Raw genomic sequence first — 57,671 nt, 5'->3', positions numbered from 1 at the left:
GAAAATCCGGCAAATGCAATTGTCTGAATCACAACCGATACATTTGATCAATGGCTATGGGCCAACGGAAACCACAACGTTTGCGACAACCTATCCCATTGTGTCTCCGGTTGATGTGACTCGTTCCGTTCCTATCGGTCGCCCGATTGCGAATACCCGTATTTATATTCTCGACTCACATAACCAACCTGTACCATCCGGGGTTGCCGGTGAAATTTATATTGCCGGAGCCGGTGTTACCCGGGGTTATCTGAACCGCCCTGAACTGACCGCCGCACGTTTCCTGCCCGATCCGTTCTCCTCAGAATCCGATGCGCGCATGTACAAGACCGGCGATCTGGGTCTTTGGCTTCCTGATGGCAATATTGAATATCTTGGCCGCAATGATTTTCAGGTTAAATTGCGCGGTTTCCGCATTGAGTTGGGTGAAATTGAAGCCAAACTGATGGAGTACCACGGCGTACGAGAAGCCATTGTTCTTATCCGCGAAGACATTTCTGCTGAAAACATAGATGAAAACATAGATGAAAATATAGATAAAAATATAGATGAAAATATAGATAAAAATATAGATGAAAATATAGATAAAAATATAGATGAAAAAACGGCGGGTCAGAAACATCTGGTCGCCTATCTGCAACCTCAGGCAGGTATCACACTGGTTCCCGCTGAACTGCGGCAGTACCTTACCCGACACCTTGCCGACTATATGCTGCCCAGTGCTTTTGTCACGCTGGCGGCTTTCCCGCTCACCCCGAATGGCAAACTTGACCGTCAGGCACTTCCGGTGCCTGATTTATCGGCAGTGATTACCCGCAGCTATGAAGCGCCTGTGGGTGAGATAGAGATTGCACTGGCTCAGATTTGGCAAAAATTACTGGGGCTGGAACAAATTGGTCGCCACGATCACTTCTTTGAACTGGGTGGACATTCACTGCTTGCTGTCCAACTCGTTGCACATATACGTCAGGATCTGGCGCGGGAGTTATCGCTTCAGCAACTCTTTGATCAGCCTGTTTTGCTGGATTTAGCGAAAGTGCTCACCGGCACATCTAAAACCGATCAAACAGCAATCCCGATCACTGACCGGAGTCAGCCATTACCCTTGTCTTTCGCTCAACAACGGTTATGGTTCTTGGGGCAAATCGATCAGGCTGCCAGTCTGGCTTATCATATTCCGGCGGCGTTGCGCCTGACCGGTCAGCTTAATCATTCCGCCTTGTCCGGCGCACTTGACCACCTGGTCGCCAGACATGAAATCTTGCGTACCCGTTTTGTGCTGGTCGCGGGTCAACCTTATCAGCATATCGATCCGGCTGACACGGGTCTGGTCTTGTCTTATCAGGATTTACGTCCGCTGGCACCCGAAACGCATTCTGAACGCATTGCTGAACTTGTAGCCACTGAAACACAGACACCGTTCGACTTTGCTCAGGATCGGCTTATCCGTGGTCATTTGCTGCAACTGGCAGATGAAGAGCATGTATTGTTGCTCACCCAGCATCATATTATCTCCGATGGCTGGTCTATCGGCGTGTTGATGAATGAACTGAGCACCTTTTATCGCGCCGCTCTTGATGGCCAAGACCCCTCACTACCGCCACTGCCCATTCAATACGCTGATTATGCTGTCTGGCAACGTGAATGGCTGCAAGAAGCCACCCTCGCTGCCCAACGCGCTTTCTGGTGTCACCAGCTTGAAAATGCGCCGACTTTATTGACACTCCCGACTGACCGTCCACGCCCGACGATACAGACCTTCGTCGGAGGCAAAGTCCCTGTTTACTTTGATGCCGAGTTATTGTCATCCCTGAAACGACTGGGACAACGCCATAACACGACCTTGTTCATGACCCTGCTGGGTGCCTGGAGTATCGTCCTTGCGCGGCTCAGTGGTCAGGATGATATTGTTATCGGTACGCCAGTCGCTAACCGTCCACATCATGAACTTGAGAAGCTGATTGGTTTCTTCGTCAATACGCTGGCTTTACGTATCAGCCTGCATGATCCCGTCAGTGTAACCGACCTACTCAGCCAAATCAGGGAACGCGCGCTCGCCGCCTATGCCCATCAGGATTTGCCTTTTGAGCAGGTGGTGGAAGCTCTACAGCCAGAACGCAGCCTGAGTTACAGCCCTATCTTCCAAGTCATGCTGGCCTTAAATAACACGCCAGCCCAAACGCTCGCGCTGCCTGATATACAGTGCACATCCGTTGAACAGATGCACCCCAGCGCGCATTTTGATTTAACCTTGTCACTGACCGAAACCGAGGCCGGCTTGGTTGGAGAACTGACCTATGCCGTCGATCTGTTTGATGCCGCCACGGTTGAACGCATGGTCGGTTATTTGGCAAATGTACTGGCAGCAATGGTGGCTGACGATACGCAAATCGTGACGGCTTTGCCGATACTGCCGGCATCCGAACGACACCAACTGCTGGTAGATTTCAATGCCAATCAGGTGGATTTCCGACAAGATGGGTTAATTCACCAGCTATTTGAGGCTCAGGCGGCATATCGTCCGGATGCCATTGCCGTCGTATTTGAAAATCAAACACTCAGTTATGATGAGCTGAACTGTCGGGCCAATCGGCTGGCACATCATTTGATTGCATTGGGTGTGCGTCCTGATGATCGCGTCGCAGTATGTATCGGGCGCAGTCTGGAAATGGTGGTGGGTTTACTTGCCGTTCTCAAGGCGGGTGGGGCTTATGTGCCGCTTGATCCCGCTTATCCGGCCGAACGACTGGCCTATATGCTTAATGACGCCGTACCCGTCGCGTTACTGACCCAGACAGAGTGGCTCGACAAGCTTTCCGCTACCTTGCCGACGGTCTTACTGGATAATCACGACTCCTTCTTGGCTACACAGCCTGCTGATAACCCGGACACGCCGGCGTTAGAGCTGACTTCACACCATCTGGCCTATGTGATTTATACCTCGGGTTCCACCGGAAAACCGAAAGGTGTGATGATCGAACACCGCAATGTATTTAGCATGATCATGAATAATGGGTTTATCAATATCGGAATTGATGACTGCATTGCCCATTGTGCAAATATCTCATTTGATGCGGCTACATGGGAGATCTGGGCGGGTTTAGTGCATGGGGCACGTCTGCTCCTGATCCCCGAAAAAACCTTATTGCAACCGGAGTATTTTGCTCAACGCCTGTCAGAAGCCGGCGTCAGTGCGCTATTTCTCACCAGCGCATTGTTCAGTAAATATGCCAATCTGATCGCGCCGGCCTTGTCAGGTCTGCGCTATGTTCTTTTCGGGGGCGAACAAATAGATCCCCGCTCCGCCATTCATCTCAAAGCCGAGCATCCGCCAAAACACTTGCTGCATTTATATGGGCCAGCGGAAGCAACCACTTTCGCCACTGTCTATGAAATTCCCTTCATGGGAGATAAATCTGCGCAAGATTCTGCGCAAGATGGAGGCAGAAAAATCCCCATCGGTCACCCGATATCGAATACCCGGATCTATATTCTGGACGGAAAAAATCAGCCTGTGCCCCTCGGTGTCGCGGGTGAAATTTACGTTGCCGGTGCCGGTGTTGCCCGTGGTTACCTGAATCGTCCCAAACAGACCGCAGAACGTTTCCTTATTGATCCGTTCTCTTCAGAGCCGGATGCGCGCATGTATAAGACCGGTGACCTCGGTCGCTGGCTATCGGATGGCAATATCGAATATCTTGGCCGCAATGATTTTCAGGTCAAACTGCGGGGGTTCCGCATTGAACTGGGCGAAATTGAAACTCAGCTCAGACAATGCCACGGGGTGCGTGAAGCCGTGGTCTTGGCGCGGGAAGACCGTTCTTATGAAAACCATTCTTATGAACACAATGCCCATGATAATGGCGCGGTTCAGAAACGTCTGGTCGCTTATGTACAGCCCCGGACGGGAACTGAACTGATCCCCGCCAAACTGCGCCAGCAACTTGCTCAGCATCTCACTGAATATATGCTGCCCAGTGCCTTTATCATCCTCGATACTTTCCCGCTGACCCCGAACGGCAAACTCGATCGTCAGGCACTCCCCGCTCCCGATGAATCTGCTTTTATCATACGCCACTATGAATCGCCCATCGGTGAGGAAGAAACGGCTCTGGCCCGAATCTGGCAGGATCTGTTGGGATTAAAACAGGTCAGTCGCCACGACCATTTCTTTGAACTCGGTGGTCATTCGCTGATGATCGTCAGCCTGATCGAGGAACTCCGTAGCATCGGCTGGAAACTTGATGTTCGCAATGTGTTCGCTTCACCTGCCCTTGTCGATATGGCGCAGGTTATGCAGCGTGAAACCAACGCTTTTGTCGTGCCGCCTAACCGTATTCCTGATGGCTGTACGGCCATCACCCCCGATATGCTGCCGCTGATTTCGCTCACCCAGTCTGAGATTGATGCCATCATTGCTACCGTTTCCGGCGGGGCAGGCAATGTGCAGGATATTTATCCACTGGCACCGTTGCAGGAAGGTATCCTGTTCCATCATCTGTTACAGAAACAAGGTGATGATTATTTGTTGCAGATTTTACTCGCCTTCGATACCCGTGAGCAGTCTGATGCATTCCTGAATGCCTTGCAGCAAGTGATTGACCGTCACGATATCCTGCGCACGGCGGCCTACTGGCAAGATCTGGCACAACCCGTTCAGGTGGTTTGGCGGCAGGCATCGCTGAGGATTAATGAGTTCACTCCTGCGACAACGGACAATGTTCCCGTCCAGCCGGTTTCGGTTCAGCTACAGACACATACCGATCCGCGTCTACATCGCATCAACCTGAATCAGGCACCGCTGTTTACGGTGGATATCGCCCATGATCCGGTACAGGATGAATGGTTGTTGGCGCTGCGTTTCCATCATCTGGTCAGCGACCATATAACACTGGATCTGATTTTCGCTGAAATGGCACTTATTCTGCGAAATATTCTGCGAAAAAATGTTTTGCCGGAAAATGCGGAAATCCTGCCTGCAACGCTGCCCTATCGCAATTTTATTGCCCAGATCCTGAGTGTCCCGCCTTCAGTACATGAGGCTTACTTCCGCGAGCAACTTGCCGGTATTGACGAACCCACCGCACCGTTTGGTGTGTTTACCATACCTAAAGTTACCATACCTAAAGTTCCGCCAGAAAAAATCAAATCCAAACAAGGTGAATTACACAACTCCAGTGAATCGATAGCAAAAAATCGTATTTTGCTCACTTCCGATCTGGCTGAAAACATCCGTGTTCAGTCTCGTCGTCTGGGTGTCAGTCCCAGTGTCCTGTTCCATGTCGCTTGGGCGCAGGTGCTGGCACAAACCAGCGGACGTGACGACGTGGTATTTGGTTCAGTACTGTCAGGACGCCTGCAAGGAGGAGCGGGCGCTGATCGAATATTAGGGATGTTCATCAACACCCTGCCAGTCCGAATCTCCCTGAGCGGGCATAATGTGCGGGAGATCGTGCAGGATACCTACCGAACCCTGACCACCCTGCTGGAGCATGAACAAGCGCCGTTGGCGCTGGCACAACGGTGCAGTAACGTGGCACAACCTATGCCGCTGTTCAGTACTCTGCTGAATTATCGCCATAGCCATAACCATAACCATAACCATAACCATAACCATAACCATAACCATAACCATAACCATAACCAAAGTAGCGAGGGCAATACCGGAGAGGCGGTCAACTCCATGTGGGCCGATATGCGCCTGCTCTCCGCTGAGGAGAAAACCAATTACCCGATTACCCTGTCCGTGGATGATTTAGGGGATGGTTTCCAACTGACCGCCCTGACCATCGCTGAGATCGCACCAGAACAGATCACGACCTATCTGTCCACGGCCATTAAAGGTCTGGTCGATGCTTTAGTTCATCATCCGCAACAATTAATACTGGATGTGCCGATATTACCGGAAGCTGAGCGGCAACAACTGCTGGTGGATTTCAATGCCACTCAGGCGGATTTCCCGCAAGATGCGTTGATCCACTCACTATTTGAAGCTCAGGTTTTACAACGCCCCGACGCCACTGCCGTGATCGACGGGGGACAAACGCTGAGCTATGACGAGTTGAACCAGCGCGCCAATCGTCTGGCACATCATTTGATTGCACTGGGTGTACGACCGGATGATCGGGTTGCTATTTGTCTCGAACGCAGTCTGGAAATGGTGATTGGCTTGCTGGCTATCCTCAAGGCAGGGGGCGCTTATGTGCCGCTTGACCCCACTTATCCGGCCGAGCGATTGACCTACATGCTGGAGGATGTCGCTCCTGTGACGTTACTGACCCTGACAGAATGGGTTCACAAACTCGCCGGTGCCCTGCCGGCAACCTTACCGACAGTCTTATTGGATCATGCCCGCAACGGGCAAGGATCGTTTTTGGCTGATGAACCGAACGATAATCCAGATGTTCAGGGATTGGGGCTGACATCACGTCATCTGGCCTATGTGATTTATACCTCGGGTTCGACAGGCCAACCCAAAGGCGTGATGGTCGAGCACCGGAGTGTGCTTCGCCTGATTGTGAATAATGGTTTTGCCGATATCGGGCCGGATGACTGTATAGCCCATTGCGCCAATGTTTCATTTGATGCGGCGACCTGGGAAGTGTGGGCGGGTTTGGTGCATGGGGCGCGCATTCTGCTGATCCCGGAAAAAACCCTGCTACAGCCGGATGATTTTGGTCAATGCCTGTCAGAAGAAGGCGTCAGTGCGTTATTCCTGACGACCGCACTGTTCAATCAATATGCGAATTTGATTGCCCCCGCCTTGTCAGGTTTGCGCTATGTTCTGTTCGGGGGTGAACAGACGGATACCCGTTCAGCCATTCGCCTCAGAGCCGAACATCCCCCCAAACACTTATTGCATGTGTATGGGCCAACAGAGACAACCACTTTCGCCACAGCCTATGAAATGCCCTTAATGGGAGATGGATCTGCGCAAGGTTCTGTGCAAAATGGAGGCAGGAAAATCCCCATCGGCCATCCGATCTCGAATACCCGGATTTATATTCTGGATGGGAAAAACCAACCCGTTCCTCTCGGTGTCGCGGGTGAAATTCACATCGCCGGTGCCGGTGTTGCCCGGGGTTACCTGAATCGCCCTGAACTCACTGCTGAGCGTTTCATTATCGATCCATTCTCTTCAGAGCCGGATGCGCGCATGTATAAGACCGGTGACCTCGGTCGCTGGTTGCCGGATGGCAATATTGAATACCTCAGTCGCAACGACTTTCAGATTAAATTGCGCGGCTTCCGTATAGAGCTGGGTGAAATAGAATCCCGTCTCAGACAGTGCCACGGGGTGCGCGAAGCCGTGGTCCTGGTTCGCGAAGACGATGCAGATCAGAAACGTCTGGTGGCCTATCTGCGACCACAGGCGGGAATTAAACTGATTCCGGCTGAACTGCGTCAGCAACTCACCCAACATCTTGCTGACTACATGCTGCCCGGTGCCTTTGTGATATTGGCGACTTTCCCGCTGACGCCGAATGGCAAAATTGACCGCAAGGCATTGCCGGCCCCTGATTTATCGGCGATGGTATCCCGTGATTATGAAGCCCCTGTGGGTGAAACAGAAATCGCACTGGCTCAGATTTGGCAAGATTTGCTGGGTCTGGCGCGCGTCGGTCGCCACGATCACTTCTTTGAGCTGGGCGGTCATTCGCTGCTTGCCGTCCAGCTTGCTGCGCGTGTACGTCAGATATTGGCCCGGGAGTTACCGTTACAACAACTCTTTGACCAACCTCTTCTGGCTGATCTGGCCCAGGTGCTTACGGAGGCTCCGGCAACCACTCAGGCAACAATCCCTGTGGCTGACCGCAATCAACCACTCCCCTTGTCTTTTGCCCAGCAACGGTTGTGGTTCTTGGGTCAACTCGATCCGGCGGCCAGCCTTGCCTATCACATTCCGGTAGCCTTGCGCCTTAGTGGTCAGCTCAACCGCCATGCTTTATCCAGCGCACTCGACCACTTGGTCGCCCGACAGGAAATTCTGCGTACCCGCTTTGTGCTGGTCGCGGGCCAACCTTGCCAGCATATTGATCCTGCCGACATTGGTTTTGCCCTCTCTTATCAGGATCTACGCCTGTTATCACCGGAAGAGCATAATCAACGCATTGCAGAAATTACGGCGCTCGAAGCGCAGACTGCGTTTGATTTTACCCAAGGCACCCTAATCCGTGGTCACTTGTTGCAACTGGCGGATGAAGAACATGTATTCCTGTTCACCCAGCACCATATTATTTCTGATGGCTGGTCTATCGGTGTCCTGATACATGACCTGAGTGAACTCTACCGCGCGGCTCTCAACGGACAAGCGGCGCATTTACCGCCATTGCCCATTCAATATGCCGACTATGCTGTCTGGCAACGTGACGGGCTGCAAGAAACGGCCCTCACCGCACAACGTGATTTCTGGTGTTCTCAGCTTAAAGATGCGCCGGCCTTACTGACACTCCCGACCGATCGCCCACGCCCGGCGGTGCAGACCTATGTCGGCAGTCGCATACCTGTTCACTTTGATGCTGACCTGCTGGCTTCACTTAAAAGTCTTGGGCAGCGCCATAGCACCACCTTGTTTATGACGGTGCTGAGCGCATGGGGTATCGTCCTTGCCCGTCTCAGTGGTCAGGACGATATTGTTATCGGCACCCCTGTCGCTAACCGTCCGCATCATGAACTGGAGGGGATGATCGGTTTCTTCGTCAATACACTGGCTTTGCGCATCAAGTGCCATGATGGTCTCAGTGTGGCGGATCTGCTGGCACAGGTTAAGGAACTGGCATTTGCTGTCTATGCCCATCAGGACTTGCCTTTTGAACAGGTGGTGGAAGCACTCCAGCCCGGACGCAGCCTGAGCTACAGCCCGATTTTCCAAGTCATGCTGTCCTTAAACAACACACCGGTTCAAACATTGGCACTGCCCGATCTACAGCTCATGCCGATTGAACAGGAACATCATAGTGCTCATTTTGATTTAACCCTGTCATTAACCGAAACCGACGATGGTCTGGTCGGCGAATTGGCCTATGCCATTGATTTGTTCGACTCAGCAACCGTTGAGCGCATGATCGGTTATCTGACTCATGTGCTGACAGCAATAACGGCGGATGAAACGCAAATGATTGCCGCGCTGCCAATGCTGCCGGAATCGGAACGTCAACAATTGTTGGCGGGATCCCATGCCATCCGGACGGATTTCTCACAAGACATGCTGATCCACCAGCAGTTTGAAGCTCAGGCGGCACAGCATCCTGAGGCGACCGCCATTGTATTTGAGGGGCAATCACTCAGCTACGGGGAGCTGAACCGCTGCGCTAATCGGCTGGCCCATCATTTGATTGCGCAGGGTGTGCGTCCTGACGATCGGGTGGCTATCTGTGTCGAACGCAGTCTGGAAATGGTTGTCGGCTTGCTGGCTATCCTCAAAACAGGGGGGGCCTATGTGCCGCTTGATCCGGCCTATCCAACCGAACGGTTGGCGTATATGCTCGAAGACGCGACACCCGTGGTCATACTTACCCAAGCCGCGTTAGTGGACAAGCTCGGCAGTACCTTGCCTGTGGTCATGCTTGATCACGTACTCGACAGCCAGACACCACTTTTGGCAACGCAGTCAAGTGACAATCCAGATGCTCAGGCATTGGGACTGACATCACGCCATCTGGCCTATGTCATTTACACGTCGGGATCGACCGGCAAGCCGAAAGGAGTCATGGTTGAACATGCCAATCTCACTCGCCTGTTAGCCGCAACTCAAGCATATTTCCAATTTGATAATAACGATGTCTGGACACTGTTCCACTCCTTTGCGTTCGATTTCTCAGTATGGGAATTGTGGGGAGCCCTGGCTTACGGTGGCCGGCTTGTCGTGATCCCGGCAGACTGTGCCCGCTCGCCGCAGATGTTCTATTCGTTGCTGTGCCATGAACAGGTCACGATACTGAATCAAACCCCCAGCGCTTTCCGGCAATTGATTGCAGCTCAGGATGCGACCTCACATTCTCTGCGCTGCATCATTTTTGGCGGGGAGGCATTGGAATTACATACCCTTGCTCCGTGGGTTGCCCGCAATCCGACCCAGCAGACCCGTCTGGTGAATATGTATGGCATCACTGAAATTACTGTCCATGCGACTTACCGTGAGCTGACGGAATCCGATATCTACTCAGGACGCGGCAGTTTAATAGGTCAGCCGCTCCCCGATCTGCGGATCTATATTCTCGACACCCACGGTCAACCGGTTCCGCTCGGTGTGGCAGGTGAAATCTATATCGTCGGTGCCGGCGTAGCCCGTGGTTATCTGAACCGCCCTGAACTTACGACAGAACGCTTCCTTGTCGATCCCTTCTTCCCGGATTCAGATGCCCGCATGTATAAAACCGGTGATTTGGGGCGCTGGCTTGCCGATGGCAACATCGAATATCTCGGACGCAATGATTTTCAGGTCAAGTTGCGCGGTTTCCGGATTGAATTGGGCGAAATTGAGGCAAGGCTTGAGCAGTGCCACGGTGTGCGTGAAGCGGTGGTGCTGGCCCGCGAGGATATTTCCGGTGAGCCTATTTCCGATAAATCTATTTCCGGTAAGCCTATTTCCGGTAAAAATGTCGTGGGGCAAAAACGTCTGGTCGCTTATCTGCTGCCTCAGGCGGGTGTTGAACTCATTCCTGCCGAACTGCGCCAGCAGCTTACCCCGCATCTTGCAGAATATATGCTGCCCAGTGCTTTTGTCACATTGGAATCCTTCCCGCTGACCCCGAATGGCAAACTTGACCGTCAGGCACTTCCTGCACCTGATTCGTCCGCTGTTGTGGTACGTCATTACGAATCTCCGGTTGGTGAGATGGAAACTGCCCTCGCCCAGATTTGGCAAAATCTTCTGGGACTGGAGCAAGTCAGCCGTCACGATCATTTCTTTGAGCTGGGCGGACATTCGCTGATGATTGTCAGTCTGATCGAAGCTCTGCGCAATCTGGGTTGGCAGCTCGACGTCCGCAGTGTGTTCGTCACCCCTGTCCTCGTTGATATGGCTCAGACTATCCAGCGTAATGCCGGCACTTTTGTCGCACCGCCTAATCTGATCCCGGATGGCTGTACTGCCATCACACCCGATATGCTGTCTTTGGTGTCCCTGTCCCAAACTGAGATTGATGCCATTGTCGCAACCGTTCCCGGAGGTGCCGCCAATGTGCGGGATATCTACCCGCTGGCACCGTTGCAGGAAGGTATCCTGTTCCATCACTTATTACAGACACAAGGTGATAATTACCTGCTGCAAAGCCTGCTCGCTTTCGATACCCGTGAGCGTCTCGATATTTTCCTGACTACCCTGCAAAAAGTCATTGACCGTCATGATATTTTACGCACGTCGGCCTACTGGCAGGAACTGGCACAACCGGTTCAGGTGGTCTGGCGTCAGGCTGCCATGATTGTCAATGTTTTCCAGCCAGTGACAACCGACGATATCACGACCGGCGATATTGTTACTCAACTCAAGGCACATACCGACCCACGCCGGCATCGTATCGATCTGGATCGCGCGCCGCTGTTTATCGCGGATATCGCCCATGATCCGGCACAAAATGAGTGGTTGCTGGCTCTGCGCTTCCACCATCTGGTCAGTGACCATATGACACTGGAACTGATTTTCGCCGAAATGAGGCTGATATTGCAGGGAAAATCGCAGGAAAATGCGGTGGCATTACCTGCCTCCCTGCCTTATCGCAATTTCGTCGCCCAAACCCTAAACATGCCGATTGCTGAGCACGAGGCTTATTTCCGCGCCCGACTTGCTACCGTTGACGAGCCAACCGCGCCGTTTGGTGTGCTCAAGATACAAACTGACGGTGAACAAGTTAATGAAGCCCGCCTGCCCATTGCATCGGATCTGGCAGAAGCCATCCGCGTTCAGGCTCGTCGTCTGGGTGTCAGCCCCAGTGTCCTGTTCCATGTGGCCTGGGCGCAGGTACTGGCACAAACCTGCGGCCGTGATGATGTGGTCTTCGGCTCGGTACTCTCGGGACGGCTTCAGGGAGGTGCCGGTGCTGAACGGGTTCTGGGCATGTTTATCAATTCCCTGCCAATGCGGGTTTCTCTGGCTAAACGCACGGTTAAGGATGTGGTGCAAGACACCTATCATAATTTGATGACGTTGCTGGAGCACGAACAGGTGCCATTGGTACTGGCACAACGTTGCAGTGGCATGGAACAGTCCGTTCCGCTGTTCAGTACTTTGCTGAATTACCGCCACAGTCAATCTGATGAATCCGGGGTCGCTGACACAGTTTGGACAGGGATGCGCGTTCTGGCAGCAGAGGAACGAACCAATTATCCGATCACCCTGTCAGTGGATGATTTGGGCACCCGTTTCCGGCTGACTGCCCAGACGGTTGCGGGTATTGACCCTGACCGCGTCATCCACTATCTGGCTACCGCCATTAGCAGTTTAATTGATGCGCTGATTCATGAGCCACAACGATTGATTCGGGATATCTCCATTCTGCCAGCCCCGGAGCGACAACAATTACTGGTGGATTTCAATGCGACTCAGGCCGATTTCCCGCAAAACGGACTCATCCACCCGCAGTTCGAAGCGCAGGCGGCGCACCATCCCGATAGCACCGCCATTGTATTTGAGGAGCAAACCCTCAGCTATGGCGAGCTGAACCGCCGTGCTAACCAACTGGCTCACCATCTGATTTCATTGGGTGTACAGCCGGATGATCGGGTGGCAATCTGTATCGAACGCAGTCCGGGTCTGATTGTCGGCCTGCTTGCTATTCTCAAAGCCGGCGGCGCTTACGTACCACTCGATCCGACTTATCCAACCGAACGGCTGGCTTATATGCTTGAGGATTCAGCCCCCGTGGTCTTGCTGACTCAGGCAACGCAAGCGGACAAATTCTCTTGTTCTGTTCCTACCGTCGTAGTTGATGACCAAGAATCGCTTCTGACAGAACAGCCGTCCCATAACCCGGACAGGCAGGCTCAGGGGCTGATGTCACACCATCTGGCCTATGTGATTTATACCTCTGGCTCTACCGGATTACCCAAAGGGGTCATGGTTGAACATCGCAACGTACTTCGGCTGATTATCAATAATGGTTTTGCTGATATAAGTGCCGATGATTGCATTGCCCATTGTGCCAATATTGCTTTTGACGCATCAACGTGGGAAATCTGGTCTGCCCTGCTTAACGGCGCACGTCTGCATGTGGTTCCGCAATCCGTATTGCTCGACCCTGAGCGTTTCTGTGATTCACTGGTCAAAGGACAAGTCAGTGCCCTCTGGTTGACCGTGGGTTTGTTTAACGAGTATCTCGGTACACTCAGGCCCCTGCTTGGTCAATTGCGCTACCTGCTTATCGGGGGTGATGTCCTTAATCCAAGCAAAATAAGGGAGGTTCAGTTAGCTGAATCCCGGCCGGCCACCTTGATTAACGGCTATGGCCCGACGGAAACCACAACGTTTGCCGCCACTTATACGATTGCCTCTCCGGTTGATGTGACCCGCTCTATTCCGATCGGCCGACCGATTTCCAATACCCGGATTTATATTCTGGATGATTATGGTCAGCCCGTTCCCTTTGGTGTAACCGGAGAAATTCATATCGCCGGCGACGGTGTTGCCCGGGGTTATCTGAACCGCCCTGAACTCACCGCTGAACGTTTCCTGAGCGATCCGTTCTCCTCAGAGACGGATGGACGCATGTATAAAACGGGGGATCTCGGTCGCTGGCTGCCGGATGGCAATATTGAGTATCTCGGCCGCAATGATTTTCAAATCAAACTGCGGGGTTTCCGGATTGAATTGGGCGAAATTGAGGCAAGACTCAGACAGTGTCACGGTGTGCTTGAAGCCATCGTTCTTGTCCGCGAAGGCGCTTTTTATGAAAACAACGCAGATGAAAACAATGCAGATGAAAACAATGCAGATGAAAACAGCACGGATGAAAACAGCGCGGGCCAGAAACGCCTGATCGCTTATCTGCGGCCTCTGGACGGTGTGGAGCTGGTGCCTGCCGAGTTGCGTCAGCAGCTTGCGCAGCAACTTGCCGACTATATGCTGCCCGGTGCTTTCGTGATACTTGACGCTTTCCCATTAACGCCCAATGGCAAGCTCGATCGTCAGGCGCTTCCTGCGCCGGATGAATCTGCGGTAGCAACCCATGAATATGAGCCTCCGAAAGGAAGAATCGAAACCCTGTTGGCGCAGATCTGGCAGGAATTGTTAAACCTGACACGTATCAGTCGCCACGACAATTTCTTTGAAGTCGGCGGTCATTCACTGATGGTCGTGCGGCTGATCACCCGTATACAAAACAAATTATTGGTCAACATCCCCCTGACTTCACTGTTCAACTCACCCACGTTGATGGAACAGGCTGAGATCATTCTTTCAGCACAAATGAGTGTGTTAGGGGGTAACGAAGTTGAGTCAATGCAAAGCGACCTCGATTCACTGTCAGTAGAGGAATTGATGGCTATTTTAGGCGAAGAAAATACCCACGGAGACGGCAGATAATGGAAAGAAAGAACATGAATCCTGAAGAGTTAAAACGTGCTGTTCTGGAAAAGAGAATTGAAGCACAACTGAAATCCCGTGGGTCTCAGCAGCAATTATTAATCAGGCAGGCCGATCGGAAACAGCCATTACCGTTATCCTTCGCGCAACAGCGGTTATGGTTTCTCTGTCAGTACGATCCGGCGGCCAGTCTCGCCTATCATCTGCCTGTGATACTGCGCCTCAGCGGTCAGCTCGACCGTCAGGCGCTGACTACATCGCTTAACCACCTGATAGCCCGCCATGAGAGCCTGCGTACTCGCTTTGCCTTCATTGAAGGCCAGCCCTGCCAGCATATTGATCCCGCTGACATCGGTTTTGCCCTGTCTTATCATGACCTGCGCCAATTCGATCCGGCTTTGCACGATAGCCGCGTAGCTGAACTTGCCGATCTTGAAGCGCAAGCCCCTTTCGATTTGGCACAGGGGCCGCTGATCCGTGGTCAATTACTGCAATTAACCAATAATGAGCATGTGCTGTTGCTCACCCTGCACCACATTATCACTGATGGCTGGTCTATCGGTGTTCTGGTGCGTGAGCTGGGCGATTTCTACCGCTCAGCCCTTGATGGTCATGAGGTTTCCCTGCCATCACTGCCCGTTCAGTATGCGGATTATGCTGTCTGGCAACATGCACTATTGCAAGAAAAACAGTTGCAAGAAAAACAGTCGCAAGAAAAACAGTCGCAAGAAAAACAGTCGCAAGAAAAACAGTCGCCAGGAACGCGCCTTACTGAACAACGTGATTTCTGGCGCGCCCGGCTTGAGGGTATTCCGGATTTACTGGAGCTGCCTACCGACCGGCCACGTCCGGCGGTACAGAGCTATGCGGGGGATCATGTCGCTTTCCACCTTAATGTTTCGTTATTGTCATCACTCAAGGCGCTTGGACAGCGCCATCATACGACCCTGTTTATGACCGTGCTGAGTGCATGGAGTATTGTGCTTGCCCGACTCACTGGTCAGGACGATATCGTTATCGGTACGCCTGTCGCCAATCGTCCGCATTATGATCTTGAGGGATTGATTGGGTTTTTCGTCAATACGCTGGCTTTGCGGGTCAGATTCAATGACGATCTCAATGTGGCTGACCTTCTGGCACAAGTACGAAAACAGGCGCTTGCCGCCTATGCCCATCAGGATCTGCCTTTCGAACAGGTAGTGGAAGCACTCCAGCCCGGACGCAGCCTGAGCTACAACCCCATTTTTCAGGTGATGCTGGCTCTGAACAACACGCCGGCCCAAACACTAACATTGCCGGGTTTGCAACTCACTTCGATTGAACAGAAACGTCGTGGCGCGCATTTTGATTTAGCGTTATCACTGAGCGAAACCGAGACTGGTTTAGCCGGTGATCTGGAATATGCCACTGACCTGTTCGATTCCGCGACCGTTGAACGCATGGTCGGCTACTTAACCAATGTATTGTCGGCGATGGTTGATGATGAAAGGCAGTCTATTTCCACCCTGCCGATGTTGCCGGGATCGGAACAACATCAACTGCTGGTAGATTTCAACACGACTCAGGTGGATTTCCCGCAAGACGCATTGATTCACCAACTGTTTGAGGCGCAATCAGCACGTCGCCCTGACGCTATCGCCATCATATTTGAAGAACAGACGCTCAGTTATGGCGAACTGAACCGGCGCGCCAATCGGCTGGCTCATTACCTGATTGCGCAGGGTGTGCGTCCGGATGATCGGGTCGCCATTTGTCTCGAACGCAGTCTCGAAGCCGTCGTGGGTTTACTCGGTATTCTTAAGGCTGGCGGAGCCTATGTACCGCTCGATCCGGCCTATCCGGCGGAACGGCTGGCCTATATGCTGGAAGATTCCGCACCTGTGGTATTACTGACCCAGACGACACAGGCCGGGAAGCTGGAGAGGTTATCCGGCACCGTCCCTGTGATTGTGCTCGACACGCAGAATACGTTATGGGAGAGACAACCGGAGCATAATCCGGATGCACAAGTATTGGGACTGACCTCTCGTCACTTGGCCTATGTTATCTACACTTCCGGCTCGACGGGGCAACCCAAAGGCGTGATGGTTGAGCACCGCAGTGTCAATTCGTTGGTGATCAATAGTGCTTATGCCGTTGTTGGTGAGAACGACTGCGTTTCCCATTGTGCCAATATTGCCTTTGACGCATCGACATGGGAAATTTGGGCCACCCTGTTAAACGGTGGGCGTCTGCATGTGATTTCACAATCCCTGCTGCTCAATCCGGTACAGTTCCGTGATGCACTGTTCAAAGAAAAAGTCACTGTCCTCTGGTTAACAGTCGGCTTATTCAACGAATATATTGAGATCCTCAAACCCCTGCTTGGTCAATTGCGCTACCTGCTTATCGGGGGTGATGTCCTTAATCCAAGCAAAATAAGGGAGGTTCAGTTAGCTGGATCCCGGCCGGCCACGTTGATTAACGGCTATGGCCCGACGGAAACCACAACGTTTGCCACAACCTATATTATTGCGTCCCCCATTGATGTGACCCGCTCTATTCCTATTGGTCAGCCAATTAACAATACCCGGGTTTATATTCTCGATCCGTATGGCCAGCCTGTTCCCCTCGGTGTCACAGGTGAAATATATATCGCCGGAATCGGTGTTGCCCGTGGGTATCTGAATCGTCCTGAACTGACGGCTGAACGCTTCCTCATTGATCCGTTCTCCTCAGCACCGGAGGCGCGCATGTACAAAACGGGGGATCTGGGGCGCTGGTTGCCGGATGGCAATATTGAATACCGGGGCCGCAATGATTTTCAGGTTAAATTGCGTGGCTTCCGCATTGAATTGGGTGAACTCGAAAACCAACTCAGGCAATGTCACGGAGTGCGCGACGCGGTGGTGCTGGCTCGCAAAGATGAAACGGAGCCAAAACGTCTGGTTGCTTATTTACTGGCTCAGACAGGTATTGAATTAATTCCGGCTGAACTGCGTCAGCAACTCGCCCAACATCTTCCCGACTATATGCTGCCCAGTGCCTTTGTGACATTGGATCATTTTCCGCTGACGCCGAATGGCAAACTCGACCGTCAGGCATTACCTGCCCCTGATTCATCGGCGGTGGTATCCCGTGATTATGAAGCGCCAACGGGTGAAGCCGAAATCGCGCTGGCGCAAATCTGGCAGAGTTTATTGAAATTGAACCAAGTCAGTCGCTACGATCATTTTTTCGAACTGGGCGGTCATTCGTTAATGATAGTCAGTCTGATGGAAGAGCTCCGCAGTATCGGCTGGCAGCTTGACGCACGCAGTGTATTCGCCTCACCGGTCCTGATTGATATGGCGCAGGCTATTCAACGCCAAAGTCACACCGACACGTTTGTTGTGCCCGCCAACCTGATTCCCGATGATTGTACTGCCATCACTCCCGATATGCTGCCGTTGGTATCACTCTCTCAGTCTGAGATTGACAGCATCATGGATACCATCCCCGGCGGAGCAAATAATGTGCAGGATATCTACCCGCTGTCACCGTTGCAGGCAGGTATTCTGTTCCATTATTTAATGCAGATCCGGGGAGATACCTATCTGTTACAGAGTCTGCTCGCGTTCGATAGCCGTCATCGTCTTGATAGCTTTCTGTGTGCTTTGCAGCAAGTGATTGATCGCCACGACATTCTGCGCACCGCTGTTTATTGGCAAGGGTTGGAAAAACCGGTTCAGGTAGTCTGGCGTCAGGCATCTCTGGCGATCAACCTCTTCACTCCAGCCACAGAAAGCGATATTCCCGCGCAGCTACAGGCTCATACTGATCCGCACCAGCATCGTATCAATCTGAACCAGGCACCGTTATTTGCCACTGATATTGCCCATGATACGGTACAGGATGAATGGCTACTGGCTCTGCGTTTTCATCATCTGGTCAGCGATCATATGACATTGGAGCTAATCTTCGCTGAAATTGCATTGATTTTGCAGGGAAATGCAGAAGCACTGCCCAAGGCGTTGCCTTACCGCAATTTTATTGCCCGGACTCTGAATGTACCCACCGAAGAGCATGAAGCCTATTTCCGTTCCCAACTTGCCGATATTGACGAACCCACCGCACCGTTTGGTGTGCTTTCTATTCCGCATCACGATGACCACGATGACCACGATAAACCCATCGCAGAATCCCGCCTTCTTCTCGATCCTGCTTTATCAGAGGCTATCCGGACTCAGGCCCGCCGTCTGAAAGTCAGCCCGAGTGTGTTGTTCCATACCGCGTGGGCACAAGTATTGGCACAAACCAGCGGGCGCGATGATGTTGTCTTTGGTTCCGTGCTATTGGGACGTTTACAGGGCGGGGCCGGTTCCGACCAGATACTGGGAATGTTTATCAACACGCTGCCAGTGCGCGTTTCTCTGGCTGAGCGTAGTGTACAGGCCGTGATACAAGCCACCTACCATCATTTAATGACGCTGCTGGAGCATGAACAGGCACCGCTGGCGCTGGCTCAGGGATGTAGCGGTGTGGCGCAATCCACGCCGCTGTTCAGTGCGTTGCTCAATTACCGTCATTCCCAACCCAGTGACACAAACACGGCCAATGCTCTCTGGTCAGGTATACGTACTCTCGCAACCAAAGAACAAACCAACTACCCAATGACCTTATCGGTAGATGATTTCGGGACTGACTTTTATCTGACCGCCCAAACGGTGGCCAGCATCTCTCCGGCCCGTGTCACTCATTATCTGCTGACAGCCATAAGTGGTTTGGTTAATGCCCTGACTCACCATCCTCAACAATTGATTCTGGATATCCCGATCTTGCCGGAGACAGAGCGACAACAATTGCTGGTAGATTTCAACGCTACCCAAGCGGATTTCCCGCAAGATGCCTTGATCCATTCGCTTTTTGAGGCTCAGGCGGCAAACCGTCCTGATGCGATTGCCGTCGTGTTTGAAGAGCAAACGCTGAGCTATGGCGAACTGAATCATCGGGCCAATCGTCTGGCGCATTACCTGATTGCGCTGGGTGTGCAACCGGACGATCGGGTCGCCATTTGTGCCGAACGCAGTCTGGAAATGGTCGTTGGCTTGCTGGGTATTCTCAAGGCCGGAGGGGCCTATGTTCCGCTCGATCCGGCCTATCCGGCCGAACGGCTGACCTATATGCTTGAAGACTCCGCGCCCGTGGTTTTACTGGTTCAGACAACCCAGACGGGAAAATTGTCCGGCGCTGTGCCTGTCTCCGTCCCCGTGGTGGCACTTGATGTGATAGCACTTGATATTGAGGGCACGCTCTTGGCGGGGCAACCGGGCCATAATCCGGATACTCAGGCATCAGGGCTGACATCCCGTCATCTGGCGTATGTGATCTACACTTCCGGCTCAACGGGGCAGCCCAAAGGGGTCATGGTTGAGCATCGCAGCGTCAACCGGCTGATTATCAATAATGATTATGCCGATATCACTGCTGACGACTGCGTTGCCCATTGTGCGAATACGGCTTTTGACGCATCAACGTGGGAAATCTGGTCTGCCCTGCTCAATGGCGGGCGTTTGCACATCGTTTCATCATCCGTTCTGTTCGATCCGGTTCAGTTCCGTGATTCGCTGATCAAAGGGAAAATCTCTGTTCTCTGGCTGACTATTGGCTTGTTCAACGAATATCTCGAAATAATTAAGCCTTTGTTCGGACAATTGCGTTATCTGCTTACCGGCGGTGATGTCCTCGATCCAAGTAAAATCCGGAATGTACAATTAGCGGCGTTACAACCCGCACACTTGATTCACTGCTATGGCCCGACCGAAACGACGACGTTTGCCACGACTTATGCCATTCAGTCGCTGGTTGATATTAATCGCTCAATCCCGATTGGCCGCCCCATCACCAATACCCAAATTTATATTCTGGACTCCCGTGGCCGACCTGTTCCAATCGGCGTTACCGGAGAAATTTATATCGGCGGAGCTGGTGTTGCCCGTGGCTATCTGAATCGTCCTGAACTGACGGCCGAGCGTTTTCTGTCCGATCCCTTCACCCCGGAGCCGGATGAACGCATGTACAAAACCGGCGATCTGGGTCGCTGGCTGCCCGATGGCAATATCGAATATCTGGGTCGCAACGATTTACAGGTCAAACTGCGTGGCTTCCGTATCGAACTCGGCGAAATCGAAGCCAGACTGAGGCAATGCCACGGTGTACATGACGCGGTAGTGATTGCTCGTGAAGAGACTGAAAACTCCGCAGGCCAGAAACGGCTGGTCGCCTATCTGCTGCCGCAGGATGGGGCTGAACTGGTGCCGGCTGAACTGCGGCGGCAACTCGCCCGGCATCTTGCTGACTATATGCTGCCCAGTGCCTTTGTCACCCTTGACGTATTTCCGCTGACCCCCAATGGCAAACTGGATCGTCAGGCGTTCCCTGCCCCGGATGCTTCCGCTGTGGTCATACGCAGTTATGAAGCACCGGACAGTGACGAAGAAATTATGCTGGCGCAGATTTGGCAGGATTTATTGGGACTGGAACACGTCGGCCGTTACGACCATTTCTTTGAACTGGGTGGTCACTCACTGATGCTTGTGCAATTGGCAACTCGCATACAAGACGAATTTCTGATCGACATTCCCATCTCTTCGTTATTTATTTTCCCGCAATTAGCCAAACAGGCCGACATTATTTTAACGGCCCAAATGGATGCGCTGGGAGAAAACGAGATGGAATCACTCGAAAACTCACTTGATTTAATGTCAACAGAAGAATTAATGGCAATTTTAGGCGGAGACAGTAACAAATGATGAGTAATGAAATGGAACTCAATAATCTGAAACGTGCGGTTTTAAAAAAGAAAATCAGGGAACAGCTACAAACCCGGAAGCATCAGACGCGACCGCCAATCAAACCAGTAGCCCGCGATGTGGTTTCTTTGCCACTGTCTTTCGCCCAACAGCGCCTGTGGTTCCTTGACCAACTTGATCCCGCTGCCGGTCAGGCGTATCACCTCCCTGTGGCGCTGCGCTTAACCGGCCGGCTTAACCATGATGCCCTGATTCAGGCACTCAATCGTCTGGTCGCCCGTCATGAAAGCCTGCGCACCCGTTTTGTGCTTATCGGGAGCCAACCCAGCCAATACATTGATCCCGCTGACATCGGTTTTGCCTTGTCCTATCAAGATCTGCGGCCGTCAGACTCAGAAACACTCTCTCGTCACATCGCTGAACTGGCCACTCTTGAAGCACAGACGCCTTTTGACCTGGCTCAGGGCCCGCTGATCCGTGGTCAGCTATTGCAACTGACAGATGACGAGCATGTATTGCTGCTCAGCCAACACCACATAATCTCGGATGGCTGGTCGATTGGTGTGCTGGTGCATGAACTGGGGGAGGTCTATCGTGCTGCGCTCGACAATCATGATGATCCGCTTCCGCCACTGCCCGTTCAGTATGCCGATTATGCCGTCTGGCAACGAGAGTGGTTACAAGGCGCGGTTCTGACCAAACAACGTGATTTCTGGCGTACACAACTCGAAGGTGCCCCGGCCTTGCTGGATCTGCCCACGGATCGGCCACGCCCGCTGGTACAGACGTATAGCGGTGGTCAAGAGCCTGTTCAGTTCGATGCCAATTTACTGGGCTCCCTTAAGTCACTCGGCCAACGTCATAACACAACGTTATTTATGACCGTACTGGCGGCCTGGAGTATTGTTCTTGCCCGACTCAGCGGACAGGATGATATCGTTATCGGTACGCCCGCTGCCAACCGCCCGCACCGCGAGCTTGAAGGGTTAATCGGATTTTTCGTCAATACATTGGCCTTGCGCGTGACATTGAGTGATACCCCCCGTGTTGCTGATCTGCTCACACAAGTCCGCGAACGGTCGCTGGCTGCCTATGCCCATCAGGATCTGCCCTTTGAACAAGTGGTGGAAACACTCCAGCCCGAACGCAGCCTGAGCTACAGCCCCATTTTTCAGGTGATGCTGGCCTTTAATAACACACCCGCCAAGACCCTGACATTACCGGGTCTGCAACTCGCTCCCGTTGAACAACGACGCCAAAGTACTCACTTCGATATGACGTTATCGCTGACCGAAACCGATGCAGGTCTGTTCGGTGAGCTGGTGTATTCCGTTGATTTGTTCGACGCTTCAACGATAAAGCGCATCATCAGTTATTTGAAGCAAGTACTGACAGCAATGGCGGATGATGCAACACAATCTATTGCAAGCCTGCCGATGTTATCAGACGCCGAGCGACAACAACTGCTGGTGGAATTCAACGCGACTGAGGCCGATTTCCCGCAGGATGTCCTGATCCATCAACTCATTGAAGCGCAAGCTACGCAAACGCCCCATGCCACCGCGATAATCTGTGGCGATCAGGCGCTCAGCTATGACGAACTGAACCGCTGCGCCAACCGTCTGGCTCATCATCTGATTGGATTGGGTGTCCGGCCGGATGATCGGGTGGCAATTTGTACCGAACGCAATCTGGAAATGATCGTGGGATTGCTTGCCATCCTCAAAGCGGGTGGCGCTTATGTTCCACTCGATCCCGCTTATCCGGCTGAACGATTGGCCTATATGCTTGAAGATTCTGCTCCGGTGGCGCTTCTTACCCAGCGTATTACCCAAGAAAGACTGGCGGATAAACTGGCTGGCTCCGGCTCGACGGTGTTAATCGATAACATCCTCAACAACCATATCCTCAACAACCATATCCTCAACAAACAAGAAGCATTCATTGAGGTGCAATCGACTGATAATCCGGATGCTGAGGCGCTGGGTCTGACATCAAACCATCTGGCTTACGTGATCTACACTTCGGGTTCGACCGGATTGCCTAAAGGAGTGGCAATCGCTCACCGTAATACCGTGAACTTCCTGACTTGGGCGCAACAGAATTTCGGCGCCGAGGAACTGGCTCATACTCTTTTCGCAACATCATTGAATTTTGATTTGGCCATATACGAGTGTTTTGTGCCACTGGTTGCTGGCGGCACGGTTCATGTTGTCCCCGATGCCCTGTCATTAATGGCTACAGAGCGATCCTCCACAGAGCCTTCTTCGGTAAAACTTTCGCCAACAAAACTGTCTTCGGAAAAACTTTCGCCAGCAAAACTGTCTTCGGAAAAACTGGCTCCGGAAAAACTGTCTCCGGAAAAACAAGCAATCAGCCTTATTAACACCGTGCCGTCAGCCATCGCACATTTACTTGAGGCACACGCAATCCCCACGGGCATCCGAACAGTCAATTTAGGGGGGGAAGCCCTGAAACCTTATATCGTTGAACAGTTGTTTGCCCGCTCTGCCGTACAGAATGTATGCAATCTCTACGGCCCTTCTGAGACAACAACCTATTCAACCTGGACACGCATGAATCGGGCGACAGGTTTTGTTCATCATATTGGTCGTCCGATTGCCAATACCCGGATCTATATTCTGGATGCGTCAGGGCAGCCTGTTCCCCTTGGCGTCAGCGGTGAAATCCATATTGCCGGCGCGGGTGTTGCCCGTGGTTATCTGAATCGTCCTGCACTGACGGCTGAACGCTTCCTCCCCGATCCGTTCTCATCATCTCCGGATGCCCGTATGTATAAAACCGGCGATTTGGGGCGCTGGCGGCCCGATGGCAATATCGAATATCTCGGACGTAATGATTTTCAGGTTAAACTGCGCGGCTTCCGCATTGAACCCGGCGAAATCGAAACGCAGTTAATGCAGTGTGAAGGTGTACAGGAAGCCGCCGTTATCGTACGCGAAGACGAACCGGGTCAGAAACGGCTGGTTGCTTACCTGCGATCGCTGGAGGGTGTTGAGCTGACGCCGGCGGCACTCCGCCAGCAACTTACTCAGCATCTTGCCGACTATATGCTGCCCAGCGCTTTTGTCATGCTCGACGTTTTCCCGCTGACGCCCAATGGCAAGCTCGACCGTCAGGCACTCCCTGCGCCTGATTCCTCTGCTGTGATCGCTCGCGGATATGAAGCACCAACCGGAGAAGTTGAAACCGCTTTAGCCCGGGTTTGGCAGAACTTACTGAAATTAGAGCAAGTCGGGCGTCATGACCATTTCTTTGAACTGGGCGGGCACTCGCTGATGATCGTCAGCCTTATTGAGCAACTGCACAATCTCGGCTGGCGGCTTGATGTGCGCAGTGTGTTCGCGGCACCTGTCCTCAGCGAACTGGCAAAAACCATTTTGCTATATCAGGACGATACTCACGATGTTGTCGTGCCACCCAATCTTATATCCGCAAACTGCCCTGCAATCACACCTGATATGTTGCCACTGGTTTCGCTGTCCCAAAACGAAATCAACGCCATTACGGACACCCTCCCCGGCGGGGTAAGCAATGTACAGGATATTTATCCGCTGGCACCGTTGCAGGAGGGTATCCTGTTCCAGCATTTGTTGCAGACACAAGGTGACGATTATCTGCTGCAAAGCATACTCGCTTTCGATACCCGCGAGCGTCTTGATCTCTTCTTGGATGCCCTGCAAGTCGTCATCAATCGCCATGATATCCTGCGCACTTCCGTCTATTGGCAGGATCTGGCCCGGCCTGTTCAGGTGGTCTGGCGTCAGGCTTCATTGCCTGTCAATTTATTCACGCCTGCCACAACGCACGATGTCGCCTCTCAGCTACGCGCGTACACTGATCCTCGCCGGCATCGTCTCGACCTGAACCGTGCGCCGCTGTTTGCCGCTGATATTGCCTTCGAACCGGCACAGAATGAATGGTTGCTGTCTTTGCGTTTTCACCATCTGGTCAGCGACCATATGACACTGGAGCTGATTTTCGCCGAAATAGCCCAAGTGTTGCAGGAAGAGGCCGAAATGCTGCCCGCAGCACTGCCTTACCGCAACTTCATTGCCCAGACTTTAAGTATGCCGACCACAGCACATGAGGATTATTTCCGTCGCCAATTTGCTGACGTTACTGAACCTACCGCCCCATTCGGGATACTCACGGTACAAAGCGATAGCGGTTCTCTCCATGAAGCCCGGCTCCCGATTGAACCAACTCTGGCGAAGGCTATCCGATCTCAGGCCCGTCGTCTGGGCGTCAGTCCCGGTGTCCTGTTCCATGTCGCCTGGGCGCAGGTACTGGCGCAGACCAGCGGACGTGACGATGTGGTTTTTGGATCGGTGTTATTGGGGCGTTTGCAGGGCGGTTCGGGAATCAACAGAATATTGGGGATGTTTATCAATACCCTGCCGATACGAATTTCTCTGGACGGATACAGTGTGCAGGATGTGGTACAGGCCGCCTATCGCAATCTGACTGAGTTACTGGAACATGAACAGGCTCCGTTGTCACTGGCGCAAAGGTGCAGTGGCGTGGCAAAACCCATGCCGCTGTTCAGTGCTTTGCTGAATTATCGCCACAGTCAGGTCAGCGAAACAGACTCCGTTAACGCCGTCTGGACAGGTATGCGTATTCTGGCTGCCAAGGAGCAAACCAGCTATCCGGTTTCTTTGACAGTCGATGATTTAGGAACAAATTTCCATTTGATGGCCCAAACCGTAGACGGAATCGACCCGGCACGAATGGTCAACTATCTGGTCACCGCCATCAGTGGCTTAATTGATGCCCTGATCCACAATCCGCAATGTCCCATTCTGCAAGTCTCTATTTTGCCTGCTCTGGAACAGCAACAACTGCTGGTGGATTTCAACGCCACACAGGTTGATTTCCCGCAACATGGGCTGCTTCATCAGCTATTTGAAACCGAAGCCGCGCGCCATCCCGACACTATTGCCATTGTTTGCAAAGACATCATGTCGGGAGAGCCGTCGCTCAGCTACGGCGAACTGAATCGCCGCGCCAACCGGCTGGCACATCATTTAATCGCATCGGGTGTCCGGCCGGATGATCGGGTAGCGGTGTGTGTCGAACGCAGTCTGGAAATGGTGGTGGGTCTGCTTGGCATTCTCAAGGCAGGAGGGGCTTATGTACCGCTTGATCCGGCTTATCCCGCCGAGCGGCTGAGCTATATGCTTGAGGATTCAGCACCGGTAGTTTTGCTGACTCAAAGAGCGTGGCACGATATATTTATCGGCACCGGCTCTACTACGGGCGCATCCGTGCCGGTAATCCTGCTTGATGCCCAGGCATCAGTCATGGACATGCGGCCTGATCACAATCCTGAAATCCCCGGTCTGACAGAACACCATCTGGCGTATGTTGTTTACACTTCAGGCTCAACGGGTCTGCCCAAGGGGGTCATGACTAATCACCAGACCCTGTGCAACCGGTTGTTATGGTTTGTCGGTGATATCGTGGCGCATCCTTTGGTGGGAGCGTTAAAAACCAGTATCAGTTTTTTCGATTCGATGACTGAGGTATTAGGCGTATTACTGGCCGGAGGCAAGCTGGTCGTTTTCAACAATGATGAAATCAGAGATCCCGCCCGTTTCGCCGAAGGTTTGCAACGTTTTGACGTTAACTATTTGGTCGTCGTTCCCTCACTATTGAAACTTTTGATACAGGATCGGGGTAACAGCCTGAAATCAATCAGGACGCTGGTTTGCAGCGGGGAACGGCTTGCGCCTGAACTGGCACGGCAGATTGTGACCGAATGTCCTTGGCTCCGGTTACTGAATTTCTATGGCTCATCCGAAATCAACGGGGATGCCACTTGGTATGAATATTCCGCTGAACCCGGCATTCCGGACGCCTCCGTCATTGGCCGACCCATCGCCAATATCCAGAGCTATATTCTCGATGCTCACGCTCGTCCCGTTCCCCTCGGCGTGACTGGCGAAATCCATATTGCCGGCAGCGGCGTTGCCCGTGGTTATCTGAATCGCCCCGAACTCACGGCGGAACGTTTCCTTCCCGACCCGTTTTCTGTACATCCCGATGCCCGTATGTACAAGACCGGCGATCTTGGCCGCTGGTTACCGGATGGCAATATCGAATACCTCGGCCGCAATGATTTTCAGGTCAAAATTCGCGGCTTCCGGATTGAACCGGGTGAAATTGAGGCTCAGCTCGTGCTGTGTCACGGAGTACGGGAAGCCGTCGTTATCGCCCGTGAAGATGAGCCCGGACAACAACGTTTAGTTGCCTATCTGCGGCCACAAAATGGCTTTGAAATGAAGCCTGCGGAATTACGTCAGGAACTCGCCCGACATCTGGCCGATTATATGCTGCCCGGTGCCTTTGTGACGATCGACACTTTCCCGCTGACGCCGAATGGCAAATTGGATCGCAAGGCACTTCCTGCGCCTGACTTATCCTCCGTTGTCACTCACCGCTATGTCCCCCCCGTCGGGGAAACAGAAACCGTGTTGGCGCAGATCTGGCAAGACTTGTTAGGGCTGGAGCAAGTGGGTCGTCATGACCATTTCTTTGAGCTGGGTGGTCACTCCCTGCTTGCCGTTCAGCTCTCTGCCCGCATACGTCAGTCACTGGCGAAAGAACTGCCGTTACAGAAGATTTTTGCCCAGCCTGTCCTGATGATGCTGGCTCATACACTGACTGAGGTTGCCACCACGACCCAGACTACCATTCCCGTGGCGGATCGCACCCAACGTCTGCCTTTGTCCTTTGCCCAACAGCGTTTATGGTTTTTGGGTCAGCTCGATCCGGCAGCCAGTCAGGCCTACCATATTCCTGCGGCACTGCGCCTGAATGGTTCGCTTGATCGCCACGCCTTAACGGTTGCGTTGGATCGTCTGGTTGTACGCCATGAAAGCCTGCGCACCCGTTTTGTCTCGATTGAAGGACAACCCTGCCAGTATATCGACCCAACTGACAGCCGTTTTTCCCTGTCATACCAAGACCTGCGGCAGCTTGATCCGGCTTTGCGCGATAACCAGATCGCCAAGCTCGCCGAAAAAGAGGCGCAGACGCCTTTCGATTTAGCCCAAGGGCCGCTTATTCGCGGTCAACTGCTGCAACTGACCCGTGAGGAGCATGTACTATTGCTCACTCAGCACCACATTATCACTGATGGCTGGTCTCTCAGTGTGTTGGTACGCGAGCTGGGGATGTTCTACCGTGCGGCCCTTGAAGGCCATGATGATCCCCTGCCACCACTGCCTATTCAATACGCTGACTATGCCGTCTGGCAACGTGACAGCCGACAGGAAGCGGCCCTGACAGCGCAACGCGATTTTTGGCGTACCCAGCTTGAGGACGCTCCTGTCTTACTGACATTGCCTACCGATCGACCACGGCCATCGGTACAAACCTATATCGGCGGTCAAATCGCTTTCTCCCTTGATGCCCCGTTATTGGCATCTCTTAAAGAGCTGGGGATGCGTCATAACACGACCTTGTTCATGACTGTGCTGAGTGCGTGGAGCATCGTCCTTGCCCGTCTCAGTGGTCAGGACGATATTGTCATCGGTACGCCCGTTGCCAACCGTCCGCACCATGAACTTGAAGGATTGATTGGTTTCTTTGCCAATACGCTGGCTTTGCGTGTCAGATTCAGCGATACCTTCAATGTCGCCGATCTGCTTGCACAGGTTCGGGAACAGGCTCTCACTGCCTATGCCCATCAGGATTTGCCTTTCGAACAGATCGTGGAAGCATTGCAGCCCGAACGCAGCCTGAGCTACAGCCCAATATTTCAGGTGATGCTGACGCTGAACAATACGCCGGCCCAGAAACTGGTGTTACCCGGTTTACAGCTCACATCCATTGAACAGGCATATCATGGTGCGCTTTTTGATTTAACGTTATCACTGACCGAAACCGACGCAGGTCTGGTGGGTTCGCTGTCCTATGCCGCTGACTTGTTCGATTCTGCGACTATTGAACGGATGATCGGCTATTTGAAAAATATACTGACAGCAATGAGTGCGGACGAGACTCAACCCATTGCCGCTCTGCCCATGCTGGCGGAAGCGGAACGGCAACAATTGCTGGTGAGTTTCAATGAGACTCAGGCAAATTACCCGAAAGATACCTTAGTCCATCCTTTGTTTGAAGCTCAGGCAGCGCAGCATCCCGATGCGCCTGCCGTGGTATTTGAACATCAGTCAATGAGCTATGGCGAACTCAATCATCGTGCCAATCAACTGGCGCATTATCTGATCTCGCTGGGCGTACGTCCGGATGAACGGGTCGCGATTTGTGTTGAACGCAGTTTTGATATGGTCGTCGGATTACTCGCCATCCTTAAGGCGGGAGGTGCTTATGTGCCCCTCGATCCGGCCTATCCCGGCGACCGGCTGGCGTATATGCTCAGAGACGCCGCGCCAGTGGCCTTGCTCACCCAGAATGCCCTCGCCGATACGCTGAACAGCGCCGTCTCCTCAGCCGGCCACATTACGGTGTTGCTTGATGATCAAGATCAGGCACAATCCCTGATGGAACAACCCACTCACAATCCGGATACACAGGCTCTGGGTCTGACTCCACACCATCTGGCTTATGTGATCTACACGTCAGGTTCGACCGGATTGCCCAAGGGCGTGGAAATGCCACTGGCGGCCTTGTCAAACTTGCTGCAATGGCATCGCCATGCGCCGTCACAGCCTGTCGGAACGGGTAAGACTCTGCAATTTGCCGCACTGGGATTCGATGTCACCTTTCAGGAAATATTTACGACACTGGGTGAAGGCGGGTGTCTGGTCTTGATTAATGAAACTCTGCGGCGGGAGCCGCAGCAGCTTCTCCGGTTGATTCAGCAAAAACAGATTGATCGCATTTTTCTTCCTTACATCGCTCTCCAGCAGCTTGCCGAAGCCGCTGACCACAGTAAGGATGATTTTTCTTGTCTGGCTCACATTGTTACCGCCGGGGAGCAACTGCGCATCACTCCTGCCATTGAGCGTTTTCTGCAACGGGCCGGTGATTGTCGGTTGCACAATCACTATGGCCCGACGGAAAGCCACGTCGCCACGGCATATATCCTGAGCAGGGATCACGAACAACGTGAACAATGGCCTCTGCTTCCCCCTATCGGGCGGCCGATTGCCAACACTAAAATCTATATTCTTGACGAATGCAGCCAGCCAGTCCCTCTTGGCGCAACGGGAGAAATCCATATCGCTGGCACAGGGATAGCCCGCAGTTATCTGAATCGCCCCGAACTCACCGCAGAACGTTTCCTCCCCGATCCGTTCTCCTCATTCCCGAATGCCCGTATGTATAAAACCGGCGATCTGGGCCGCTGGCTGCCCGATGGCAATATCGAATATCTTGGCCGCAATGATTTTCAGATCAAATTACGTGGCTTCCGCATTGAACCGGGGGAGATAGAGGCACAACTCATGCGGTGTCACGGAGTACGTGAAGCCGTTGTATTGGCTCGCGCAGATGAATCAAACCATAAACGTCTGGTCGCTTATCTGCTCGCTGAACCCAATACAGAACTGGTGCCCGCGCAACTTCGGCAGCAACTGGCACAACATTTGGCTGAATATATGCTGCCGAGTGCCTTTGTCACGCTTGAAGCCTTCCCGCTGACGCCGAATGGCAAACTTGATCGCAAAGCACTTCCGGCACCGGATTTATCTTCCGTGATCACGCGCAGTTATGCTGCCCCGATCGGTAGAGAGGAAGTGGTACTGGCGCAGATTTGGCAAACGTTGCTGGGAGTGGAGCAAGTGGGTCGCCATGACCATTTCTTTGAACTCGGGGGGCATTCTCTGCTTGCCGTCCAGCTTGTTGCCCGCATACGTCAGACGCTGGCGCGAGAGTTGCCGTTACAGCAGCTCTTTGCCCGGCCTGTCCTGATGCAATTGGCTCACGCGCTGACTGATATTGGCTCAACTATTGGCTCAACTATTGCCACGACAACACAGGCTTTCATTCCAACGGCTGACCGCAGCCAGCCATTGCCTTTGTCTTTTGCCCAACAACGTCTGTGGTTCTTGGGACAGCTTGATCCGGCAGCCAGTCAGGCCTATCACCTTTCTGCGGCACTGCGTTTGAGCGGCTCGCTCAATCGTCATGCTTTAATTGTTGCACTTGATCGTCTGGTGGCTCGTCATGAGAGCCTGCGCACTCGTTTTGTATTCGTTGAAGGGTTCGCTGAAGGACAAACTTGCCAGCAGATCGACCCCGCCGATATCGGGTTCGCCCTCTCCTGCCATGATCTGCGACAGCTTGATCCGACCTTGCATACTCAGCATGTTACCGAACTCGCCGAGCAAGAAACCCAAACTCCCTTCGACTTTGCCCGAGGCCCGTTGATTCGCGGCCAATTACTGCATCTGGCGGATGAAGAGCATATATTACTGCTCACCCTGCACCACATCATTACAGACGGCTGGTCAATTAGCGTACTGGTCCGTGAACTGGGCATTTTCTACCGCGCGGCGATTGATGGTCTTGATGATCCTTTGCCTCCTCTGCCCATCCAATATGCTGATTATGCCGTCTGGCAACATGAGCAGTTAACAGAAACAGCTCTTGCGGCACAACGTGATTTCTGGTGCGCCCAACTTGAGAATGCCCCTGCCTTACTGACGCTTCCCACCGATCGGCCTCGCCCAACGGTGCAGACTTATGCCGGCGATCAGGTTTCTTTCCACCTTGATGCTCCGTTATTGGCATCACTTAAGGCACTCGGGGAGCGCCACAACAGCACCTTGTTCATGACCATGCTGAGTGCGTGGAGTATCGTCCTCGCCCGACTCAGTGGTCAGGACGATATTGTCATCGGTACGCCGGTTGCCAATCGCCCACATCATGAGCTTGAGGGACTGATAGGATTCTTTGTTAATACGCTGGCCTTGCGTGTCACCTTTAATCATGACCTCAGCGTGGCTGATCTGCTTGAGCAGGTTCAGGGACGGGCGCTTGCCGCCTATACTCATCAGGATCTTCCCTTCGAACAAGTGGTGGAGGCACTCCAGCCCGAGCGCAATCTGAGCTACAGCCCGATTTTTCAGGTGATGCTGGCTTTGAACAACACACCAGCTCAAGAATTGGCATTACCTGAGCTACAACTCAGTCCATTTGAACAGACGCACCACAGTACCCATTTTGATTTGACGTTATCACTGGTTGAAACCGAAACAGGTTTGGCGGGTGCTCTGGAATATGCCTCTGATCTGTTTGACCGGACAACGATTGAGCGCATGGTTGGTTATTTAGCCAAAATACTGGCGGCGATGGTCACTGATGAAACACAAATCATTGCCACCCTGCCGATGCTGCCGGAGTCAGAACAACGACAATTGCTGGTAGACTTCAACACCACTCAGGCGGACTTCCCGCAAGACGCCCTGATCCACCAGCTTTTTGAAGCTCGGGCAGCACAGCATCCCGATGCGCCGGCAGTAGTGTTTGAAGATGAAATGCTGAGTTATGGCGAACTGAACCAGCGCGCCAATCGTCTGGCGCACCATCTGATTACGTTGGGAGTACGTCCGGATGATCGGGTGGCAGTCTGCTTTGAACGCAGTCTCGACATGGTGACGGGATTACTTGCTATCCTCAAGGCAGGTGGTGCTTATGTGCCGCTCGATCCCGCTTATCCATCCGAACGGCTGGCCTACATGCTTGAAGATGCGGCGCCTGTGGTGGTGCTGACCCAGACAGCCCAGCTCGGCAGACTCCCCGGCACTATGTCTGTAACTATGCCTGTAACTATATCTGTAACTATGCCCGTAACTGTGCCTGTGCCTGTGATTGTGCCTGTGATTGTGCTTGACGCCCAGAAAACGTTACTGGAGAGCCAACCGAATGATAACCCGGATGCCCGTGCGCTGGGGCTGACATCGCGCCATCTGGCCTGTGTGATCTATACGTCAGGTTCAACCGGCCAGCCCAAAGGCGTGATGGTCGAGCACCGCAACGTGCTTCGTCTCATCATTAATAGTGGTTTTGCTGAAATTAGCCCTGATGACTGCGTTGCCCATTGCGCCAATACAGCTTTTGATGCATCAACGTGGGAAATCTGGTCTGCCCTGTTAAACGGCGGGCGTCTGCATGTGGTTTCACAATCTGTACTGCTCGATCCAGTGCGTCTCTGCGATTCGCTGATCAGGGGAAATGTGACCGCTCTCTGGTTGACGGCCGGCTTGTTCAACGAATATCTCGAAACGCTCAGCCCCTTATTTGGGCAATTGCGTTACCTGATTATCGGTGGTGATGTCCTCGACCCAAGGAAAGTCCGGCAGGTACAGTTGGCTGAGTCACAACCCGCACATTTGATCAATGGATATGGCCCGACGGAAACCACAACGTTTGCCGCAACCTATGCGATTGCCTCTCCTGTCGATGTCACGCGTTCTATTCCGATTGGTTGCCCGATTGCCAATACCCGGATTTATATCCTCGATTCATACGGCCAGCCCGCCCCTCTTGGAGTCGCAGGTGAAATTTACATTGCAGGCAACGGCGTTGCCCGTGGTTATCTGAACCGTCCTGAACTGACGGCTGAATACTTCCTGCCAGATCCCTTCTCCGGCGTACCGACAGCGCGCATGTATAAGACTGGCGATTTGGGTCGCTGGCTCGCCGATGGCAACATCGAATATCTCGGACGAAATGACTTTCAGATTAAATTGCGCGGTTTCCGGATCGAACCCGGAGAAATCGAAGAAAAACTTAAACAATGCCACGGGGTGCGTGAAGCGGTGGTGCTGGCCCGCGAAGATCAGGCGGGACAAAAACGGCTGGTCGCTTACCTGCTCCCTCAGGCCGGGGTTGAACTCGTGCCCGCGGAACTGCGCCAGCAGCTTACCCGGCATCTTGCTGACTATATGCTACCCAGCGCCTTTGTCATGTTAGCGACTTTCCCGCTGACACCTAACGGAAAACTCGACCGTCAGGCACTCCCTGCCCCCGGCTCCTCCGCCTTTGTGGCACACCGTTATGAAGCCCCAATCGGTGAAACCGAAATCGCGCTGGCACGGATTTGGCAAGATTTACTGGAATTGGAACGAATCAGCCGTCATGATCACTTTTTTGAACTTGGTGGTCACTCGTTGCTCGCGGTAAAATTATTGAATCGCATGCGTGAACAAAATATGGAAGTTCCACTGACCGCTTTGTTTGCACATCCTACGTTATGTAATCTGGCTTCAATCATCAGTGAGCACGTTATCATGCCAATATCACCGTTTGATGAAAACCCTGTTCCACTCAGCCCGACAGGCTCTTTGTTACCTTTGTTCTTCGTGCATGAAGCCTCCGGTGACCCTCTTGTTTATTCACCACTGGCTGCTTTACTGCCTCCTGAACTGCCCGTTTATGCATTGCAGGCGCTTGGCATCCATACACTCGAACATCCGCCGGCATCAATTGAAGCACTTGCTGACTGCCATATTCAGGCAATTCGTCGTGTCCAGCCGCAAGGGCCTTATCGTCTGGCGGGCTGGTCAATCGGCGGTCTGATTGCCTATGAGATGGCTCAACAATTCATGAACGATGGTGAGACAGTCGAGTTCCTCGGCATGATTGACTCCTATAATCATACCGATAGCGGCTCTGAAACAGACAATACCGACCGAGAAACCGCAATCGGGCAATCGGTAAATCAGGAAGCAAAACGGATTGAGCTAATCATTGATTCACTGCTTACTCAACAGGGAATAAACGACGAGCCGGCGTTGGAAGCGCTTCATAAATTCACTGAACTGGAGCAGGTTATTGATTACTGCATTGAGCACCAATGGTTGCCGACAGGTATCACGCGCGAGGATATCCTCCTCCGCCTGTATTCCACTGAAATGATTACACAGTTGGGTCAAGACTATATCGCACCAAAATCATCCTTGCCTGTCCACCTCTATACCGCAGATGAGTTAAACAACGGGGATAGATGGCGCGGTTGGCACAATGTGGTCAGTCATAATTCCATACTCCACAGGATCGGCGGGACGCATTTCTCCATCATGCGCTCACCTTTACTGAACCATCTGGCGGACTCAATCACCGGACATCTGCGGGCCGTTCCGGCCTTTGACCCACGCGTTATCATTCAACTGGGCTCTCAATCGATACCGCCGCTATTTTGCATGCCCGGTGCGGGTGCCAGCCCTTCCAGTCTGCTCGAACTGGCGCTATCGTTCCCACGGCAACTCCCGATATATGCGTTGCAGGCGCGTGGCTTTACTGCTGAGCACAATTTCCCTTATGCCAGCGTCGAAGGTGCGGCTCATGCCTATATCCAGACCATCCGCCAAATCCAACCGCATGGCCCTTACCACCTGCTGGGTCACTCTTTTGGTGGTTGGATCGCCTTTGAAATAGCGTTGCAATTACAAGCAGAAGGGGAAGTCGTCTCCGACCTCATTCTTATTGATACCGATGAGCCTGACCAGCAAGGCCGCGCCCTCAAGTCGTACAACAGCATTGAGACGATAATGGAGTTGATCGATATCTACAATATGATACTAGACCAACCTCTTCCGCTCACGAGACAAGGTTTTGATAATCTGGATCTGGATGAACAGACTCAGAGTTTACAGAGTTTACAGAGTTTACAGAGTGCATTAGTGAAAGCCGGCCTTTTCCCCGCGAAAACGCCAATATCACTGCTACAAGGTATCATTCGTGTTATGCAGGCCAACCTGAACACGGGTTATCAGCCCCAGACCCGTTATGAGGGACTCGTTCATCTGATCAACGCAGAAAAAGGAGACACAGACGAGAGGAGGAAGCGCGAAGCCCAGTGGCGTACTCATGTTGCCCAACTCAATACCATACTTGTACCCGGCAATCACATGACTATGTTGTCCTCGCCGCAGGTCGATCAATTAATAACTCAGCTATGGCAAAAATTAAATTATATAAACAATCCATTACTTAAATAATGGCGTGTAGTTTGTAGCCAGACATTTATAGCCAGACATTTATAGCCAGAAAGATGGAGGCGATGGCCTCCATCAATAAAATGGAAACCCGCCCTGAATCAGGGCGGATTAGTGACTCTAAAGAGGCAAACTATGCAGCATCTTCTTGACAGTCTGAATCGCGACGAGGCGGATAAAATGGCGCTTGATGCTTTATACCCAGATAAGCAGGAATGGCAAGCGCTGCTCAACCAGTTTATCTCCCATGTTGATGAAAAAGAACTGCTCGAACTGGAAACGACCCTTGCAGGTGACACTGTAACTTATTGCCATAGCGAGTTAAACAAGCCGGTATGTGAACTGACGGAACTTGAGAAAACGTTCTCTTCGGTCAATATTCCGGAATTTCCGGTTAAAACCGGAACCTATGTCCAATATTTGCGCGAAGATATTCTCAATCACGTTATACCCGTATCATCACCCGCCTTTGTTGGTCACATGACGTCGGCACTCCCCACCCATTTGCCTGCGCTCGGCAAGATATTGACTGCGTTGAATCAAAATCTGGTCAAGCTGGAAACATCACATGTTTTAACGGCGCTGGAACGTCAAGTGCTAGGCATGATGCACAAATTAATCTATAACCGTGACGACGATTTCTATCAGCAATGGCTGCACAACGGCGATCATGCACTGGCGACCTTTTGCTCTGGCGGGACATTGGCGAATTTGACGGCTATGTGGGCATGTCGGAACCAACTGATGCCTGCGAAGGGTGATTTTGCGGGTATTGCTCGTGAAGGGCTGGCCAGAGGGCTGATTCATTATGGCTACAGTGGCTTAGCGATTCTGGTATCGGAACTGGGTCATTATTCGTTGAAAAAAACCGTGGATGTGCTCGGTTTAGGGCAGGATGCACTGGTAAAAGTCGATACTGACAAAGACGGACGGATTTGCATTGATGCCTTGCGTGCTCAATTGCAGAACCTGCACCAACGCAATATCAAGCCGATGGCGATTGTCGGGATTGCCGGCACGACTGAAACCGGTGCCATCGATCCGCTGAACGTGCTGGCAGATATCGCTGAGCAAGAACAGTGTCATTTCCATGTTGATGCCGCTTGGGGAGGCGCTAGTTTGCTGTCAGAGCGTTATCGACATCTATTCAAAGGCATTGAGCGAGCTGACACAGTAACAATCGATGCCCACAAACAAATGTATGTACCAATGGGATCTGGCATGGTGCTGTTTCGCCAACCCGCTCTGGCTGACGCCATTGCCCAACATGCTAACTATATTGTGCGCAAGGGATCGAAAGATCTGGGGCGTCATACACTGGAAGGCTCACGCAGCGCGATGTCGCTCATGTTACACAGTAATTTTCATCTGCTTGGCCGTCGGGGATTGGGCCACCTGATCGATGCCGGCATCGATAAAGCAAAGCAATTTGCTGATCTCATCCGTCAACAGGAAGATTTCGAGTTAATCAGCGAACCCCAGCTTTGCCTGCTGACCTACCGATACGTGCCTCGCGCAGTATTACAGAAACTACGCGAAGAGGCTGAACCTGTGAGGCAAAAACTGAATGAGGCGCTCAATGCACTTAACCAGAATATCCAAACCATGCAATGGGCAGCGGGCAAAACCTTTGTCTCGCGCACTTGTCTCCATCCGGTGCAATGGTCTCGGCAGCCCACCATCGTTTTTCGCGTTGTTCTGGCGAACCCTCTGACGACGCCGGAAATACTGGAGAACATGCTGGAAGAACAGCGCCGGTTGGCACAACAAAGCCCATATTGGCAGGTATTGCAGGATTTATGCCCGATAGATTTAAAGAGGCAGCACAACAACAAATGTGCTAACTCCCTGTAACATAGAATTAGCGATGTTTATAAATAAACCCGCCCCTTGCTTAGGCACAGGGGGCGGGTTAGACAATAAAATTACAGTCTGAAAGACTTTCTCTGGAATTACGCCAAAAACAACAATGTCATAATAATCCACAGTGCAGGTTTGTACTGTAATATAGGCTTCCTGCCCTATCGAGAGCTGACAGCGGTTTTTGCTAATTTTCCCGCGTAGTTAAGCATCACCCTTACCGCCCCGATTAATTTCTTTAAATTTCTGGACCCTGTATTTAATAGCTTGTTCTGTTGGCAAACGCTCCATCGAACTCGCGCCATAGAATCCGTGACAATCCGGGCAATGAGCCAGAATATAGGCGGCATCTTCCGGTTCCGAAATGGGGCCACCGTGACACAAAATAATAATATCGTCCCGGATAGCTTTAGCTGCCAAAGCACAAGCGTTAATGATTGGTATACAAGATTTCAGATCATGCGATGTATCAGCGCCAATATCGCCGCCGGTGGTCAACCCCATATGGACGACGATGATATCAGCACCTGCCTGCGTCATCGCCTCAGCCTCTTTGACATTGAAGACATAAGGAGTGGTAAGCAACCCTTTTTCATGTGCCAGACGGATCAACTCCACTTCTAGCGCATATCCCATGCCTGTTTCTTCCAGATTTTGTCTGAAATTCCCATCAATAAGCCCTACTGTTGGGAAGTTCTGAATACCCGCAAAACCCTGTGCCTTCAATTCGTCCAGAAAAAGCGGTAAATTGCAGAATGGGTCTGTACCACAAACCCCTGCCAATACAGGTGCTTCCTTCATTATCGGCAATACTTCATTACCCATTTCTTTAACGATTTCGTTTGCATTACCGTATGGCATTAATCCGGCCAATGATCCCCTACCCGCCATTCTGAAACGTCCGGAATTGTAGACGATAATGAGATCTGCCCCTCCGGCTTCTTCGCAACGAGCCGAGAGGCCAGTACCCGCACCCGCGCCAATAATAGGTTCGTTACGTTCGACTTTTTGCTTTAGAGTTTTAATAATCTGATTATAATTTTTCTTCATAAGAAATTCCCTGGTGTTGCACAATTTCTTTGAATTGTTGAATTAAAAGAGAACAAAATTGTGGTGAATTTATGTGAAAAGGTGTTTTTATAACTTTTCGCCATTCAGTCTGTTTTATTGTTTTTTCTAGCCCATCACAGAAGGCTTGCGTAGCTTCAGGTAAGTAAAAAGATTGTTCAGGGCAATCGAGTGAAGAGAATCCGCCTTCTGGAATAATGAATCGAACAGGCCCATTACATTTATTAAGTTTATTACCTATCCAGATACCAAGCTGATAGTTTTCTTCAGGTGTAGTTCGCATCAATGTCACCTGAGAATTATGCTCGACAAACTGTCTATTGCTGTAGCGGTCCGGGATCGTATCCTTCGAACCAAAATTAACCATATCCAAAGCACCGGCACTGCCGATCCACGGGATACTTTTTTCTGCAATGACGTCTAAACGTGTATTGGGGCAACCTAAAACACCACCAAATAACAGATCGGCAATTTCTGTTAAGGTAATATCCAGAACACACGCCAATTCACCGTCATGAGCTAATTTCTCCATGCTTGTTCCGCCATTACCGGTAGCATGGAAAACCAAGCAATCGTATTGAGTATTTAATTCAGCAGTAAGTTGATTAACACACGGAGTGGTAACGCCGAACATCGTCAACCCTAAAGCAGGTCTATCCGACCTCTCCAATGGAGTAACATAATTGATAGAGCCGGCCATCATGTTTGCAACATTGGACAATACTGAACGAGAAACACTGTTGAGTCCGTTGAGATCGGTTACTGTATAAAGCATCGCAATATCACTAGCCCCAACGTAAGCAGAGACATTCCCTGAAGCCATAGTTGATGCCATTATTTTAGGCAGACCAATCGATAAGCTTTGCATAGCAGGCGTGATCAGGGCTGTGCCGCCTGAGCCTCCAATACCAATAACGCCAGCTATATTGTCGATTGAACTATTCAGGAAATTTGTAAACGCGACAGACATCTCTGTTATCGCTTTACCCCGTACTCCACAAAAAACGGCACCCGCTCCAGCCGGATGATATTCTGCAACCTGAAGTGAGTTAATATCTATTTTTTCATTCTGCCTGCCTTCCACCGGAGTTGATGTAGATACATCAATAATGACTGAATCAACTTCTGCAAGGCGTAAACAAGATTTCAACCAGACCAGCTCGTCCAGTTTTGTGTCTGCTGTTCCAACGATATACACAAGCCGTGTCATATTGCTAACTCCATGTGACATAACTATTCAAAAACGAAATGTAAAACTATTCTAACGTTTTACATCATGCAAGATATTTTTTATCATTTGAGATATTTTTTATCATAAATGATATCTAGTTAAAAAATTTAAGGTGTTTAAATGCTTTTATTTGATGAAGAAAACCTATCACCAGTCCGACGTCGTACCCTGAAACGTATGACTGATTCTGCTCTGAAGTTATATGGTGAGAAAAAATTTCCCTCTCCTGAGGAGATTACCAATGAAGCTGAATATGCAAAGGTCACGTTACGAAAATACTTTACAACCCATAGTGAGTTTGTGGAATATGTTGTAAAACAAGTGATTGGATCATTTTCCACGCCTCCTGTGGGAAATGATGCTGAGGAAAACATTGAAAGATTATTAAGGTGGGGTTACGGAAAAATAGAAACCAATGAGGCACTGATGAGAGATGCTTTGCGTATTTCTCAGTTACGTTGGCAAGAATCTTTATCCAGTGAAGAAAACAACGAACAATGTGTATTCTTGAAAAAAAGCAACCGTAGAGAGACAATTTCTGCCGCGTTGGAACCCCTCAAAGACCAGCTTAAAGAAGATACAATACATAAAATTATTATGCTGATTTCAGTTTTATACGGAACAGAGGCCATGGTTGTTCTAAAAGATACTTTCGGTTTAGAAAATGAAGAAATAATCAATTTAACCAGTTGGGCAGCAAAGTTGATCATTCAACAAGCTATTAGTGAGGATTGAAAGTAATTTTTAATATGAACTTGTCTTAATCATGACTTGATCTGACGCATCTACTTAATAAAAAACATAGCCGCATTTTTCTACTGCATAATCAGGCAACCAGGACCGTCTAAAGAAGGGTATCAAGTACTCTTATAAAGCAAAAATATAAAGCAAAAATCCCCTTCATAGTGAAGTGTCCCCTATAGTTGGATAACCAACATTAAGGGGCACTTCACGGAGCACAGCCGTGTTTGAATTCAATATGTAAATTTGAATAATTTATTTATCGTACCAGTTGCAGTAAAAACGTTTAGTTTCACCTGTTTTTTTCAGTATAGTACTTAATTTTTGTGCATCAGTACCACTATATGTGACCATCGCTCCAGAAGCGTATGGCTCCGACCAATCTTCACCACGACCAAGATTATAAGTTATATCATCGACCGTCACATAAAGTACTTTTTTTATAAAGAATTTAAGGACTTCAAGAAGATACTTTTCATCCTTACGAAGTTGAACACCCCAATAAAAAAGCAAATAATCAGGAGCACCTTTAAATTCACTCCAATAAAAGAAAATAGTTTTATCAAAAACTATATTGTTCTTAATTACAATTAAAAAACCGAAAGCCCGGCTTTTTTCCCAATTGGCTACATCATCACTAAGGTAACCCCATCGAGTTTCGACATCATCTTTATTCAATCCCAGAGTTACACCATTATCTAGCGCAGTCCCTAAGGTAACATCAATAACTAACATAGAATTGTCTATGTCAATTTTTGGTTCATTAATTTCAGACATAAATACCTCACTTTTTATTTATTAATAGCTCAAGGTTATTTCATCCTACTACTAAACCGCCATGAAATTTTACTTAATTATAACTACCACTTAAATTAAACAGACCCACATAGCAACAAACATAATTTGACATCAGATTCATTTACATTGTTATCTCTTACTTCTTATAATACTCAACATATTCTGCATTTGTAAAAATAGTAAGTGTTTTCTGTTTTAATTCTATTTATCTCTTTGGATATTGACAAAATTTTTATAGTCCTTACAGGTGGAATATCAATATCAACCTTACAGCCAGAAAGAATAAACACTAATTTACCATTGCAGATATAAAAAACCCGTACACGGGGCGGGCCATCTTATATTGTATTTTAATCGTCACTATCATCCGATGGCAGGGTGAGATCACGAACGTTATTTAATCAACATTAACCCATTTGACCCGCGAATTAAGTTGTGATCTTATACTCCTTTTTTCGGAAATATCTCAATGATTATCGATGTTTTTTCTCAATATTTCGGTGAGTTACAAAACCCTCGCCAGTCTGCCAAAATCAGTTATCCCTTGTTTGACGTGCTTTTCCTGACGATGTGTGCAGTTATCGCGGGGGCTGAAGGATGGGAAGATATTGAAGATTTTGGAGAAACCCATCTCGACTGGCTGCAAAAGAAAAAGCTGTTCCCGATGGGGTTACCTGTTCACGATACGATAGCGCGTATCATTTCTCGCCTTGATCCCACCCAGTTTCAACATTGCTTCATTTGCTGGGCTCAGGCTGTGCTTGAACGAATTAAGTCTGGGGTCAGTATAAGTGCTATTGCTCGGGAGTTCAGTACGACAAGACAGACTATTCTCAGGGTTAAAGTAGCGAACCTGGATCTTTCTGTTTAAAAAATAGGCTTAACGTGAGATATTTTCCGTTTTCCAAGCGGACCCCTTCTTGAACGTACCAACGAAGGCCGACAATTTGCTAAAGAGTCAGGCGTAAAATTTGGCAGGAAACCACATAAAATCACGGCTCAGGCCAAGTCTATGATCACACAAGATGCATCAATGAAAGAAGTTATATAAAAGACAGGAATATCCAGAGTGACCTATTTTAGGCTGAAAAAAATGGTTTGATTTTGTACAGTGAACTTTTCGAGGGAATTAGTCCCCAGATAACAAATTTTATTTATATGTAACCTAGAATGAACAACCCCGCCGCAAGCGGCGAGGAATATAACCATCAGAGATTTAATATATTTGTTGATAACTATTATTTTTTATTATAGATCTTATATATTTTATAATTGATTTTTGAAATACATATCTTTATATATAGTTAATAATTTTTGATAGTTCCTAATTAATAGGTGTTGTAAGTATTAATCTTTTAGTAAAATTTCTATATTTAATAACAAAAAATCCTAGATTTATTTGCTTTCGTTGAAATAGTAATTAAACAGTAGTGATTTCATTTTTTATTTTTAATAGAATTACTAACAATATAAGAGATAATATTATGGTCCAAACACCTAAAGTCCAACAAAACTTAGCTATTGATTTTCAAGGTACTGATGTTTTTCAAGGATCAAATCTTTTTATAATGGCCACTTATACTGGAGGCACTGATCATAAAGTGGCTGAAACTAATAATATTATACTTAAAGCTGATTCACAAAATACAAATGTAGAAATAACTAAGTATCAGGATAATAAAAGACAACCAATTATTGATGTTAATAAAAATAAGATGGTAGAATATTTTCTCATTAAAGTAAAAAATACTCTTAATGCCCCTAACATTGTATTAACTCTTACAACTGATATTACTGGTTCTATCAGTAAACCTCTTACATATACACAACATCAATATGCGAAACAAGATATAAATCTAAAGTCTTTAATTCCTATAGTTATAGGTAGTACTGTTGTTGAAGATTTTTCTCCAGTAGCTGATGGAACTGACCCTGATAAAGATACTCATCAAAATTTAAATGTATCAATATATCCAAGACTTAAGACTGATGTTCCTATAAAAAATTGTCAGATTCCATTGCACATAGAAGGTATAAAGTATACTCGTTTGTATAATGGAGATACAGAAATTTTTCCTTTCAATAATAATATGTATTATGTTAACACTGATAATAATGGAGATATTAATCTTAGATTTTTTGCAAAAAAAATAACAGATGGTTATATAACAAAAGTAGTTATTTCTAATATTATGGATGATATTACGAGTTCATTACAAAAAAATGCATTATTTATTACAAAAAGTATTAGTCCATCTGATGATCTGGAAGCGCCTATAGTTATAAGTATCGATGGAGATGAAGTTCCTCCTGCAGGATCTAATAAAAATCCCACTTTTGATGCCAGGATACCTAGATCTACAATACTTAATGAAAGTGATTTCATATATGTTATGAGCGATGTAGATAACAAAACATCCATGTTATGTACATCTGATAGATATGGCGATAGAAACATTCAAAATAAACCCTTCAAAATCCCTTATAAGATTTTTACTCCATTTCAATATAACTCTTTATACTACTATCTCATTACGGTTAGAGGAGATGTTTCTAGATCAAAAAATCTAGCTTTTAGAGTAGGTGGAGATTCAAATAGTTATCTGCCACCAAAAGGAAACTTGGAATTACCTGCAATTGTAGATTATTCAGGAGATCCAGTTGACGAATTTTTTGTTTTTGGTGTAACTTCTCTTGGAACAGGAATAACTTGTATTATTCCTGTTGGTGGTAAAAAAGAAGCAAAAGTTGGAGATACTATTGACTGTGTTGTGGAGATAATTACTTATGATCCAGATACGGGAAATCCAATTCCTAAAATTACGAAAACAGCGTCAGTACCTGTAACTAGTGTATCTCATCCTATTAGAATTCCTATTGGATCTAGTCTTTTGACAGGTTTTGGTGTGGATGATGAAGGTAATCCAACATCCTTATATATTTATTATACTGTTAACCAAGAAAAATATTCACAGAATTGGCAAGGATTTCTCGATACAGTTCCATTAGATTCTGATTAATTTTTAATTTATATTTTCATAATCTCTGTTTAGCTCTTTAAACAGGGATTATATAACTAAGTATATTTTAAATCTAACAAGGATATAACTAATGACTAATCCTCTTAAAAAATCCATTAGCCCGCGCTCACAGGATCTATAAGGATGGGCAAAATACATGTCTGCCTCCAGCGCCTTTGCGATTTTTTTATGCTCCCGAAATTCGCCGCCATTATCAAAAGTTATGGTAAAACATTGGTTTTTGTAATCATCCAGCAGAGCGATGATCGCATCGCTTACCACCTCAGCCTCCTTTGACGGCACTTTCTTTATCAGATACATGCGGCTACAGCGCTCCGCAAGCGTCACTATAGCTCCCGTTCCCTGTTTACCCAGTACCAAATCGGCTTCCCAATCACCTAAACGGCTGCGTTCTTCCACTCGCGCCGGCCTGTGTTCTATGGAAACCGCATCCGGGATCGGCGAGCGATTCTGACTATTCCCCTTCCGATAACGCCGTTTAGCTTGCCGAAGACACGTCCAGAGCTTTCCGCCTTGCCTTTTGTTTTCATAGGGATACTGATAAATCCAGGCGTGACTGACAAAGAGGCCATACGTCTTGCCAACCTGACTAATTTGTTCTGAATTCCAGTGTGCCCTCAACCCCATTTCAACATAGATTAGGTACCCGTATCAATATGGCGCTTGGCGGCAGCCCGACAGCGTTCTTCTGTCAGACATTGTGCTGAGCTTGTCAGATATCCGTCAACAACACGATTACACCGGATTTCACGGTAAACCGTGGAACGATGGACGCCGATGAGCTGGGCTATTTCACTGATCGTGTATTTTTTCTCTGACAAAAAGATTGTAATTTGGTATCTTTTACTTTCAGTTAGCTGCTGGTATTTCATGCTTTACACTCGTCTTGCCGGACAGGAAGAAGCAGTTTATCAGTAGCAAACTTCCCGCCAAAATCTCTTTACGAGTGTCGCACTTATTATATGAATTCAGGAAATAGCGCCGGATGATTATAGTCGATATAAGAAACGATATAAATAACACGGACTATTAAACAAAAAATAATATAGACTCAAATCCTAATAACACTCTATATTGCAGTCCAAATAATAACTTACAGGAGAAAATAAGGAAAATTAATAACCAAGATTTAACATTACAAACAAAATAAATGATACAGAATAGTTATCTCAAGAATGAAACGGTTTGCTCACTAAATTAAACAACCTTTAACTATTTTTATAAGGGAGAATGCTGCAAGGTTGCAATGTTAGTCATGTTAATACAACGGTAGGTCCTTCTTGGCGCTAAAATAAATTCAATTAAATCTGTTAAAAAATTGTGGCTTACTTGTTTGTATTATGATTCAACTATAACTTGCGAACGGAATGCATTCATATAATTTTTTATGATAAAATCTGAATATTTAGTAAATTCGAATTTTTATAACCTTCATCCTGCTCAAGAAGATGTGTTTTATGAACAAACACTCCATCAAGGCAGCTCCCTGCACAATATAGGCTGGTATACCCTGATGGAGGGAGAGGTTGATATCGCTATTTTGCAACAGGCATGGGATTTATTATATCAGCATATTGATGCACTACGATTGCATATTTCGATTGATTCGGGTCATAAGGCTATACAATATATTAAAAATAAAAGTGATGCCGGATTGATCACACTTCAGGATTTTTCAATGCAATCTGAACCTGAAGAGAAAGCAAATCGTTGGATACAACAACAAGTCGATACTCCAATCAATTTTCCGGATGAAAATCTATATCAAGCTTCATTGATCTTCATTACCGACAATAAATATTATTTTTTCACTAAATTCCATCATATTATAGTTGATGGATTAAGCTTATTCCGTCTGCATCAATATATTCATCAGTTATACTCGTGCCTTAAAAAGGGGACATCAACAGTCTGGTTATCCGAAATTCCGCAATATTTAGATTCTGCAACCAAAGCAAGAGAGTATTTAAATTCGTCTAATTACGAAGAAGATAATAACTATTGGTGTAATTTTTTAAAAAACAATGAACCTCACCAATTAACACCTTACTATCAGAGTTCAGAGCATAATACCAAAACGATAATATTACCGCTTTCGGTCAAAAAATCCTTATATGGTTTCTGTGAAAAAAACAAAAGTCATCTTAGCTCTGTTTTTTCGAGCCTTGTCGGGATTATGATGTCAGCCCTGACAGGGCAACAAGAGTTAACCTTTAATACCGTTACACACGGAAGAAAGACAAAATCAGAGAAATATACCATCGGAATGCAGGCAAATGTGTATCCGGTACATTGCCGGATTTCTGACAAGATAAGTGTGATAGAGCAAATTAAACAGATAGAATCAGCAATAAAAAGCAGTTACCAACATTGTTCATTCCCTCAATCTCATCTTGCCCGAATAGCCAATAATCAAGGTTTTTTTTTACCCGACATCCTTATAGCTTATGAAAAATTTTCAGATCCTGATTCTGAAATTATTCATGCTCATCATTATCATATACATCCGACAATAAATACTCATCCTGTTACTTTCCGATTAAAGGATTACGGATATGATCAGGAATTAAAAATAACGATTAATTATTTACAGACGTATTTTAGTAATTCAGATGTCAATAATATGCTTGAGCGACTTGAGTGTTTATTTATTGCCCTGATTGATAAACCTTTATCTTTCGTCAATGAACTCCCTATTTTATCAGAACAAGAGCGTCAGACACTGCTGTATGGCCGGAATCCAACCGACTCACGCCATTCACAAAATCACTTTTTGCCACATGAAACTTTGCAGCAACAGTTCGAAACACAGGCGGCAATTACACCAGATAACGTGGCGTTGGTATTTGAGGGAGAAACGCTCACCTACCACCAGCTCAATGAACGGGCGAACCAGCTAGCTTGTGTTATCCGCAAACATTGCCAGCAACAAAATAATGCACCAATGCAAGCAGGTACATTCGTCGCTCTCTATCTTGACCGCAGTCTGGAAATAGTTATCAGTATTCTGGCGGTGCTGAAAGCCGGCGGCGCTTATGTGCCCATTTCACCGGAATATCCAGCCGAACGGGTACAGTTTATTTTGGAAGATACCTGCTCTCCTTGTGTGGTCACTCAGCAGCAGCATTTGATGGCACTGCAAGAGTATACGCAATCATTGGTTGCCCGACCCACATTGATCGCTGCGGATGATGGTTTATTAACGGAAAGCCAGCCTGTAGAAAATCCTGCCCAGATAAACATCCCCACCGATCTTGCTTATGTCATCTATACATCAGGAACAACCGGACAGCCGAAAGGTGTGTTGCAGACTCATCATAATGTTTCACGTTTATTTACTACCACCCAAAGACATTATCAGTTTGATCAGAAGGATACGTGGGTTCTCTACCATACCTATACCTTTGATTTCAGTGTATGGGAACTATGGGGTGCATTACTTTATGGCGGGCGGCTGATTATTCCAACCGTCGAATGCACGAAAGACTTTGTCAGATTCAGTCAGCTCTGTTCGCATCAGAAAGTCACGGTTCTGAACCAAACCCCGGGGGCATTTTATGCCTTTATTAATGCCTCATTGAATATGGATGCTGAATTTCCTTATCTCCGCTATGTGATTTTCGGCGGGGATAAACTCAATCCTGTGCAACTGAAACCTTGGTGGGACAATTATGGCGATCAGTCACCCAGCTTAATCAATATGTATGGGATAACTGAAACCTCTGTCCATGTTACCTATAATCAATTGGCAAAAGACGATCCCACAACGACATCCGTTATTGGCCGACCGTTAGACGACCTGCATGCCTATGTATTGAACAACTCCGGCCATCTTGTACCTATCGGGGCACCGGGTGAACTGTATATCGGTGGTGCCGGACTGGCGCAGGGTTATTTAAACCGACCTGAACTGACCGCAGAACGTTTTGTGGAAAACCCCTTTGCCACCGCAGAAGATAAAGAAAAAGGCCATATCCGCCTGTACAAAACCGGTGATTTGGTGCGCTGGCTACCAGACGGTAATCTGGAATATCTGGGACGCAATGATTTTCAGGTCAAAATCCGTGGTTACCGCATTGAGTTGGGAGAAATTGAAAACGTTCTGGCGTCTCATCCACAAGTAAAACAAGCCGTCGTGATTGACCACGAACATAAAGGGAACAACGTTCTGGCAGCCTATCTGGTAACAGAGTCCACCGATGGCGAACTGTCCGACGAAATATTGATAAGGTATTTATCCGCCCATCTGCCGGAATATATGATACCCGCCAGTTTTACCTCTATTGAATCTATCCCCTTGACACTGAATGGCAAACTCGACCGCCGCGCGCTGCCAGAGCCAGTGTGGGGAAACCAAGACGGTTACATCGCGCCGCGTAATGCTCTGGAAACCGGGCTTTGCGCTATCTGGCAGGATGTTCTGGGACTGGCGCGTATCGGCGTTGACGATAACTTCTTCCGTATCGGGGGTAACTCCCTGATGGCTATGCAGCTTATCGCCGCCATTCGCCGTATATTGGAACGAGAAATTTCACTGGCTCAGGTGTTTGAACTAAAAACCATTGCCAGACTGGCTGCCCATATGGGTGAGCAGATACATACCGTTATTCCCCGTCTTGAGTTGGAATGTTATCCCTTGTCATTTGCCCAAGAGCGAATGCTGTTTATCGAACGTTTTGAACAGGGTGCCAACATCTACCATATTCCCTGTTTGGTACAACTCAATGACAGTATCAATCTGCCATTATTGGAAGATGCCATTAATCGGGTGATTGATCGTCATCCCGTGATGAAAACGGTATATCGCACTCACGACGATGGTCATGAGTATCAACATGTGTTGAATGATCGCCTTACGTTCAGGACACAGCCTTGTCATAACACTGATGTGCTGATGGAAACAGTACACTCTGAACTGCTCACGCCGTTTGATCTGACAACCGAACCAGGTTTGCGCCTGTATCACTATCACGTGATAAATCAGCACTATGTATTGTTCCTGTGGCACCATATCGCCATTGATGGCTGGTCTATTGATATTTTTATGGATGAATTGTCAGAGATCTATCAAGCCCTGTCAGCAGGCCGTGACAGCCGGCTGCCACCGCTGGATATCACTTATGGCGACTATGCCGCATGGCAGCGGGATTATTTACAGGGTGAAATCCGGGAGCGCCAGCTTGCCTATTGGCAGAAAACCCTGACGGGTTATGAACACCTGTCCCTACCTGCCGATCGTCCCCGGCCGATCCATGTTGATTATCAAGGCCGTGACTTTAACTTTACCTTGGGAAGTACACTATCAAACCAGTTAAGGGAACTGGCAAAAGCACAGGAAACCACCCTGTATACCGTGCTGCTCAGTGCTTTTTATGTCACGCTGGCCAAATTGTCCGCACAGGACGACATCGTACTCGGCACGCCGACAGATAACCGCCATCATGCCCAAACCCAGCCCCTGATTGGGATGTTCGTTAACTCACTGGTCTTGAGAGCACAACTCCAGCAGACTGCCAGTGTGGAAACCCTGATTAGACAAATCCACTCAGTCAGTCTTGAAGCCCAAAAGCATCAGGATATTCCGTTTGAGCAATTGGTGGATGCCCTGAAAGTTGAGCGTGATACTTCTCGTCACCCTATTTTTCAGGTGATGTTCGGGTTACAGAACTTCGGAGAAAACCCGCCTGACAGCCGCCTGCCATTCAGTCCGGTTCAGCCTGATACCCTTCTGTACAGTCCGGCCAAGTTTGACCTGAGCCTCTTTATTTCTGATAGGCAAGACAACCTGACTGGCAGCCTCAATTACGCTATCAGCCTGTTTGACGAAGCCACCATCACACGGCTGACCGGTATCTATCAACAAGTGCTGGTAGCATTCGTAACAGACCAGAAACAGGCGCTTTCTGAACTGGACCCCCTATCCGCACAGGAACGCTATACCCTGCTGGACACATGGAACCAAACCGATGCACCTTTCCCGCAGGATAAAACCCTGCAACAACTGTTTGAAGCTCAGGTAGAAAAGACACCGGATAACGCGGCACTGGTATTTGAGGGGGAAACGCTCACCTATCATCAACTCAACGAACGCGTAAACCAATTGGCTTGTGTTATCCGTGAACATTGTCAGCAACGGCCTGATGCACCAATGCAAGCTGATACGCCAATTGCCCTTTATCTTGATCGCAGTCTGGAAATGGTCATCAGTATTCTGGCAGTACTGAAAGCCGGCGGGGCTTATGTGCCCATCTTGCCGGAATATCCACCAGAGCGAGTCAATTTTATTCTGCAAGACATTCAGGCGCTATGTGTCATTTCTCAACAGCGGCACCTGACGACATTGGCATCATACACCCAAGCATTTGCTGAACTCCCCACACTGATAGCAGCAGATGATCAGACAATCACCGCAAGCCAGCCGGTGGAAAATCCGGCGCAGATTAATAAGCCGACCGATCTGGCTTATATCATTTACACCTCCGGAACCACGGGCCAGCCAAAAGGCGTCATGACTGAGCACCGAAATGTCATGCATATGGCTGCGGCACAGGCAAAATTCTTTAATGCGCCAGAGAGAAATAAGGCATTGATGTTTGCCAATTATGTCTTTGATGGTTCTGTTTTCGAATTATTCCCCAGCTTATTTAATGGACTGACGATTTACCTGTGCAGTGAAGAAGAGCGCCGAGTTCCTGCGCTTGTGGAACTCATTCAGCGAGAAAGCATTCAAATTGCCGCATTACCACCCGCTATCCTGAAATTACTGACTGATACTGAATTTCCCTCCTTACAGGTATTGGTGACAGCGGGAGAGTCCCCTGCTTTAGATTTTCTGGAGCATTTTAGCCATAACAGCCAGATATTGAATTCTTATGGCCCGACAGAAGTGACTGTCTGTGCGACCGAAAAGCTGTATCAACGCGGGGATATTGCAACAAATATTGGTCAGGCTATTAGTAACGCCCGCCTCTACGTTCTTGATAGTTATGGCAACCTGTCGCCGATCGGTACACCGGGAGAACTGTATATCGGTGGTGCCGGATTGGCGCGGGGGTATTTAAACCGGCCTGAACTGACTGCGGAGCGTTTTATCGAAAATCCTTTTGCCAATGCAGAAGACAAAGCCAGAGGTTATACCCGTCTGTATAAAACCGGTGATTTGGTGCGCTGGTTGCCAAACGGTGAACTGGAGTATCTGGGACGCAATGATTTTCAGGTCAAAATCCGTGGTTACCGCATTGAGTTGGGGGAAATTGAAAACGTTCTGGCATCTCATTCGCAGGTGAAACAGGCCGTGGTGATTGCCCGTGAACACAAAAGCCATGATGTACTGGCGGCCTATCTGGTAACCGAGGACACAGACAGCGAACTGTCCGATGAAACCCTGATTAAACATCTTTCCGCCCGTTTACCGGAATACATGATCCCCGCCAGCTTTACCTGCATAGCCTCCATCCCCTTAACGCTGAACGGTAAGCTGGATCGCCGCGCCCTGCCGGAGCCAATCTGGGAAAACCAAGACCATTACACCCCGCCCCGCAATGAAATGGAAACCCGGCTTTGTGCCATCTGGCAGGATGTCTTGGGGCTGGAACGTGTTGGCATTGACGATAGTTTTTTCCGGATCGGAGGCAATTCCCTGATCGCCATCAAGCTGACGGCCGCCATTCGCCAGACTCTGGCAACGGAGGTCACACTGGCGCAGTTGTTCGAACTGAAAACCATCGCGGGTCTGATGACCCATATAAATAGAGAACAATCAGGACAACAAGCCTGTACGGTCATTCCTCCTCTGACGACAGAGCATTATCCCCTGTCGTTTGCCCAAGAGCGGATGTTATTTATTGAGCAGTTTGAACAGGGCACCGATGCCTACCATATCCCTTATCTGGTTCAGTTGGATAACGACGCCTGCCTGCCCTTGTTAGAGATCGCCATTAATCAATTGGCTGAACGCCATACTGTGATGAAAATGGTGTACCTCCATCACGATGACGGGCAAATCCACCCGCAGCGGCGGGACAAGCATCTGGTTATCCAGCCGGCGCAACCCTGTGAAGATATTGATATGCTTCTGAACACAGTCCGCGCTGAAATAGCCACCCCGTTTGATCTGACCACCGAACCCAGCCTGCGCCTGCGTCACTATCGGGAAAATAATAAACATTACTTGTTAATGTTGTGGCATCACATCGCCTTTGATGGCTGGTCAGCAGATATTTTTATGGATGAACTGGCGGCGATTTACCAAGCCCTGTCAGCAGGCCGTGACAGCCAACTGTCACCGCTGGATATCTCCTATGGCGACTATGCCGCATGGCAACGGGACTATTTACAGGGTGATATCGGTGAACGCCAGCTTGCCTACTGGCAACAGACGCTGGCGGATTACCAACCGCTGGCCCTACCGACTGATCGCCCCCGACCAAACCATGTTGATTATCAAGGCCGTGATTTCAATTTTACGTTGGAAAATACATTGTCAGACCAGTTAAGGACACTGGCAAAATCGCAGGAAACCACCCTGTATACCGTGTTGCTCAGTGCTTTTTATGTCACGCTGGCCAAATTATCCGGACAGGATGACATTGTACTGGGCACGCCGACGGACAATCGTCATCATGCCCAAACCCAGTCCCTGATTGGCATGTTTGTCAACTCGCTGGCACTGAGAACGCAGCTTCAACAAACCGCCAGTGTGGAAACCCTGATTGGACAGATCCATCAGTTGATTACGGGTGCCAAAGACCATCAGGACATGCCGTTTGAGCAACTGGTTGAAGCACTGGGAATCGAACGTGATACCTCCCGTCATCCGATTTTTCAGGTGATGTTCACCTTACACCATTTTGATGAAAATCAGTTTGATGAAAATCAGTTTGATGAAAACCAGCCAAACAGACTCAATTTGCCATTCAGTCCGGTTGTGTCGGCCGAATCGCTATATAGCCCGGCCAAATTTGATCTGAACCTGATTTTGTCCGGCGGTCAGACCAACATCACCGGTTGCCTGAATTATGCCGTCAGCCTGTTTAACGAAGCCACCATCGTGAGGCTGGCTGATATTTACCAACGGGTGCTGGCCGCCTTCGTAGCAGATCAGCAACAAGCGCTTTATGAACTCGATATTCTTTCCACACAGGAGCGCCACACTCTGTTGCACACGTGGAACCCGATTAACCTTGCCCCATATTCCCAAGACCAGACCCTGCAACAACGATTCGAGACTCAAGTTGCTGCTACACCAGATAACGTGGCACTGGTGTTTGAGGGGGAAACACTGACCTACCGCGCACTTAACGAACGGGCAAATCAGTTGGCTTTAGTGCTCCGTGAAAGCTATCAACAACAGCACCATAAACCGATACCAGTCAATACACTCATCGCCCTGTATCTCGACCGCAGTCTGGAAATGGTCATCAGTATTCTGGCGGTACTGAAAGCCGGCGGGGCCTATGTGCCCATTTCACCGGAGTATCCTTCGGAACGTATCAATTTTATTCTGCAAGATACCCAAACCCCGTGCGTATTGACCCAGCAGCGGTATTTGCCTGTACTGGCAGAATACGCCCAGTCACTGCCTGACCGCCTTGTCCTGATGGCAGTTGATGATCAGACCGTGACCAGCGTCCGGCCCGGAGAGAATACGGTACCAATCAGTGGCGCTGATGATCTGGTGTACATCATCTACACCTCGGGCACGACCGGAAATCCCAAAGGCGTCTTGCAGACCCACCATAATGTGATGCGGTTATTTACTGCCACCCAAGAGCTATATCAATTCAATCATCATGATACTTGGGTGTTGTACCACGCTTATACCTTTGATTTCAGCGTGTGGGAGCTGTGGGGCGCATTACTCTATGGTGGATGCTTAGTCATTCCTACTATTGAATGTACAAAAGATTTCGTTCAGTTCAGCCAGCTATGTTCAGACCAGAAAGTGACTGTACTGAACCAAACCCCGGGGGCATTTTATGCCTTTATTGATACCGCATTGAATACTAACGCGGTATATCCCTGCCTTCGTCTGGTCATTTTTGGCGGCGATAAACTGAATCAGGTTCAGTTACATCCGTGGTGGAACAAGTATGGGGATCACTCTCCCGTTTTGGTCAATATGTATGGGATCACCGAAACCACTGTCCATGTTACCTATAAAAAATTAATCAAAGACGACACAACTGTAGCCTCCAACATTGGCCGGCCGTTAAACGATCTCTCCGCTTATGTGTTGGACAGTTTCGGTCATCTTGTCCCGATTGGTGCCCCCGGGGAGTTGTATGTCGGTGGGGCCGGATTGGCTCCGGGTTATTTAAACCGGCCTGAACTGACTGCGGTGCGTTTTATCGAAAATCCTTTTGCCAACGCAGAAGACAAAGCCAGAGGTTATACCCGTCTGTATAAAACCGGGGATTTGGTGCGCTGGTTGCCAAACGGTGAACTGGAGTATCTGGGACGCAATGATTTTCAGGTTAAGATCCGTGGTTACCGCATTGAGTTGGGAGAGATCGAAAACGCTCTGGCGTCTCATCCGCAGGTGAAACAGGCCGTGGTGATTGCCCGTGAGCGCAAAAATCATCATGTATTGGTGGCCTATCTGGTAACAGAGGACACAGACAGCGAACTGTCCGATGAAACCCTGATTAAGCACCTTTCCGCCCGTTTGCCGGAATACATGATACCCGCCAGCTTTACCCGCATGGCCTCCATCCCCTTAACGCTGAACGGTAAACTGGATCTACGTGCCCTGCCGGAGCCGGTATGGGAAAACCAAGACCATTACATCGCGCCCCGCGATGAACTGGAAACCCGGCTTTGTGCCATCTGGCAGAATGTCTTGGGGCTGGAACGTGTTGGCATTAATGATAATTTCTTCCGGATTGGGGGTAACTCCCTGATCGCCATCAAGCTGACGGCCGCCATTCTCCAGACTCTGGCAACGGAGATTACACTGGCGCAATTGTTTGAAGCGAAAACCATCGCGGGTCTGGTGATCCATATAAATAGAGAACAATCAGGACAACAAGCCTGTACGGTCATTCCTCCTCTGACGACAGAGCACCATCCCCTGTCGTTTGCCCAAGAACGGATGTTATTTATCGAACAATTTGAACAGGGCACCGACGCCTACCATATCCCTTATCTGGTTCAGTTGGATAACGACGCCTGTCTGCCCTTGTTAGAAACCGCCATTAACCAATTGGCTGAGCGCCATACTGTCATACAGATGGTGTACCTCCATCACGATGACGGGCAAATCCACCCGCAACGGCTGGACAGACGTCTGGTCATTCAGCCGGCACAGTCCTGTGAAGATATTGATATGCTTCTGAACACAGTGCGCGCTGAAATAACCACTCCATTTGATCTGACCGCCGAACCCAGCCTGCGCCTGTGCCACTATCAGATCAATGATCAACAAGCCAACGATAAGCATTACTTGTTAATGCTGTGGCATCACATCGCCTTTGATGGCTGGTCAGCAGATATTTTTATGGATGAACTGGCGGCGATTTACCATGCCCTGTCAGCAGGCCGTGACAGCCAACTGCCACCGCTGGATATCTCCTATGGCGACTATGCTGCTTGGCAGCGGAATTATTTACAGGGTGATATCGGGGAACGCCAGCTTGCCTATTGGCAACAGATGCTGGCGGATTACCAACCTCTGGTCTTGCCAACGGATCATCCCCGACCTACTCAGATAAATTATCAAGGCCGTGACTTCAATTTTACGTTGGAAAGGGCATTATCAAGCCAGTTAAAGGAACTGGCAAAATCGCAGGAAACCACCCTGTATACCGTGTTGCTCAGTGCTTTTTATGTCACGCTGGCAAAACTGTCCGGACAAAATGATATCGTATTGGGAACACCTACCGATAACCGCCACCATGCCCAAACCCAGCCCCTGATTGGCATGTTTGTTAACTCACTGGCACTGAGAACACAGCTTCAACAAACTGCCAGTGTGGAAACCCTGATTAGGCAGATCCATCAGTTGATTGTAAGCGCCAAAGACCATCAGGACATGCCGTTTGAGCAACTGGTTGAGGCACTGGGAATCGAACGTGATACCTCCCGTCATCCGATTTTTCAGGTGATGTTCACCTTACACCATTTTGATGAAAATCAGTTTGATGAAAACCAACCGGATAAGCTCAATTTGCCATTCAGTCCGGTGACACTGGAGGGATCTTTATACAGTCCCGCCAAGTTTGACCTGAGTCTGTTTCTGTCCGATGGACAAACCGACATTACGGGTTGCCTGAATTACGCCATCAGCCTGTTTGATGAAGCCACCATCGTGAGACTGGCGGGCATCTATCAACGGGTATTATCCGCCTTCGTGGCAAACCAGCAACAATCGCTGTCCGGGCTTGATATCCTGTCTGCACAGGATCGCCATCTGTTGCATCGCTGGAACCAGACCGATGCGCCTTATCCGCAGGACAAAACCCTGCAACACCTGTTTGAAACTCAGGCAACCCAACGCCCCGACGCCATCGCCGTTATATTTGCAGACCAAAGGATGAGCTATGGCGAACTCAACCGCCGTGCCAACCGTCTGGCTCATCATCTGATTACGCTGGGTGTGCGACCGGATGATCGGGTCGCCATTTGCCTCGAACGCAGCCCGGACATGGTGGTAGGGATACTCGCTATCCTCAAGGCGGGCGGGGCTTACGTACCGCTCGATCCGAGCTATCC

General features: G+C 49.5%; 11 protein-coding genes and 1 pseudogene (1 of these 12 running past the window's edge). 8 read left to right on the top strand and 4 right to left on the bottom strand.

The features are described from left to right. The 4 genes from FE394_RS02875 to panP form a co-directional block, all read left to right on the top strand. Positions 1–14,518: the 3' portion of a non-ribosomal peptide synthetase gene (locus FE394_RS02875; protein WP_319924901.1), read on the top strand. Its footprint begins 8,936 nt before the window's first position; only the last 14,518 of its 23,454 coding nucleotides appear in the window; its start codon lies off the left edge, out of view; the stop codon is at positions 14,516–14,518. Continuing rightward, positions 14,518–21,288 carry an amino acid adenylation domain-containing protein gene (locus FE394_RS02870; RefSeq protein ID WP_419836293.1) on the top strand — a complete coding sequence of 2,257 codons (6,771 nt, stop codon included), beginning with the start codon at positions 14,518–14,520 and terminating at the stop codon, positions 21,286–21,288. Before FE394_RS02875 ends, FE394_RS02870 begins: the two co-directional genes overlap by 1 nt. Beyond that, complete coding sequence (locus FE394_RS02865) at positions 21,285–36,224, top strand: non-ribosomal peptide synthetase (RefSeq protein WP_319924900.1); 14,940 nt, start codon at positions 21,285–21,287, stop codon at positions 36,222–36,224. Before FE394_RS02870 ends, FE394_RS02865 begins: the two co-directional genes overlap by 4 nt. 132 nt (positions 36,225–36,356) lie before the next feature. Then, the gene (gene panP, locus FE394_RS02860) at positions 36,357–38,075 is read left to right on the top strand and encodes a pyridoxal-dependent aspartate 1-decarboxylase PanP (protein WP_319924899.1); all 1,719 of its coding nucleotides are present in this window, start codon (positions 36,357–36,359) and stop codon (positions 38,073–38,075) included. A 210-nt stretch (positions 38,076–38,285) separates the two neighbouring features. Here panP and FE394_RS02855 read toward each other — a convergent pair whose 3' ends face one another. Together FE394_RS02855 and FE394_RS02850 are read right to left on the bottom strand one after the other, a co-directional pair. Continuing rightward, positions 38,286–39,131 (bottom strand): phosphoenolpyruvate hydrolase family protein, encoded by an 846-nt coding sequence (locus FE394_RS02855; protein WP_319924898.1) that lies wholly within the window; start codon positions 39,129–39,131, stop codon positions 38,286–38,288. Continuing rightward, the gene (locus FE394_RS02850) at positions 39,115–40,359 is read right to left on the bottom strand and encodes a Tm-1-like ATP-binding domain-containing protein (protein ID WP_319924897.1); all 1,245 of its coding nucleotides are present in this window, start codon (positions 40,357–40,359) and stop codon (positions 39,115–39,117) included. Before FE394_RS02850 ends, FE394_RS02855 begins: the two co-directional genes overlap by 17 nt. A 141-nt stretch (positions 40,360–40,500) precedes the next feature. On the opposite strand from FE394_RS02850, the gene FE394_RS02845 reads away from it, so the two are divergent. Then, entirely contained in the window at positions 40,501–41,115 is a 615-nt protein-coding gene (locus FE394_RS02845; RefSeq protein WP_319924896.1) for a TetR/AcrR family transcriptional regulator, read from the top strand. Positions 41,116–41,376: 261 nt separating this feature from the next. Here the strand turns inward: FE394_RS02845 and FE394_RS02840 are convergent, their stop codons facing one another. Continuing rightward, positions 41,377–41,898: a DUF7823 domain-containing protein gene (locus tag FE394_RS02840; RefSeq protein ID WP_319924895.1), complete on the bottom strand. Its 522-nt coding sequence runs from the start codon at positions 41,896–41,898 to the stop codon at positions 41,377–41,379. A 490-nt stretch (positions 41,899–42,388) separates the two neighbouring features. Here FE394_RS02840 and FE394_RS02835 point away from each other — a divergent pair, with 490 nt between their 5' ends. Together FE394_RS02835 and FE394_RS02830 are read left to right on the top strand one after the other, a co-directional pair. After that, positions 42,389–42,790 (top strand): ISAs1 family transposase, encoded by a 402-nt coding sequence (locus FE394_RS02835; RefSeq protein ID WP_319924894.1) that lies wholly within the window; start codon positions 42,389–42,391, stop codon positions 42,788–42,790. 613 nt (positions 42,791–43,403) lie between these two features. Further along, positions 43,404–44,939, top strand: a complete 1,536-nt coding sequence (locus tag FE394_RS02830) for a hypothetical protein (protein ID WP_319924893.1) — start codon at positions 43,404–43,406, stop codon at positions 44,937–44,939. An 81-nt stretch (positions 44,940–45,020) separates the two neighbouring features. On the opposite strand, the pseudogene FE394_RS02825 reads toward FE394_RS02830, so the two are convergent. After that, a pseudogene (locus FE394_RS02825) lies at positions 45,021–45,832 on the bottom strand (IS30 family transposase); the annotation flags it as partial. 515 nt (positions 45,833–46,347) lie between these two features. Here FE394_RS02825 and FE394_RS02820 point away from each other — a divergent pair. Beyond that, positions 46,348–57,671: non-ribosomal peptide synthetase (locus FE394_RS02820; protein ID WP_474068148.1), on the top strand; the 11,324-nt coding region annotated here is incomplete at its 3' end.

This window comes from Xenorhabdus littoralis (genome assembly GCF_033949345.1).
Taxonomy (GTDB): domain Bacteria; phylum Pseudomonadota; class Gammaproteobacteria; order Enterobacterales; family Enterobacteriaceae; genus Xenorhabdus; species Xenorhabdus littoralis.
Note: the sequence above shows the minus strand (reverse complement) of the source record. Positions and strands in the feature narration are given on the sequence as shown.

Excerpts from the sequence above, each read along its gene's own strand:
- FE394_RS02870 (WP_419836293.1), top strand. The coding sequence starts at position 14,518 with ATGGAAAGAAAGAACATGAATCCTGAAGAGTTAAAACGTGCTGTTCTG.
- FE394_RS02865 (WP_319924900.1), top strand. The coding sequence starts at position 21,285 with ATGATGAGTAATGAAATGGAACTCAATAATCTGAAACGTGCGGTTTTA.
- panP (WP_319924899.1), top strand. The coding sequence starts at position 36,357 with ATGCAGCATCTTCTTGACAGTCTGAATCGCGACGAGGCGGATAAAATG.
- FE394_RS02855 (WP_319924898.1), bottom strand. The coding sequence starts at position 39,131 with ATGAAGAAAAATTATAATCAGATTATTAAAACTCTAAAGCAAAAAGTC.
- FE394_RS02850 (WP_319924897.1), bottom strand. The coding sequence starts at position 40,359 with ATGACACGGCTTGTGTATATCGTTGGAACAGCAGACACAAAACTGGAC.
- FE394_RS02845 (WP_319924896.1), top strand. The coding sequence starts at position 40,501 with ATGCTTTTATTTGATGAAGAAAACCTATCACCAGTCCGACGTCGTACC.
- FE394_RS02840 (WP_319924895.1), bottom strand. The coding sequence starts at position 41,898 with ATGTCTGAAATTAATGAACCAAAAATTGACATAGACAATTCTATGTTA.
- FE394_RS02835 (WP_319924894.1), top strand. The coding sequence starts at position 42,389 with ATGATTATCGATGTTTTTTCTCAATATTTCGGTGAGTTACAAAACCCT.
- FE394_RS02830 (WP_319924893.1), top strand. The coding sequence starts at position 43,404 with ATGGTCCAAACACCTAAAGTCCAACAAAACTTAGCTATTGATTTTCAA.